We start from the raw sequence: 52,951 nt of genomic DNA, 5'->3' as shown, positions 1-52,951 counted from the left end.
CGCGCGCCGCGGGGGCCCCCCCCCACCCCACCCCCCGGGGCCCCCCGGGGGCCCGCCGCGCCCGCTCCCCGCGGGTTCCTAATTCGGCGGGGGGCCCCCCCCCCCCCCCCCCCCCCCCCGATCCACACCCGGAGTCTCAGCCGCGCAGACGGCTCATGGTCGGATCGAACAGCGGCTCGGGAGTGACCGTCGCCGAGATCCGCTGACCGAAGTACTCGATCTCGACCTGGTCGCCCTCACCGATCTCCGCCGGCAGGTAGGCGTAGGCGATCGGCTTGCCGATCGTGAACCCGTACGCCGCGCTGGTGACGTAGCCGACGGCGGTCTCGCCCGACAGCACGGGCTCCTTGCCGAGCACCATGGACTTGCCGTCGTCGATGGTGAGGCAGCGCAGGCGGCGGGCCGAGGTCTCCACCGAGCGGCCCTCGAGCGCGGCCTTGCCCACGAAGTCCTCCTTGGCCGACTTCACCGCGAACCCGACACCGGCCTCGTACGGGTCGTGCTCGGTGGTCATGTCGGCACCCCAGGACCGGTAGCCCTTCTCCAGCCGGAGCGCGCCGAACGCGGCCCGGCCGGCGGCGACGACACCGTGCTCCTGACCGGCGTTCCACAGGACGTCCCACAGCTTCTGGCCGTTCTCGGCGGAGGCGTAGATCTCCCAGCCGAGCTCGCCGACGTAGGACAGCCGCAGGGCCGTGACCGGGATCCCGCCGATGGAGGCCCGCTTGCCGCGGAAGTACTTCAGCCCGTCGTTGGTGAAGTCGTCGGTGCTGACCTTCGCGATCAGATCCCTGGCCAGCGGTCCCCACAGGCCGATGCAGCAGGTGCCGCCGGTGGTGTCGCGGACATCGGCGGCCAGCGACGGGTCCTCGGCGCGCAGCTTGCGGGCCTCCCGGCGCAGGTACGCCAGGTCGACCGTGCCGTTGGCACCGACCTGGTAGAGCTCGTCCTCGAGCCGGGCGACGGTGATGTCGCTCTTGATCCCGCCCTGCTCGTCGAGGAACAGGGTGTAGGTCACCGCGCCGGGCTTCTTGGCCACGTCGCCCGTGGTGAGCCGCTGCAGCAGCGTCTCGGCACCGGGGCCGGAGACCTCGAGGCGGCGCAGCGGCGTCATGTCGTACATGGCGACGGCGGTGCGGGTCTTCCACGCCTCGACGGCCGCGATCGGCGAGTGGTAGCGGGCCGACCAGTCATCACGCGTCGGCGACTTCCACTCCTCGGGAAGCTGGTCCAGCAGAGCCGCGTTGGCCTCGTACCAGTGTGGCCGCTCCCAGGTCCCGGCCTCGAGGAAGAAGGCACCGAGCTCGACCTGGCGGGCGTGGAACGGGCTGACCCGGATGTCGCGCGGCGACTCCTTGGGCTGCAGCGGGTGCAGGATGTCGTAGATCTCGACGAAGTTCTGCTGCGAGGTCTCGCTGACGTACGCCGGGGCCAGCTGCGTCTCCTCGAACCGGTTGAGCTCGAGGTCGGCGAGGTCGTACTCGGAGCGTCCGGTGGTCAGCACCTCGGCGACCGCGCGGGCGACGCCGGCGGAGTGGGTGACCCACACGGCCTCGGCGACCCAGAAGCCGTCGACGTCGCGGGACTCACCGACGAGCGACCCGCCGTCGGGCGTGAACGAGAAGATGCCGTTGAACGACGACTCCGCGATCTCCGCCTCCTGCAGGCACGGGAGCAGCTTGCGGCACTCGTCCCAGGGGCCCTCGAAGTCCTCCGGCGTGAAGTCCAGGCGCGAGGGCATGTTGTCGTGGTCGACGTGCTCCGGGGTCGGGCCGAGGTCGGAGGCGACGTACGGCATTGGCTTGTGGGCGTAGGAGCCGATCCCGTAGCCCTCACCCCACTCGCGGAAGTAGAGGTCCTGGTCCTGGTGGCGCAGGATCGGCAGGGTCGCCCCGTCGGGCTGCTCGTGCTTGCCGGCCAGGACCGGGACGGGCGTGGTCTTGATGAACTGGTGGGCCAGCGGGAGGAGCGGCACGTCGGTGCCCGCCATCTTCCCCACCTCGACGCCCCAGAACCCGGCGCACGAGACGACGATGTCGGCCTCGACGACGCCGGCGGTGGTCTCCACGCCGGTGACGTGGCCGCCCTCCTGAAGGACGCCGGTGACCGTGGTGTGCTCGAGGTAGGTGACGCCGGCCGCCTGCGTACGCTCGATGAGCAGGTCGACGGCACGGGCCGCCCGCGCCAGGCCGTCGGTGGGGATGTGCAGGCCCGCGAGGACCTGCGACTCGTCGATGTGCGGGTAGAGGTCCTTGCACTCGGCGGGGCCGACGACCCGGGCGTCGATCCCCCAGGACTTCGCGTAGCCGAGCTTGCGGTAGAGCTCGGCGACGCGGGCCTCGGTGGTCGCGACCTCGAGCCCGCCGACCTGGTTGAAGCAGCTCACGCCGTCCTTCTCCAGGGAGAGGAACTTCTCGACGGTGTACTTGGCGAACAGGGTCATCGTCTTGGAGGGGTTGATCTGGAAGACGAGACCGGGGGCGTGGGAGGTCGAGCCACCCGGCAGGTTGAGCGGGCCCTGCTCGATGACCGTGATGTCGGTCCATCCGCGCGAGGTGAGTTCGTCCGCGAGGTTCGTGCCGACGATGCCGGCGCCGATGATGACTGTGCGGGGCGAGACGGTGCTGCGGGAGGATGGCATGAGCAACTCCTGAGGTTCGGGTTGGTGGTCAGCGGAAGACGACGGTGCTGGAGCCGTGCATGAGGACGCGGTGCTCGCAGTGCCAGCGGACGGCCCGCGAGAGCGCGAGGCACTCGGCGTCCTGGCCGACGTGAGCCAGGGCCTGCGGGGTGTAGGTGTGGTCGACCCGGTTGACCTCCTGCTCGATGATCGGGCCCTCATCGAGGTCGGCGGTGACGTAGTGGGCGGTCGCGCCGACGAGCTTCACGCCCCGCGCGTGCGCCTGGTGGTAGGGCTTGGCGCCCTTGAAGCCGGGCAGGAACGAGTGGTGGATGTTGATCGCGCGACCCTCGAGCTGGCGGCAGAGGCCGTCGGACAGGATCTGCATGTAGCGGGCGAGCACGACCAGGTCGATGTCGTACTCATCGACCAGGTCGAGCATGCGCTGCTCGGCCTGCGGCTTGGTCTCCGGCGTGATCGGGATGTGGATGAACTCCAGGCCCGCAGCCTCCGCCATCGGACGGAGGTCCTCGTGGTTGGAGGCGACGACCGCGATCTCGGCGTCCAGGGTCCCCCCGCGCCACCGGAAGATGAGGTCGTTGAGGCAGTGGCCGAACTTGGAGACCATCACCAGCAGCCGCGGCTTGCGCTCGTCGTGGAACGTGAACGACATCCCGAACCGGTCCGCGATCGGCCCGAACGCGGCGGTGAGCTCATCGACGTCGGCGCCGTCGGCAGCGGCGAACTCGGTCCGGAGGAAGAACAGCTCCCCCATCCGGTCGTCGTGCTGCTGGTGCTCGAGGATGTCGAAGCCGCGGTCGTACAGGAAGCTCGTGACCGCCTGCATGATCCCCGGGCGCTCCTGACAGGAGAGCGTGAGGACGTTGGTCGTCGCCGTCGGGACGGTCGCCACGGACGCAACAGCGGTCGAGCTTGGCGGACTGATGGTCATGCTGGGCTCCTGATTGCCGGTAATGATACACAACTCATATATCAGAACGATCGTAGAACGGCTCTCAGAGCGCCGTCAAGGGTCTGTACGTCCCGAACGACTGGTCTCCTCCGAGGCAGAAAGACCGGCTCCCCCGTGCCGAGGCACGAGGGAGCCGGTCTTCGGAGCGGGCAGCGCTCCCCCGCCGATCAGCGGACCGTTCTGATCATCTTCTTGTTGACGAACTCCTCGATGCCGTAGCGACCGAGCTCGCGGCCGAAGCCGGAGCGCTTGACGCCACCGAACGGGAGCTCGGCGGCCTCGGCACCGACCGCGTTGACGAAGACCATGCCGGTGTCGAGCGCGTCCGCGACGCGGGCGGCCTGCTCGGGGTCGGTCGTGTAGACGTAGGAGCCCAGGCCGTAGGGGGTGTCGTTGGCGATCCGGACCGCGTCCGCCTCGTCGGCGGCCCGGAAGACCATCGCGACCGGGCCGAAGAGCTCCTGGCGGTAGGCCGGGTTCTCGGTCGTGACCCCGGTGAGCACGCCCGCGGGGAAGAAGGCGCCCGACCGCTCGCCTTCAGTCGCCAGGGTGGCGCCCGCCGCCACCGCCGCGTCGACCTGCGCGGCCAGCCCGTCCGCCGCCGCGACCGAGGACAGCGCCAGGCTGGCGCCGGACTCCAGGATGCGCGCGGTGAACCGCTCGGTGAACGCGTCGTAGAGCTCGTCGACGACCACGAACCGCTTGCCGGCGTTGCACGCCTGCCCGGCGTTGGAGAGCCGGGCGTTCGCGGCTGCTTCGACGGTGGCGTCGAGGTCGTCGGCGGAGAGCAGCACGAACGGGTCCGAGCCCCCGAGCTCGAGCACACACTTCTTGAGGTGACGCCCGGCGATCTCGGCGACCGCGGCGCCGGCACGCTCGGAGCCGGTGAGCGAGACCCCCTGGATGCGCGGATCCGCGATCACGTCGGCGATCTGCTCGTTGGTGGCGTAGAGGTTGACGTAGGCGCCGTCGGGGAAGCCTGCGTCGCGGAAGATCTGCTCCTGCAGGGCGGCCGAGCGCGGGCACTGCGGCGCGTGCTTGAGCACGATCGTGTTGCCGGTGACCAGGTTCGGGCCGGCGAAGCGGGCGACCTGGTAGACCGGGTAGTTCCACGGCATGATCCCGAGCAGCGGGCCGACCGAGCTGCGCCGGACGACCGCCGTGCCCTCGCCACCCAGCAGATCGATCGCCTCGTCGGCCAGGAACCGCTCGGCGCGCTCGGCGTAGAAGTCGTAGATGCTCGCGGAGAAGACGACCTCTCCCACGGCGCTCGCCAGCGGCTTTCCCATCTCCTCGTGGATCGCCGTGGCGAGCTCGTCGCGGCGCTCGCGGTGCAGCTCGGCGACGCGGGCCAGCAGCGCGGCGCGGTCGGCGACGGTGGAGGTGCGACCCCAGGTGTCGTAGGCGGCGGTCGCGGCGGCGACCGCCGCGGCCACGTCGGCGTCGGTGGCGGTCGGATAGGTCTCGACCAGCTCTCCGGTGGCGGGGTTGCGGACGGCGTACTCGGTCATCAGGGCTCCTGGTTCAGGTCGATCGACACGCGTGGGTCGAGGGCGATGGTGCCGGGGTCGACGACGGAGGAACCGCCGTCGACGGGCAGGACGACGCCGTTGACGTACGACGCCGCGTCGGAGAGCAGCCAGCCGACCGTGGCGGCGACCTCGTCGGGCTGGGCAGCTCGGCGCTGCGGGACGATCGCGGTGGCGAGGCGGTAGGCGTCGTCGGTGGAGATCGCCCGCTCGGCGCCGAGCTCGGCCATCTCCATGTCGCCCATCTCGGTCGCGGTCCAGCCCGGGCACACGGCGTTGGCACGCAGGCCGTCGCGGCCGTGGTCGACGGCGAGAGACTGGGTGAGCAGCAGCAGCCCGGCCTTGCTGACGGAGTAGGCAGCCATCCCGTCGCTGGCCCTCAGCGCCGCGACCGAGGACACCGCGACGACCGCGCCGCGGGCGGCCAGCAGGTGCGGGAGCGCCGCCCGGACCAGCAGGAACGGCGAGGTGAGGTTGACCCGCAGCGTCTCGTCCCACTGCTCGGGGGTGACCTCGTCGACCCGGCCGACGTGGATGATCCCGTGGTTGACGACGAGGCCGTCGAGCCGGCCGTACGTCGCGATCGTGCCGTCGACGACCCGCGCGATGCCCTCGGGCTCGCTCACGTCCGCGACGACCACGTGGGCGCCGGTCTCCTCGGCGACCGCGCGCAGCGGCGCCTCCCGGCGACCACAGATCACGACCCGGTCGCCACTTCGGGCGAGCAGCCGGGCGACTGCGGCGCCGATGCCCGTGCCGCCGCCGGTGACGAGGACGACCCTGCTCATCGGTCCGCCTCCGTAGCGCAGGCGCCAGAGTACGGACGCGGCCCGATGAAAGATCCGCTGATCGCTCGCTGGCGCTCGCTCATCGGCCCGTCGCCACCTGGTCGAGGAAGTAGTCGACGAGCGCGGCCGCCCGGACCCGTACGTCGGCGTCGAGGGACGCGACGTGCTCCAGGAGCACCTCGGGGTCGAGCCCGCGGCCCCGGGCGTCTTCGGCGCCGCCGTCCTCGACCCAACCGCGGACGCTGTCCGCGTCCACCTCGGGATGGAACTGCACGGCGAGGTTGCGCCGGAGCACGAACGCCTGCGGGGCCGCGGCGTTGGCACCGACGACCGTCGCGTCGGGCGGCGGGACGAACCGGTCGTGGTGCCACTGCGTCCAGATCCCGGCGACGGCCGGGATCCCCGCCACGACCTGCGGACCGATCTCCGGCGCCGGCGACGCGACGACCTCCCCGCCGTGCGCCTGGGCCAGCATCTGGCCGCCGAAGCAGATCCCGAAGACCGGTACGCCGGCCTCGTCCGCCGTGCCCAGCAGCTCGAGCTCGGGCTTCACCCAGGAGGCGACCTGGTCGCTGTAGACGCTCCACCGGGCACCGAGCACGAGGACCGCGTCGTAGTCGCGCGGGTCCGGGAAGTCGACGTCCACGCCCGGGTCCTCGAAGCGGTCGGGCGGGATCACCTGGACCCTCTCGACCTGGTAGCCACGCTCGGCGAACCGCGCCTCGATCCCTCCTGCGCCCAGGTAGTCGTGCCCGAGGAGCAGCAGCCGCTTCGTCTCGGTCCTCATCAGGTCGGTCGTCATCAGGCCATCGCCTCCGCACGCTTCATGACGTCCTTGCAGAACGCCTCCATCTGGGACTTGTCGTCGATGTACATCGACGGCTTGATGCACATCGTGGTGAACCCCTGCTCGAGCTGCTCCGGGATGGAGTCCATCGACTCCCCCAGGTCCGCCAGGGAGTGGTCGTCAGGGAAGCGGTAGCGCACCCCACCCACCATCTCGAGCTCGGCCATGTCCCGGCCGGCCGCCGCCATGGCGTCCCGGATCACCCGCAGGTCCGCGGCGCTCGGTCGGCCGAGCGGGTGGAACCCGTGGCCGTACCTCACCAGCCGCTCGACGACCGCGCCGTGGGCGCGCTGACCACCGAACCACATCCGCGGCCCGTCCGGGCGGTAGGCCTTCGGCTCGAGGTAGATGTCTTCGAAGTCGAAGTAACGGCCGTGGTGGCTGGCCGGCGACTGCCTGAAGACCAGATCCATCACCTCGAGCTGCTCGTCGAGGATCCTGCCGCGCTCGCGGAACGGCACGTCGAGCGCGGCGTACTCGTCCTTGCTCCAGCTCACGCTGGGCTGGACGACCAGGCGGCCTCGCGAGATCAGGTCGAGGGTGCCGAGCTCGCGGGCCAGCATCAGCGGATGGCGCAGCGGGGCCAGCACCGCGGCGCCGACGAGCCGGATCCGCTCGGTGACGCTCGCGATCGCGGAGAACAGCATCAGCGAGCTCGGCCACGGCATCAGCGGGTCCTGGTTGCCGGGCATGGCGTAGTCACGGGGGTTGCCCATCACGCCCAGGTCGCTGGCGTCTGGGCCGAGGACGACGTGCTCGGAGATCATCACCGAGTCGAAGCCGGTGTCCTCGGCGATCCGGGACCAGGTGACCAGGTCGTTCAGGTTGCGGCCGTCGGTGATCGTCCAGTTCTCGCTGAGGATCATCAGCATCCGGGGAGCAGGCATCAGGAGGGCGCCTCAGTGGGTGTTGGACAGGTCGGGCTTGCGGATGCCGCGGAACTCCCAGTCGCCACCCTGGGCGGTCGAGAGCACCTCCTCGCTCTCGGTCGGCTGGGCGCCGACGTCGCTGCGGATCGGGGTGGGACCCTCGACGATGTGGTTGCGCAGGGTGCCGAGCCCCTCGACCTCGACCTCGACGACGTCGCCGGGGTAGACCGTGCGCGAGATCGCCGGGGTGCCGGACATCAGGATGTCGCCGGGCTGCAGGGTGATCGTGCGCGCGATGTCGGCGACGAGGTAGTGCATGTCCCACTTCATCTCGTCGGTGTTGCCGTCCTGGCGCACCTCACCGTTGACGATGGTGCGGATCCGCTTGTCGTGGAAGTCCCAGCCCTCGACGATGCCGGGGCCGATCGGGCACAGCGTGTCGGCGCCCTTGACCCGCAGCATCGAGCCGGAGTCGGTGTCACGGAAGTCGTGCAGGCCGTAGTCGTTGCCGACGGAGTAGCCGCGGATGTAGTCCCCCGCCTCCTCGGGCGAGATGTTGCGCGCGGTCCTCCCGATGACGATCGCGATCTCGCCCTCGTAGTTGAGCCACTTGCAGCCCTGCGGCCGGACCACGGCGGAGTCGTGGGCGTTGAGCGCGGAGACCGGCTTGTGGAAGTACGTCGGTGCCGGCGGCAGCGTCGTCAGCATCTCCTCGACCCGCGAGGAGTAGTTCAGGTGGACGCAGACGATCTTGCTCGGCGTGACCGGTGGCAGGTGGGTGGCGTCTGCGATCGCGACGCTGCGGCCGTCGCCGGCCACGAGGCTCTCACCCTCACGGCGTACGTCGACCGCGTTGCCGTCGAGGAGGATCCGGCGGTGTTCGGTGGTCATCTCGGTGGTTCCTCTCAGGGCTCAGCCGGCGGCCGGGATGTCGGATCCCGGGGCGGTGGTCTGGCGTACGAAGTCGGGGTCGGTCGGGGTCGGGCGGGCGGCCGGGAAGCCGCCCTCGGGTCGGTCGAACCACAGGTGCACCTGGCCGGTGCCCACGGAGTTCTCGTACTCGCCGTACTGGCGGCCCGGTGCGGTGCAGTCGCCCTCGCCGAGGGCTCCGATCATCATCAGGTAGTGCTGGAAGCGTGCCTCCGGCTTGAACCGGTAGAACTCCTCCATCGTGTCGAGCACCTGGGCGTGGTCGCCCTGCTTGAACCAGTCGATGCGCTCGGCGTCGGCCGCGGCGGCCTCGGGGGTGAAGATGTGCTCGACGCCGGCCGCCTCGTGGTCGCGCAGCTTCCGCAGCGGCCAGAACGTGTGCGACATGGCGCCGCTCGCGATGAGGAGGACCTTGCGGTCCGACTCGGCGATCGCCGCGCCGAGGGCACGGCCCAGGCGTAGGGCGTCCTCCCCGTCGGCGGTCTGGCAGACGCCGATCGAGATCCACTTCTTGTCGGGCAGGCCCTGGCCTAGGAACTCCCACACGTTGGTGGTCGCGTAGAAGATCGGCAGCGAGTGGTCGTCGATCGCGGTGATCCAGGTGCTGTGCTCGGGAGCCCTGCTCGCGATCAGGTGGGCCAGCTCGGGGTCTCCGGGGAAGTCGTAGTGCCGGCGGGACATCCCGCGGGGCAGCTCCTCGGAGGTGAACAGCCCGCTGCGGCGGTCCTGCGCCGTCACGACCCACTCGACGGTCGTGGCCCAGTGCGAGTCGAGGACGACGACCGTGTCGTAGTCGACGACGTCGAAGACCTCGCGCCGCAGCTGCTGCAGCCCCGAGACCAGGGTCGAGTCCTCGCCGTTGTTGAGCTCTCGCCGGATCTCCTCCGGCAGCACGATCGTGGGGACGTGCGCGATCAGTCCCGCGCCGACGACCTCACCCATCGGATCCACCTCCCTGACCCGCCCAGCCGGTGGGCGAGAAGACGCTGTTCTTGATGTCGGTGTAGAAGTCGAAGGACCAGATGCCGCCCTCGCGGCCGATCCCGGAGCGGCCGCTGCCGCCGAACGGCGCGTTGAGGTCGCGGACGAAGAAGCAGTTGACCCAGACCGTGCCGGCGCGCAGCTGCTTCGAGACCCGCTCGGCACGCTCGGGGTCACCGGTGGCCAGCGTCGCGGCGAGTCCGAACCGGGTGTCGTTGGCCTTGGCGACCGCCTCCGCCTCGGTGTCGAAGGGCTCGATGGTGACGACCGGGCCGAAGACCTCCTCGGTCATGATCTCCGCGTCGGGGGCGGCGCCGACGAGGACCGTCGGCCGGAAGTAGAGCCCGCCGAGCTCGCGGTTGGGTCCACCGCCGAGCAGGGGGCGGGCACCGTCGGCGACGGCACGTTCGACGAACCCGGAGATCTGCTCGAAGTGACGCCGGGAGACGAGGGCGGAGACGTCGGTGGACTCCTCGCGCGGGTCGCCCTGGACCAGCTGCGCGGCACCCGCGACGACCCGCTCGGTGAACTCCTCGACCAGTGCGGAGTGCACGATCATCCGGGCCGCCTTGAGGCAGACCTGGCCGGCGTTGTCGAACTGCTCGACCGCCAGCTCGACCGCGAGGTCGAGGTCGGCGTCCTCGAAGACGATCAGCGGAGACTTGCCGCCGAGCTCGTAGGACAACGGCACGATGTTGGCCGCCGCGGCCTTCGAGATGACTCCGGCGGTCGGGACGGACCCGGTGAAGGCGAGCCGGTTGATGTCCGGGTGCGCGGCGAGCGGTGCACCTGCGTCGACGCCGGTGCCCTGCACGACGTTGAACACACCGGCGGGCACACCCGCCTCGGCCATGATGTCGGCCAGCAGGCTCGCCGTCAGCGGTGCCCACTCCGGCGGCTTGACGACGACCGTGTTGCCGGCGGCGAGCGCGGGACCGATCCGCCAGCTGGCGAGCATGAGCGGCGCGTTCCAGGGCGTGATGATCGCGACCACGCCGGCCGGGTCGTACGTGATCCGCTCGCGGTGGCCGCGGCCCGGCACCTCCATGTCGGGGTGGCCGAGCTGGTGCTCGGCGAAGTCGGCGAAGGCGCGGAAGTTCATCGCGACGCGCGGCATGACGCCGCGGCGGTGCGAGCGCAGCAGCGAGCCGTTGTCGCGGGTCTCGACGACGGAGAGGTCCTCGATCCGTGCCTCGATGCCGTCGGCGACGGCCCGCAGGATGTCGCTGCGCTCCTTGACCGACAGGGCCGCCCACGCGGGGAAGGCCGCCCGCGCCGCGGCGACCGCGGCGTCGACCTCGGCCGCCGTGCCGGCGTGGACCTCGGCGAGCGGGGTCTCGTCGATCGGCGAGACGTCGGTGAACGTAGCGGCGGAGGCGACCCGGCGGCCGCCGATCCAGTGGCGGGTGTCGACCTCGACACCCTCGACCACCGCGATGTCGGCACTCATCGGACCGCCTCCTTCGCGGGGGTGAGGTCGGCGAGCGAGCTACCGCCGTCCCAGACCACGCCGACCTGGCGGTAGTAGCCGCCGATGACCTCCTGGACGGGGAGGCGGTGGAGCTCCTCGGTCGGGGACTCGAAGAGCTCGAGCTCGACGTCGCCGGTCCAGGCGGGACCGGCCTCGAAGGAGCTCGCGCCGGAGGCGATCAGCTCGACGTACGCATCCGGGCTGTCCTTCGCGATGCCCGGGTAGACGCGGTGGTGGGCCATCGGGTGGCCGTTGACGAAGCCGTTGGTGGGCGACTCCTCGCGCAGCGTGAGCACGGCCTGCGCCAAGCGGCGGTCGCCAGCGGCGAGGGTGGCCCCGAAGACACCGCCCACGGCGACCTGCGGGGCGGCGTGGGCGAAGGGGTGCGGCCGGGTCTGCCACATCGAGCCGAGCTTCTTGGGATAGCCCTGGTGCATGCCGCGGGCGATCGCGAAGTCCTTGTCGACCCAGATGTAGACGCAGCGGGAGTAGGTGACGCCCTCGAAGGAGCAGCGGACGACGACGAACGCCTCCTTGTACTGCGAGCGCACCGGGTCGAGCAGCTCCTCACGGCTGCCGGAGCAGGACTGCCAGTCGGCCCAGATCAGTGCCACCGCACCCGGGTCCTCCGGGGCGAGCTCGAGCGGCTCGGGCAGCAGCTCGGCGACGCGAGCCGGATCGGTGCGGTACTCGACCGTGAGGAGATCGCCGGAGTAGTACCACGGCGGCGACGGGATCACGGACGACTGACCAGTCGCGGTGCGGGGGTAGAAGAACCCCTTCGAGTTGTTCATCGGGCCTCAGCTTCAGGTCGAGAAGAAAGATCGTTCGGATCCGTACGATAGTCACAGCCGGACCGAAAGACCACCCTTGCCAGCAAACTTGTCCGGAGATATTGTTCGGATCCAAACGATCTATGGAGAAGCGCTGCCCCGCAACGCACCGAACGGATGGAGACCAGCCGTGGACAAGCCGCCCTACGTCCCACTGGCCGATGTCGACCTCGTCGATCTCGACCGCTTCACGGGCCCCGAGGCCTGGGGCATGCTCGACACTCTTCGCAAGGAGTCCCCGGTCCACTTCCAGCGTGAGACCGACGGTGGCAGCGGCTTCTGGGCCGTGACCCGCCATGCCGACATCTGCGCCGTCGACAAGGACCCGGAGACCTTCACCTCGACCAACTTCGTCAACCTCGAGGAGGTGGACGAGGACCTGCAGGAGGAGCGCCGCTCCATCCTCGAGATGGACGGCGTCCGCCACCGCGCGCTGCGCAAGCTGATCTCGCGCGAGTTCAGCCGGCCCAACCTGATGCGCAACTACGAGGCGCTGCTGCGTGACATCACCCGCGCGACCGTCGACGCGGCGCTCGCCAAGGGCGAGTTCGACTTCGTCGCCGACGTCAGCGCGGACTTCCCGATCCAGGTGCTGGCCCGGCTGCTCGACGTACCTCAGGAGAAGACGGGCCAGCTCATCGACTGGGGCAACGAGATCATCGGCTTCACCGACCCGGAGCACGCGAAGATCCTGATCTCGGACCCGGAGAGCGAGAAGTACAAGCACCTGCCGTTCCGCTCGCCCGTCTCGCAGGAGGTCTTCGACTACGGCCGCGAGCTCGCCGCGGACCGCAGGGGCGGCGACGGCAACGACCTGGTCAGCCAGCTCGTCAACAAGATCCCCGAGGACGGCCAGGCCATGTCGGCCTCCGAGTACGACTCCTACTTCCTGCTCCTCGTGGTCGCCGGCAACGAGACCACCCGGCACACGATCACCCACTCGATGCTCGCCCTCCTCGAGCACCCCGAGCAGCTCGCCAAGCTGCAGGCCGACCCGTCGCTCATCCCCGACGCCGTCGAGGAGTTCCTGCGCTGGGCCTCACCCGTCTACCACTTCCGTCGCACCGCCACCCGCGACGTCGAGCTCGGCGGCCAGGAGATCAAGGAGGGCGACAAGGTCGTCATGTGGTTCGCCTCCGGCAACCGCGACGAGGACGTCTTCGAGCGCCCCTACGACTTCGACGTCACCCGTCGCCACATCGACCACGTCACCTTCGGCAAGGGCAGCCCGCACCTGTGCATGGGCAACAACCTCGCCCGGATGGAGATCCGGCTGATGTTCGAGGAGCTCATCCCCCGGCTGAGGACGATCGAGCTGAACGGCGAGGTACGCCGCGTCCGCAGCAACTTCGTCAACGGGATCAAGACCCTCCCGGTGAAGGTCACCACCAACGACTGAGCGCGGCCCGGTTCAGGGGCGCACCTCGTAGACGTTGTTGAACGGCGTCTGCGCCGCGATCCGGAACCTGGTGAACCCGGCCGCGGTCACGACGTCCCGGATCCGGGCGGGCCCCGCCTGGGTACCGAGGGCGGCGCCGACCGGCTGGGACAGCGAGGCGGGCGTGCACAGGAGGGTGGAGAAGCCGTAGTAGGCCCGGCCGACCGGGTTCAGGTTGTCCTCGAGGTGGTCACCGGCGGCCGGCTCGACGATCATCCAGGTCCCGTCGGGGGCAACCGCGCTGCGTACGTGGCGGGCGGCTCCCACCGGGTCGCCCATGTCGTGCAGGCAGTCGAACATGGTCACCAGTTCGTAGCCGTCGCCGGAGAACTCCGTCGCCGAGGCCACCTCGAAGGTGAGCTGACCGCCGACGGCGGCGGCACGCTCCCGGGCGGTGGCGACCGAGTCCGCGTGGTAGTCCGAGCCGGTGAAGACCGAACGCGGGAAGGCCGTCGCCATCAGCACGGTGGAGGCGCCGTGGCCGCAGCCCACATCGGCGACCGGCACACCGGCCTCGAGCTTCTCGACGACGCCGTCGAGCGCCGGGAGCCAAGCCGGGACGAGGTTCGCAGCGTAGCCCGGGCGGAAGAATCGCTCGCAGCCCTCGTGCACGTCGCCGTTGTGCTCGTGCCAGCCGAGACCGGTGGCGCTCCGGGCGGCGTCGATGACCCGGTGCGAGTCGCGAGCCGTGCCGAGGGCGATCTGGAAGAAGCCCGGCAGGTACGCAGGACTGGTCTCGTCGGTCAGCGCGACCGCGTGCTCGGGCGGCAGGGTGAAGCGTTCGGTGGCGGCGTCGAAGGTGACGAAGTCCCCGGCTGCCTGCGCGCTGAGCCACTCCCGGGCGTACGGCAGCCCGGTGTTCGTCCGGGCGGCGAGCTCCTCGGGCGTGGTCGGACCGTGCTCGGCGAGGTCGCGGTAGTAGCCGAGCTCGTCCCCCATGCGCACCAACGCGCAGTTGAGGGTCGCCCCGACCTCCCCGACGGCGCGAAAGACGAAGGCCATCAGCTTGTCGGTGTCGATCTCCCCGGTGTCGATCTGGGTGGTGGTCATGATGCTCCCCTTCGGGTGTCCTTCGACCGGTCGGTCCGCTCGGAAGGTGCCCTGACGCTAGGACCGGGCGGCATTAGGATCAACGGAGGTTCCTAACGAGGTATTAGTGATGCTGATCGGCCAGGTGCGAGGTGTACGCGCCCTGTGCGAGGTTGCCGCCCAGGGTTCGTTCTCGGCTGCGGCGCGGGCGCTGGGCCTGACCCAGTCCGCGGTCAGCCAGCACATCGCGGCGCTCGAGCGCGAGGCCGGGCTGCCGCTCGTCGACCGGGGAACCCGACCGGTCGAGCTCACCGAGGCCGGCGCCGTGCTGGTCCGGCACGGCCGAGCGATCATGGCGCAGCTGGAAGGTGCGGAGCAGGCGCTGGCCGCGATCAGCGGCCGGCGGGCCGGACGGCTCCGGCTGGGCAGCTTCCCGACGGCGCTGACGACCTTCGTCCCCGAGGCGGTGCGGAGCCTGCGTGCGGCCGCTCCCGACCTGGTGCTCACCGTGGTGGACGACCACATGCAGGACCTGCTCCCGCGGCTCGCCGTGGGCGAGCTCGATCTCGCCGTCGTCTACGAGAACCCGATCGCGCCCGACGACACCCTCGGCCGGCTGGCGACGGTGCCGCTGTTCGACGATCCCTACCGGGTGCTGCTCCCCGACGGCCACCGGCTGGCGCGGCGCACGACGCCGCTGTCCCTGGCCGACCTCGCCGACGAGGTCTGGATCGGCGGACGGCCGGGCAGCGCCTGGTTCCGGATCCTGCTGCACGGGTGCCGGGTCGCGGGCTTCGAGCCACGCACCCTGCTCACCACGGACGACCACCGCGCCGTGCAGGCGTTCGTGGCCGCCGGGCTCGGTGTCGGGGTGGTGCCCGGGCTCGCCGCGTCCTTCCCCTCGCCCGGGGTCGTGGTGCGCGACCTGGCCACCGACGCTCCGGTACGCCGCATCGGCATCGCCCGGCCGCCGGGCGAGCCCGTGCCACCGCCGGTCACCGCGATGACCGGGATCCTCCTCGACCTCACCCGGGGCCGACGTCGCCCACGAGAGGGACGACCTCACGCATGACGCGCTCGAGCTGACGCTCGTGGTCGGCCACGGGCCACACGAACAGCAGGTCCGTGCCGGCCTCGGCGTACGCACGCAGCAGTGCCGCGCACTTCCCGGGCGGGCCGATCAGGACCCGGCCGCGCAGGTCGTCCTCCGTGCGGTGGAGCAGCGCGGCCAGCCGTCCCAGCCACCGCGCTTCCTCGCCCGCATCGTCGGTCACGAAGGTCCACATCGTCGCGACCGCGCAGGGAAGTCCGTGCGCCGCCCGGCCGGACGCGACCTGCGCGGGGGTCGTGTTGTAGGCGGAGGCCAGCCAGCCGTCGCCCAGGCGGGCGACACGGCGCAGTCCGGCAGGCGATCCCCAGCTTCCGATCCAGATCGGCGGTCCGTCCGGACGCACCGGCCGGGGCTCGAGCACCGGCACCCCGTTGCCCGGTGACCGCCCCAGATGCGCCCGGAGTGCCCGCACCGAGGCCTCGAAGGCCGGCCAGCGGTCGTCGTACTCCAGCCCGGCCAGGGCATGGTCCGTCGGCGCGGATCCGGGGCCCACGCCGAGCACGAACCGCCCTCCGGACAGCACGTCCAGGGCGGCGGCCGCCTTCGCGAGCGCCGCGGGTCCACGGATCGCGGGCAGCGCGACGGTGGTGGCGAGGGTGAGGTCACCGCTGGCCTCGAGCACACCGGCCAGCGCGACGATCCCGTCGAGCCATGGCCGTGGGAAGTGCAGGTGGTCGTTGGCGGCCAGCGCCCGGAAACCGAGCTCCCGCGCCGTTCGCGCATAGCTCGTCAGCCCGGCCACGTCCCACGCGCCGCCCGGCCGGTCCAGCGGCTCGAGCAGCGGCAGGTGCGCGCCGTACTCCATCGGTTCAGCCCTCGTCGGCCACCAGGCGGCGCAGGATCTTGCGGACCTGCAGGGCAGCAGCGTCGGCGGCGACGTTGACGTCCTCGCCGTAGCCGTCGCGGTCGATGACGCGCTGCATGGTCTCGAGGATCTCGCGGACCTTCAGGTAGTAGGACTCGAAGATCGGCCGGATCATGTCGGTCACCTCCGGACCGGAGGCGAAGTTGCGGCTCACCCGCCAGATGTGGCGCGTGGTGCCGCCGTCGACGGGCGTCACGGCATGGGTGAACCAGAACGTCTGCGGCCCACCCTGCTCCTCGGGCACCTGGACGTCCCAGCGGTCGGTCCACAGCCCCGGCGCCAGGAAGGCGCCCTCCTCGCGCTGCGGGAAGGCGGCGCCGGGCGGCACGTCGGTGAGCTTGGCCTGCCACTCCGGCATCGGCGCCGCTGGCCAGTCGCGGTGGAAGTGCACCGTGGTCTCGGTGATCTCGACCTCGAGCGCCGGCGCGACGCCGGTGAGTGCCGGGGGTGAGATGACGGGGTCGACGACCGCGACATGGGTGATGTCGGCGAAGTTGTCGTGCAGCAGGCGTACGTCGGCAGCGGTCTCCCACTGCCCACCGAAGGTCTCCCAGGCCGGATCGGTGAGCCACGGGGTCGCGACGGGCGGACGGCGCTCGGCCAGCGACCGCTCGCCCAGCCAGACCCAGACGAGCCCGCCCTCCTCCAGGACCGGGTAGGCGGGCACCTGCGCGCCGTAGGGGACGTGGGCCTGCGACGGGACCCGTACGCAGGCACCGGTGCGGTCGTAGGCGAACCCGGAGTAGCCGGAGACGATCGTGTCGCCCTCGACCCGGCCCAGGCTGAGCGGGTAGGGCCGGTGCGCGTCGCGGTCACCGAGGGCGACGGCAGAGCCGTCACCGGTGCGGAACAGCACGATCGGCGTACCGAGGGCGCGGGTGCCGAAGGGCGTGGTGCCGACCTCGATGGAGGCGGCGAGGGCGTACCAGGCGTTGTGCGGGTAGCCGGTGGTGCCGTGGTCTCTCATGGCGGCGTACCTCCTCACAGGTCCAGGGTCAGCCGGTCGGTCCGGCACCGGGAGACGCAGATCATCATGAACTCGTTGGACTCCTTCTCCTCGTCGTTGAGGATCGAGTCACGGTGGTCGACCTCGCCCTCGACGATCTCGGTCTCGCAGGTGCCGCATACCCCCTCGAGGCAGGACCCGACGACACTGACCCCGGCGTCCCGGCACACCTCGAAGACCGACCTGTCGGCCGGCACGGTCAGGGTGAGACCCGAGCGCTGGAGGACCAGCTCGAACTCGCTGTCCCCGCCCGCGTCCGGCTCGGCGGCCTTGGCGGCGAACCGCTCCAGGTGGAGGCTCCCCGACGGCCACGACGCGCAGCCGGCCTCGACCGCGTCCAGCAGGCCGGTGGGGCCGCAGGTGTAGACCAGCGTCCCCGGCTCCGGCGCCCCCAGCAGGGCGTCGAGATCGGGGAAGCCCGCCTCGTCCTGCGGCAGCAGGGTCACCTTGTCACCGTACTCGGCGAGCTCGTCCACGAAGGCCATCGAGGAACGTGAGCGGCCGCCGTAGACGAGGCGCCAGTCGGCACCGGAGGCCTCGGCCTCGGCGATCATCGGCAGCATCGGGGTGATCCCGATGCCGCCGGCGATGAAGAGGTAGCGCGGCGAGGCGACCATCGGGAAGTGGTTGCGCGGCCCCCGGACGCGGACCACACTCCCTGTCCCGAGCTCGTGCACCGCCTTGGAGCCACCCCGGCTGTCCGGAGTGCGGAGCACCCCGACGCGCCAGCGGCCGCTGTCGGACGGGCTCCCGCACAGGGAGTACTGCCGCACCAGCCCGTCGCCGAGGACGAGGTCCACATGCGCACCGGGCGTCCACGGCGGCAGCGCCGAGCCGTCGGCCGCCGCGAGGGTCAGGGTCAGTACGTCGGTGGCCGACTCGACCGCCTCGACGATGGTCAGGTCCGCCTCGAACTCGCGGACGATGGGCTGCGTCGTCACTTGATATCTCCTCCCGCCGGCCACCTCACAGGTGGTAGGCGTACTCCCGGAACTCCCAGTCGGTCACGTACTGGCTGAAGCGCTCCAGCTCGTTGCGCTTGTAGGCGACGAACGTCGAGACGAACTCCGGTCCGAGGATCTGGGCGAGGTCCTTGTCCTCCTCGAGCGCACCGAGCGCGGTCGAGAGATCCTCGGGCAGGCGGTCCGACTTGGCGAGGTCGTAGCCATAGCCCTCGAGCTTGGCGGGCGGCTCCAGGCCGTCGCGGATGCCGAGGTACGCCGCCGCGAGCAGGCCGGCGATCGCGAGGTAGGGGTTCGCCGAGGCGTCGCCGAGGCGCAGCTCCATCCGCGAGGCCCGGCCGCGCTCAGGCGGGATCCGCACCATCGCGCTGCGGTTGTCCAGGCCCCAGTCGACCAGCCAGGGCGCAAGGGTGTCGGGGCCGAACCGCTTGTAGGAGTTGATCGTCGGGTTGCTGATCGCGGCCAGCGCCGGCGCGTGCGCCAGGACACCGGCGATCGCCGAGCGGGCGATCTTCGAGAGACCGTCCTCCCCCTCCGGGTCGTCGAACAGCGGCCTGCCGTCGTCGTCGAGCGTGGAGAAGTGGAGGTGGAAGCCCGAACCGCCCTCGTCGTTGAACGGCTTGGCCATGAAGGTCGCCATCTTGCCTCGGCGCCGCGCCAGCTCCTTGACCGCGGTCTTGAACCGGAAGGCCCGGTCGGCGGCGTCGAGCGCCTCGGAGTGCCACAGGTTGATCTCGAACTGGCCGCTGGAGAACTCGTGGTTGGCGGCGACCACGTCGATGTCGTACGCAGCCAGCTCGCGCAGCGAGGACAGCAGCAGGTTCTCCGGATCGCCCTTGAGGCCGGAGACGTAGACGTTGCCGGTGGCCTCGCCGTAGCGGCGGTAGCCGTTGACCGCGGTGTCGTCCTTCTCGACGACGTAGAACTCGAGCTCGGGTCCGGCGATCGGGGTCATGCCGAGCTCGGAGAACTGCTGCACCACCCGCTTGAGGACCATCCGCGGGCTCTCCTCCGAGGGCGTACCGTCGGGGTTGTAGACATCGGCGATGACGTGCGCGACGCCGGGCTCCCACGGCACCTTCCGCGCCGTAGCGACGTCGGGGAACGCGACGATGTCGGGCAGTCCCGCCGAGAGCCCGCCGGCGATGTCGACCACGTCGCCCATCGGCGAGGTGCCGTAGACGGAGCGGCAGAACGCGACACCGTCCCCGACCGTACGGTCGAAGCGGTCGACCAGGATGTCGCGGCCGCGCTCGGTGCCGATCAGGTCGCTGTAGCCGATCCGGACGATGTCGACGTCATCGGCCCGGAGCTGCGCGGCCAGCTCGCGCAGGGAGTCTTCGTCAAAGTGTCCCATCGAGGTGTCCTCTTCTGCGTCAGTTCTAGGTCAGTGGATGGTGGCGGCGGTGTCGAACCGCTCGAGGTCGGCGTTGAGGCCGTCGTACGCATCGGGCCGGCGGCTCCTCAGATACAACGCCTGCCCGACGCCGATGACCAGAGCGAGCGCGAGCAGCCACGGCAGGCTCGTGATGGCCCTCTCGGTGGAGCCGGCCACGACCTCGAAGTGGGTCACGGCCATCACGACGATGAACGAGAGCCCGACGAAGCCGATCGCGGGCGCGACGAGCGTGCTCCAGATGCGCGGGTCGCCCGTACGCCGGAAGTGCACGACGATCGAGAGCGCGGCGAGCGCCTGCAGCACGACGATGGCGAGGGTGCCGAAGCCGAGCATCGTGGGCACCACCTGCAGGATCGGGTCCAGGCCGGCGATCCGGAACGCGGCGGCGACCAGCAGCGCGAAGCCGGCCTGCAGGGTCCCGGCGACGACCGGCGATCCGGCCGCGTTGGTGCGGGAGAGCGCCTTGGGCAGTACGCCGGCACGTCCGAGCGAGAACAGGTAGCGGGTGGCCGAGTTGTGGAAGGCGAGCATCGCGGCGAAGAGGCTGACCAGCAGCAGCACCATCATCACCTTCATCATGAACTCGCCGAGGTACTCCGCACCGAGGCTGAAGACGAGGTCACCGGCCTCGAGGTGGTCGATGCTGGTCTGCTGGGCCTCCGCGACCCCGGTGGCGCTGACCACGGCCCAGGTGGTCACGCCGAGAAGCAGGCCGATGATGGTGATGGCCAGGTAGGTCGCCCGCGGGATCGTCTTGAGCGGGTTCTTGGCCTCCTCGCTGAACAGCGAGGTGGCCTCGAATCCGAGGAAGCCGGTCGCGGCGAGCAGCAGGCCGATCGAGAGCGAGCCCGAGGTGATCGCGTCACCGGAGAAGGCGGAGAAGTCGTAGCCGTCCTTGACCAGCACCGCGACGTCGAAGATCACCAGGATGGAGGTCTCCAGGACCAGCGACACGCCCAGCACCTTCGAGCTGAAGTCGATGCCCCTGATCGCCATCAGGTAGGCCACGACCATCGACGCCGCGCCCCACAGGAACCAGTTCAGGCTGAACCCGAAGAGGAAGTCGATCAGGACCATCATGAAGAAGCCGCTGGTGCCGATCGTCCCGACGACGAAGAAGTTGTAGCCGATGGTCGCGATGTAGCCGGCGGCCAGGCCCGCCGGGCGCCCGAGCCCCTTGACCACGAAGGCGTAGAAACCGCCCGCGTTGACCAGCTGGCTCGACATCTTGCCGTAGCCGATGGCGAACATCAGGAGGACGGCGGCGACCGCCAGGAACGAGAACGGCGCCCCTCCCCCGTTGCCGAACGCGATGGCCAGGGAGGCGACGACCACCATTCCGGTGAGCGGCGCCACAGCGGCGAGGACCAGGAACACGATGGCTCCGACCCCGATCGCGTTCTTGCGCAATGTGGTGTTGACGGTGTCCGACACGGGGACTCCTTCGCTTTCACGCCAACCGGAGCCGGCGGTCACCGGCACTCGTCGCCGGATCGTTCGGATCCGTACGATAATCGCAATGTGACCCAGCACACCATCCCCCAAGGCGATGTTTTGAGGAAAATGTTTGTTTCCTAACGATCACATCGACGGGTGCGCTGATTAGGCTGACCTCATGCCGGATCACCACACGCTCGAGGAGACCGAGCGCGCCATGAAGGACCACGTGGGCAATCTGCCGCTGGACTTCGCCGCCGCCAACGCCTTGTCCAACCTGTTCCGTGCCGCAAACGCGGTCCGCAGCGAGCTCACCAACCGGGTGCTGCGCAAGCACGACATGACCTGGACAGGCTTCGTGGTCCTGTGGGTGGTGTGGATCTGGGACGGCATGGAGACCCGGCACGTCGCCGAGTCCGCCGACATCTCCAAGGCGACCCTCACCGGGGTCGTGAGGACGCTCGAGGGCCGGGGCATGATCGCCCGCGAGGGCGACGAGAAGGACCGACGGCTGGTCCGCCTGCGGCTCACCCGCGAAGGCACCGAGCTGATGGAGCGGATCTACCCCGAGTTCAACGCGGTCGAGTCCGAGATCATCAGCCAGCTGGCCGAGCGCAGGGTCAGCACCCTGACCAAGACCCTGCGCGACGTCGTCATCGCGGCCGAGGGCCAGAACGGGGTCTAGGGCGCGCGGTCCCGGGCCGCTTCGACCAGGGCGCGGAACAGCCCGGCCTGGGCCGGGTCGGTGGCCGCGGTGTCCTCCGGATGCCACTGCACACCCAGGTACCAGCCGCGCGAGGACGCGAGCTCGACCGCCTCGATGACACCGTCGGCCGAGTTCGCGACGGCACGCATGCCCTCGCCGGGACGCCCGATCCCCTGGTGATGGAAGCAGGAGATCCTGGGCGTCGTCCCCACGATGCCGGCCAGCAGGGCGTCCGGCTCGACCGCGATCTCGTGGACGACGTGCCGGTGAGTACGCTCCCCCAGGTCCTGGATCAGATCGCCACCGAGCGCGACGTTCACCACCTGGTTGCCGCGGCAGATCGCGAACAGCGGAAGGCCCGAGCCGAGCGCGTGCCGGGCGACGGCCAGGTCGAAGGCGTCCTGCTCCTCGTCGACGTCGTACTCCGTCGCGTGCGCCTCCTGCCCGGCCCACCGGGCGGCGAGGTCGCCGCCGCCCGGGAGCAGCACGCCGTCGGCGTACCAGAGCCGGGCAGCCACCTCGGTGTCGTCGACCTCGGCACCAGGCGCGACCGGGTGCACGACGAGCGGCTCGCCGCCGGCGGCGTACACCGCGTCGAGGAGGGCGCGCGCGGTGACGTCGGCGCCGTAGCGCAGCGCCGAGGCCGACGCCGAGAACCGCGCCGGGATCGCGATCAGCGGCCGGCGACTCATCGGGCGATCAGGGGTGGCAGGTGGTCCTCGACGAAGCGCGTCTCGCGCTCCCACGCGGCGGCGAAGTCGAGCACACCTGCGTCGTCGTGGTTGCGGCCGATGACCTGGAGGCCGATCGGCAGGCCGTCGCCGCTGAACCCGCCCGGAACCGCGAGCGTGGGCGCCCCCAGCAGGGTGCCGATCGCGGTCACCTCCATCCAGCGGTGGTAGGACGACATCGCTGTGCCGTGGATCTGCTTCGGCCAGGTCTCCTCGGCGTCGAACGGGAAGATCTGCGCGGTCGGGAGGACGACGTAGTCGTAGGTCTCGAAGAGCTGCCGGAAGGCCTGATACATCGCCGTACGCTTCACCGACCCGTTCCACGCGTCGATGCCGGAGATGGCGGGGTTGCCGTCGGCACCGGTGAGCAGCCCCTCGACCTCGTAGAGCGCCTCGGGCTTCATCTTCTCCCGCAGCTGCGGGTTGTCGTGGAGCGGCTTGAGGATGCCGCCGATCAGCCAGTGCCGGAAGACCAGCCAGGTGGGCCACAGGTCGGCGTTGCCCGCGAACCCCGGAGCGGTCGGGAGCGCGTCGACCTCGTCGACCTCGATGCCCATCCCCCGCATCCGGTCGACGGCCGCGCCGGTCACCTCGAGAACTTCGGGGTCCATGGGCAGGTAGCCGCCGAGGTCGGCCATCCAGGCCACCCGGCGCCCGCGCATCGACACCTTGCCGGGCTTGCCGGGCTGCCGGAGCTCGGCGTCCCGCTCGATCGACAGCGGTGCCCGGACGTCGTACCCGGCGAGGGTGTCGAGAAAGAGGGCGAGGTCGGTGGCGGTGCGCGCGATCGGACCCTCGGTCCCGCCCTGCTGCACGAACTGCTCGTTGCCGACTCCCGGTACCCGGCCGTACGACGGGCGCAGGCCGAGCACGTTGTTCCAGCCCGGCGGGTTGCGCAGGGAGCCGAAGAAGTCGCTGCCGTCGGCGAGGGGGAGCATCCGGAGGGCGACCGCGACAGCCGCGCCGCCGCTGCTGCCGCCCGCGGACCTGCTCTGGTCGTAGGCGTTGAACGTGGTGCCGAAGACGTTGTTGTAGGTGTGCGAGCCCAGACCGAACTCGGGGGTGTTGGTCTTGCCGATGAAGATCGCACCCGCCGACCTCATCCGCTCGACCACGAGCGCGTCCGCCGTGGCCGGCGAGGCGGCCGGCACCCCGGGTTGCCCGAAGAAGCCGAGCGAGGTCGGCATGCCCTTGACGTTGGCGAGATCCTTGGCAGCCTGGGGGAACCCGTGCATCCAGCCCTGGTACGTCCCTGCCGCCAGCAGCCGGTCCTTCCCTGCCGCCTCCTCCAGGAGCTCGGCGCGTGGCCGCAGGGCGACGATCGCGTTGACCTTCGGGTTCACCGCTTCGATCCGGTCGAGGTACGCCGACATCACCTCGACACAGGTGACCGTTCGGCGCCGGATCGCCACGGAGAGCTCCGCCGCGCTCCAGGAGACGATCCGGCTCAGGTCCGCCGGCCGCTTCACGCTGGGCCACACTACGCTCGGCGCGGCCGGCGCCGCCCCCGCGGCGGGCGCGACGCCGATGAGCGCCCCCACCGCGGACGCACCGGCAACCAGCGACCGCCGCGACAGCTGGGCGCGTCCTTCGGAACCCGGGGTGCCGACATCCGAGGAAAATGGAGACGCCATGGCAACGTCCTCTCGACATAGGAAGTCATTCTGGTACGAACGATCTCGTTCGGGACCGAACGTATTGTGAATCACGCCACTCCGCAAGAGGAGGTCCACGGATCCGCGGACAGCCGCACGAGAGACCGGGACAGCCTCAGTTCGCGAACAGCCCGACCGCGAACGGCGTCGCCCGCGCCACGATCTACCGCAGGATCTGGGACTTCGGCATCGTCGGCTGAGCCGGAACCGACCTCGAACGTCTCCACTGTCGGGCACCCTGGCGCACCAGGCGCGGGGTGAGGCATCGAACGGACCTGGCCCGCGCGGCGCCGAGCCAGAGCCCGGCGCCGTAGGCGAGGTCGTCGAGGCGGCGGCCGAGGAGGGTCGTGGGCCGGACATCGGTCTCTCTGAAGGCGACGGCCGTGTCGACGACGAGCGCGGCGAGGACCATGCGGCGCACGGTGCGGCTGAACAGGCAGGCGACCAGCGTGAGCGGCCACCAGTGGCGCAGCAGGAGGGCTGACTCCTGGCGCAGCGACCAGCCGAGTCCTCGCGCGGCGAGGCGGGAGGCGAGGCCACGGCGGCCGGGGATGTCGGGGAGAGCCTCCGAGACGACGCGGCTGCCCCAGACCAGCGAGGCGAGGGCCGCGGGTGCCGACCACCAGCGGCAGGCGAGGATCGCGGCTCCGGCGGCGGCCATGGCCGGGGAGAGTACGGCCGGGGCGATCGCGTCCCCGTGGCGGCGGCCGAGCTCGGCGCCGCCGGAACCATAGACGAGCTTGCGGCCGAGCCAGCCGCGGACCGTCCCGCGGACCTCGTGCAGCGCTTCGAGATCGGGCTGGTAGCGGACGACGTGGCCGGCCTCGACCAGTCGCCAGACCAGGTCGACGTCCTCGCCGACGCGCAGGTCGGCGGCGAAGCCACCGACCTCCTTCATCGTCGTCGTGCGGGCGACCAGGCAGGCCGACGGCAGCCACCCGACGGCCGCACCCGGGCGGACCGAGCAGGCCCTCGCGCCGAGGGAGAGGGAGGAGGCGGTGACGTCGTGGCGTTCGAACCACGACGGCCGGACCTTGTCGGTGTGTCCCCGCACCAGCGGCCCCGCCAGCGCGACCCGAGGGTCCGCGAGCTGGCCGGCCAGCTGCGCGAGCATCACCGGATCGGCGCTCACGTCGGAGTCGACGAAGGCGACGTACGCCGTGGCGACCTCGGCGAGGCCGGCGTTGCGGGCGCCGGCGGGTCCGCGGTTCTCGGCCAGCGCGATGAGGGTGGCGCCGTGGCGGCGTACGACCTCCGCGACAGCGGCCGGGTCACGGGAGGCGTCGTCGACGACGATCACGCCGAGCCCGCTCAGGGCGGCCAGGCAGCGCTCGAGGTGCTCGGGGCGGTCGTGGGCCGGGACGACGACGGTGAGCTCGGCGGGGGCGATCGGCGTCAGGTCGGTGGGGTCGGCGAGGTTGCCGTCGAGCAGGCGTCGGGCGACGAGGTCGGTGGCGGCGTCGCGGACCTGCACCCGCCTGTCGACCACGCGGCCGGCCGCCGCGGGCGCCAGGCGCATGGACCGCAGCGGGGATCCGCCGACCAGCGACAACCCACCCTCGGGCGTCGGGAGAAGTCGTACGTCATCGCGGACCCGCACCGTGAAACCATCCGGCAGCAGCGTCATCCGCCGAAGCCTCCGTCGGCCGCGACGTCCGATCCGTTGAGCGCGGCACCCGCACGGGAGCAGGCGTGGACGACCGTGGCGGCGACCTCCTCGGGGGTGAGCGGGCGGCGCAGGAGCTGGTGGCCGGCGAGGTCGTCCGGACCGACCGAGTAGAGGCCGGCGGTCGCGGCCAGCATCGCGGTGTCGGTCGAGCCCGGCGAGACGGCGCAGGCGGTGACCCCGGTCCCGGCGAGGTCGGCGGCCAGTCCCTTCACCAGGCCGACCACGGCGTGCTTGGCGGCGTTGTAGGCGGCCAGATGGAACAGCCCGTGCGAGCCCGCGGCGGAGGCGATCGCGACGAACCGGCACCCGCTCGGGTCGGGGCCGGCCAGCATCGCCGGGACGGCCGCGGCCGCGGTGTTCCAGACCCCGACGACGTCGATCTGCCACTGCAGATCGAGCGAGGTGTCCTCCCACAGCGGACGTCCCCCGGCGATCACCGCGGCGGCCGCCACCGCGATGTCGAGCCGTCCCCACCGCCGGGTCGCGGCGCCGACCGCGGCGGTCAGCACCTCCGGGTCGCGTACGTCCCCGACGACCGGTTCGACCCAGCCGGCCGGGAGCGAGGCGACGAGGGTGTCGAGGTCCGCCTTCGTGGCCTGCGGGTAGCCGGCCGGTGAGTCCTCACCGGCGCACCAGTCGAGCGCGACGACGCGTACGCCCTCGGCCACCAGGCCGCGGACGGTGGCGGCGCCGATCCCGCGGGCCGCGCCGGTCACCAGCGCCACCCGAGTCGTCGCCTCGGCTGCGGTCGCGCCGGGTCTCATCGGGTGGCCGCGCCGATCTGAAGACGGTCGTAGGCGGCGAAGACCATCTCGGCGAGGATCCGCTTCCCGATCTCCGCGCTCGCACCCGTGGGGTCGCCGAGGACTCCGTTGGCCGAGACCGCCTCCACTCCCCCGGCCCGCATCTGGGACAGCAGCTCACGCAGCGGACGGGTGTTGCCGGGGGCGGCGTTCCGCAGCCGAACCCGCGCGGGAGCCAGGTGCAGCATCAGCGAGGTCTCGGTGAGGCCGGCGTGCGGGTCGGCGTACGGCACCTGGCACGGCACCCAGTTGACGTCGCGGCCCTCGGCGCGAAGGGTCCTGACCCCGGCGCCGAGCCCGTCGAGGTTGCCGCCGTGCGCGTTGACGAAGACCACCCGTGAGGCCCAGGTGGTCAGGGACCGCCCGAGCTCGACGACCAGGGACGTCAGCGCGTCGGTGCCGATCGAGATGGTGCCGGGAAAGGACTGGTGCTCCCCGCTGGCACCGATCGGCACCGCCGGTGCGACGGAGGCGCCGATGAGCGGGGCGAGCTCGTCGGCCACCGCGGTCGCGATCACCGTGTCGACGTCGAGCGGCAGGTGCGGGCCGTGCTGCTCGGTGGAGCCCAGCGGCACCAGGACGGTGCCGCCGGGCACGATCTCCGGCCACGGGCGGTCGGCGAGGCTCACGGTCAGTCCGCTGCTCGGTGGCCGAGGGCGAGCTCGAAGCCGTCGGGGATCACCAGGTCCTGCGGGGTGAGCTCGTGGATGGAGGCCTTACCCATGCCGAGGACGGCGGAGTCGAGACCGTTGCGGAGGATGTCGAGGACGTTCTCGACACCGGCCTGGCCGTTGGCGCCCAGGCCCCACAGGTAGGCGCGCCCCACCATCACCGCGCGGGCGCCCAGGGCGAGCGCCTTGGCGACGTCGGAGCCGCGGCGTACGCCACCGTCGAGGAGCACCTCGATCTGGTCGCCGACCGCGGTGGCGATCGGGGGCAGCACCCGGATGGTGGCCGGGGTGCCGTCGAGGTTGTTGCCGCCGTGGTTGGAGACCGAGATCGCGTCCACCCCCGCATCCACCGAGCGCAGCGCGTCGTCGACCCGGCACACACCCTTGAGCATGAACGGCTTGCCGCCACTCAGCTCCTTCCACGTACGCACCATCCAGGCCACGTCGTCCCACGACGGCGGCGGCGTGGTCATCCACTCGTAGTAGGCGCCGAAGAACGTCGGCGGCTCCCCGAGGCTGCCGTCGTCGGCGATCGGTGCCAGGTTGGGGGCGGTCAGGTCGGGGATGCCGCCGCTGCGGGCGTACGCCGCCAGCCACCTGCCCCGGCTCATCACCTGCGGTGCGAACCTGAGCATCGCGGAGAGGTCGACCTTCTCCGGGATCTCCGGGCTGCCCCAGTCGCGGCCCATCGAGAAGGACCAGTCGAGGGTGGCGATCAGCGCCTTCGCCCCGGCCGCGTGGGCCCGCTGCATCCGGCGGACCATCACGTCGCGGTCGCCGGTCCAGTACATCTGGAAGAACGTCGCCGGGTTGGCCTCCACGACCTCCTCGACCGACTTCGAGGCGAAGTTGGACAGGCCCATGACCGTGCCCCGGGCCGCCGCCGCCCGCGCGACCGCGACCTCACCGTCGGGATGGACGGCCTGTACGCCGGTGGGCGAGATGATCACCGGGAACCCGATCTCCTGGCCCAGCACCATGGTCGACAGCTCGCGCTTGTCGTGATGGCCGGCCACGTGCGGCGCCAGCCCGAGGTCGGCGAACGCCTGCTGGTTGTCAGCGATCGTCTGGCCGCGCTCGGAGCCGGCCAGCAGCGCGGCGTACACCGGCTTCGGCAGCCGCTTGCGGGCGCGCTCCTGCGCCACCGCGACGGACTCGAACCACGGATTCTGCTTCCAGGGGTTCTTCCAGGACATCTACTGTCTCGTTTCTGCTCGTCAGGGGTCAGTTGGGTGCGAAACCGGCAAGCGGCGACTCCGCGCACGCGCTCACCGGTGGGGCGAGGTCGGAGTCGGGACGCCGCCGGGAGAGCGTCAGCAGCACTGGTGCGTTGCGGCTGGGGGCGCTGCGGGAGTGGTCCTGGCCGACCGCGGGGATGGTCCGCTCGCCGGCGAGGGCGGACTCGCCGTACCCCTGGACACACTCCGGGTCCGGCCCGTCCAGCGGCAGGCCGGTGAAGAACTTCGCGGCCATGCAGCCACCGCGGCAGGAGTCGTAGTGGGCACAGCCCGAGCAGGCGCCACCGGTCTGCGGCTCACGAAGCTCCTGGAAGAGCGCCGAGGTCTTCCACACGCGGTCGAAGCCGCCGTCGGCGAGCAGGTTGCCGGCCAGGAACTGGTCGTGGATCGCGAACGGACAGGCGTAGACGTCGCCGATCGGGTCGATCAGGCACACCACCCGGCCGGCACCACACAGGTTCAGACCCGGCAGCGCGCCGCTCCCGTCCGCGGGCCCGAAGGCGGCCAGATGGAAGAAGGAGTCGCCGGTGAGCACGCCGTCGCCATGGGCGAGGAGCCACTCGTAGAGCTCCCGCTGCTGCTCGGGAAGCGGGTGGAGCTCGTCCCACACGTCCGCGCCGCGACCGGAGGGACGCAGCCGGGTCAGTCGCAGGGTCGCCCCGAAGCGGTCGGCGATCGCCTTGAAGTCGTCGAGCTGCCCGATGTTCTCCCGGGTGCAGACCACGCTGAGCTTGGCGTCGCGGAACCCCGCCTCGTGCAGGTTGCGCAGCGCGGTGATCGCGGTGTCGTAGGACCCGGTCCCCCGCACCCGGTCGTTGACCTCGGCGGTGGCGCCGTCGAGCGAGATCTGTACGTCCACGTAGTCGCTGCCCGCCAGCCACCGCGCCCGCTCCGGGGTGAGCCGGACGCCGTTGGTGGAGAACTTCACCCCGACGTCGTGGGCGACGGCATATTCGACCAGGTGCCAGAAGTCGGGACGTACGGTCGGCTCGCCGCCGCCGATGTTCACGTAGAAGACCTGCATCCGCTGCAGCTCGTCGATCACCGCCTCGCACTGCTCGGTGCTCAGCTCGCGCGGGTCGCGCCGGCCGCTGCTCGAGAGGCAGTGCGCGCACTCCAGGTTGCACGCATAGGTCAGCTCCCAGGTCAGGCAGATCGGCGCATCCAGGCCGAGCTCGAAGTTCTCCACCAGCTTCATCGTCTCGCTCCTCTACTCAGCAGGTCGGATCATGTCGGTCCGGGCCAGGCCGGAGAGCGCAGCGACGTACGCAGCGTGCTGGCCCTCCGGCACCCCCGATGCCACGAGCGCACCGCGCACGTCCGGGTGCGACCCCAGGGCGCGCACCACCGCGACCAGCTCGGGACGCTTGAGGAAGGTCAGCTTCCGGTTCCCGAAGTGGTAGGCCAGCGCCCCGAAGGGCTCCGGTCGCAGCGCGACCGACGGCGACAGCGTCCACGCACTGTCCAGGCTCACGGCATCCATGCTCAGTAGACGCCGCACATGCCGTCGATCGAGACCTCCTCGATCAACGACTCCTCGGTCAGCACAGCCTCGGTCGGGGCCTCGTCCACGACCTGGTTGGTCTCCTCAGGGTTCATGACAGCTCTCCTTCATCTCGGTTGAACGTGACTCACAACACATTAATGACACTCAGGGTCAAAAAGAAAGGGGTACGCGGGAACAAGCGATTCTTTTGCCCGGACCGCTGCGGTAGATTGCGGCAGGTGCCCACCAGCCCCGCCCCCACGACGCGGCGCTCGCTGCGCGGACGACCGGCCGCGACCTCGCACGCGGAGATCGAGCAGGCCGCCTTCCAGCTCTTCGTGACCCGGGGCTTCGAGGCCACCACCCTCGACGACATCGGCGAGGCGATCGGGGTCGGCCGGCGCACCATCACCCGCTACTACCCCTCGAAGAACGACATCCCCTGGGGCCAGTTCGACCGCACCCTCGACGGCTTCCGCGAGATCCTGCTCGCCATGCCCGCCGACATCCCGTTGCACGATGCGGTCCACCGGGGCGTGCTCGCCTTCAACGACTTCCCCACCGACGCCAGCCCCAGCCACCGCGACCGGATGCGCCTGATCCTGACCACGCCCGCGCTGCAGGCCCACTCGGTGCTCCGCTACGCGAGCTGGCGCGAGGTCATCGCCGAGTACGCCGCCGAGCGCACCGACACCCGGCCCGACGACCTGCTTCCCCAGACCGTCGGCCAGGTCTCCCTCGCCCTCGCGCTGACCGCCTACCAGGCGTGGTTGGCCGACGAGAGCGCCTCGCTCCCCGAGCTGCTCGACGCCACGATGGCTCATCTGCGTTCCTACCTCGCCGGCTGACTACAGCGCCGCCGCGACGATGCGCGACACCCCGTCGCCGACGACATGGAGGCGGCCACCACGGCCACCCGCTCCCCCGGAGCCACCCGTCCGGCGAGCACGTCGGCAAGGCTCGCGACCTCGATGTGGTCGATCCCAGGGATCCGCAGGATCCGCGGCCTGATCCCGGTGTCACCGAACAAATCACGCTCGAGTCGTCGGCGTTTCGGTGACGACATGCAAGAATCTAAAGCGATTCGGTTATCGAAGGATCGCAGGACCAAGGAGGACCCATGGCACGACCGAGCACACCGCTGATCAGTCGAGAGGCGACCATCAAGGCCGCCCTGGAGATCATCGACGGAGACGGCATCGATGCCCTGAGCCTGCCGCGGCTGGCCCGCGAGCTCAACGTCAAGGCACCCTCGCTCTACCACCACTTCAGCGACAAGGACGAGATCCTCGCCGCGGTGGCCCACGCGATCGTCGCCAAGACCCCGCTGCCCCGCAAGCCCAGCCAGAACGACTGGGCGGAGTGGTTCACCCAGCTCGCCCTGAACTTCCGCGCCTCGGTGCTGCGACACCGCAACGCCGCCCCGATCCTGCTCCGGTTCATGCCGCGCGACCTGCTCACCGAGATGTACGAGCAGGCCGCCACCTACCTGAGCGAGTGCGGCGTGCCGGTCGACCTGCACGTGCAGATCCTCGACGGCCTGGAGAAGGTCTCCCTCGGTGCCGCGATCGCCGAGGCCATGCGGCCGCCCTCGCGCGCCCGGGTCCGCTTCGAGCACGCCGACCCCGAGCGCTTCCCGGCCCTGACCGCCGCCAGCGCCGCGAACCAGCTCAACACCAAGCAGATCTTCGAGCACACCGTACGCAGCTACCTCCTAGGCATCGCCCACTTCGGCGGCATCGACCCCGCCCCGGCGCTCCCACGTTGAACCACGGCTTCGCTCAGACCGCCTGACCTCAGGAGCGTTTCTACGGTCGGCGAGTGAATCGGACGGGGCGCTTCAGACACGGGACTATCTGTATGAATCTGGGTTTCTTTTCAAAGGCTTTAGGTAACCGGCGGGAGCCCGATGCCAGCCATCGTGCTCGACGCCCGGCCGACGTGGGCCACATGCGGCGACGGCCGCCCGGCCACTGGGGCCGGGCGGCCGTCGCCGCTGTCGCGCTCGCCTCAGGCGAGGTCTGCGAGCCGGCCGATGGTCGTCGTCCGGGTCGCGATCCCCCACCGCCCGTCGACCCGGGTGTAGGTGTCGACGTAGCGGCCGACGGCGTGCTTGGCCTGGCCGTCGTTGTCGACGAGCACCGCATGGACCGTCGACTCACCGGTGGCGGTGTCGCCGTCGACGGCGATCGAGATGCTGCCGAAGACGTGGAACATCTGCGCGAAGGCGTCCCAGAAGCCCCCGAGGCCGGCGAGGATCGCCTCGATCCCGGTCAGCTCGGTCCCGTCGAGGTCCCAGCGGGCGTCGTCGTGCCACACCGCGGCGAAGCGGTCGCGGTCACGGAGGTCGGCACCGTGGGCGTACTCGGCGATCAGGTTCTCGATGGCGTGGCGCGCGAGGGCGACATCGTTGGTCGCACCGGTCGCGTCGGTCGTGTTCTTCGAGGTTGTGGTCATCGTCTTTCCTCAGCTGCCTGCGTGCGGGGTGGGAAGAAGGGTGAGGACACGTAGCCGCGCCTCGCGGACCTCCTGGGCGCGGCCGCTCATCCGCTCGGGCGTCCAGGTCATGCCGTCGTCGAGCTGCACCCGCGGCACGTGGCCGACGACGCGGCCGACGTGCTCGTCGATCTGCTCGGTGAGCTGGCCGAGCATCATGCAGGACGGGGTCGTGAGCGAGAGGCGGACGACGACGCGTCCGTCCTCGTCGGTGGCGACGCCGTCCACGAGACCCATGTCGACGATGTCGAACGGTGTCTGGGCCGCGACGCTGCACGGGTCGACGACGTTGCGCAGGGCGTCGAGCACCTGCTCCTCGAGGCTCATGACTGCGCGCCCACGGGAGTGTGGCTCGTCGACCACGGCGCGGCCGCACCGCCGGCCGCTCGCTTCCGGGCGAAGTCGTCGTCCGCGGTGTCCTCGCGCAGCTGCGCGAGGTCGAGGCCCATCGTCGCGGCGTAGTTCCCGGCCAGGATCTTGGCCTTGTGCTCGTCGGTGATCTGCGAGACCGGGGCGAACTGGCCGGCGCGCTCGAGGTCGGCCTCGGGGAACTGGAACGCCTCGAACGCCTCCAGGCAGGGGCGGGCGTGGTACGCCATGTGGCCGGTGCCCCACCACATCCGGTCGTAGATGTGGTCACCGACGGCGACGGCCATGTCGAGCACCGCGCGGGAGAACTGCTCGGGACGCTTGGCGCAGATGATGTTGAGGGTCTCCAGGTTGATGAAGACGTTGGGGAAGCGTGCCAGCAGCCAGGCCGTCTCCTCACAGAAGGCGACCCCGCCGTGGACGATCTCGAAGTTGAGGTCCGGGTGGTCGCCGGCAGCGCCGTCGATGTCGCCGAGCTTGTAGGGGTCCATCGGGACCGGCCCCAGCGGCACCGCCTTGTGGACCGCGACCGTGCCGATCCCGAGCTGCTTGGCCTTCTCGTAGAGCGGGTAGACGATCGACTCGTCGTCCATCCGGAAGCTCTGGTGCTTGCCCTCGGCGGTCCAGGACGACGGATAGAGCTTGAGCCCGATCGGGTCGAGGAGCTCAGCCTGGCGCTCGAGCTCGTCGAGGGCCGCCTGGCCGGCCATCGGGTCCACCGTCGCATAGCTGCGGAATCGGGTCGGGTGCTTCTTCAGCACCTCGGCGGCCTTCTCGACCGAGACGAGACCGTCCTTGTAGGCGCCGATGGGGACCGGGTGGTAGATCGCGAAGTCGGTGTCGGACTCGAGGAACAGCGTCGAGGCGGTCTCGTCGACGTCCCAGTCGCGGACGTACTGGTCCCATTCCAGCTCGTACTCCGGTCCGGAGCCGGCGACGACCCCGAAGATCATCCCGGTGATGCCCTCGGCGTGCCGCGGGACCGCGTGGTTGGCGGGATCGAGGTTGTAGGAGTGGACCACCGCGTCGATCACATACTTGCCGTTGAGCATTCGAGGCTCCCCTGGTTCGGCCGGCGCGTCCGGTGCGTCGGCGATACCTCGAGTCTGGTTCTGGCCCCGGACGGGGCGCTGTCCCCCTGCGGGGTCAAGACGTGACGGTCGTCACTCAAGATCGACTAGCATCGCACCATCCCGCAGGGCGGGGTGAGGAGGTGACCGAGATGACGGAGCGGGCGAGCCTGAGCGCGTACCGGAAGGCGTTCGACGTGCTCGAACGAGTCGACGGCGTCTCCGGTGTCTCCGGCTTCAAGGGCCGGCTGACCGAGGCGCTCTGCCAGGTCTACGGCGTACGTTCGGCGACGTTCTTCGTCGGACGCTCCGCCGGACTGGCGTGCTTCGACCCGGACCCGGTCGTCGAGGGCATCACCCGCCGGATGCTGCCCGAGTACCAGGCTCAGTGGCGCGACCACGACATCTTCGCCAGTCCCGGCGCCCTGCGCGCCCTCAACGAGACCCGTGTCGCCTCGCTGTCCGAGCTGGCCAGGCTCCACGGCCCGGCGCGCAGCTACGTGTCCGACTACCTGCTGCGCCACGGCATCCGCAGCGCCACGGCGATGTACCTCAGGCTCGAGGACGGTAACAAGGCACTGGTCGGCCTGTTCGACCCCCAGGAGGACCGGCTTCGCCGCGAGCACCTGGTCTCGCTGCGCCTGCTGGTCGGCCCGCTCAACCAGATCGCCCACACGCTGCCGAGCGACGACCCCGGCCGGGCCGCCACCCTGACCGACCTCTCCCCGCGGCAGCGGGAGGTGGCCCTCCTCGTCGGCCAGGGTCTCGACAACACCGAGATCGCCGAGGTCCTCCACCTGACTCCGGCGAGCGTGAAGAAGTACGTCACCCGGATCCTGGCCGTCTCCGGCCTCACCACCCGCACCCAGCTGGCGCTGCACGCCACCCGCGAGCTCTGAGTCGCCCGCCGGTCACTCCGTCGGATCCGGGTGCCTGATCAGGCCACAGCGATCAGGCCACGGATCAGCCGAGCCGCTCGATGATCGTCGCGTTGGCCATGCCGCCGCCCTCGCACATGGTCTGGAGCCCGTATCGACCGCCGGTCGCCTCCAGGTGGTTGAGCATCGTGGCGAGCAGGCGCGTGCCGGACCCACCCAACGGGTGGCCCAGCGCGATGGCACCTCCTCGGGGATTGAGCTTTGCCGGGTCCGCATCGAACTCCGCTGCCCAGGCGAGGGGAACGGGCGCGAATGCCTCGTTGACCTCGAAGGCGTCGATCTGATCGATCCTCAGACCGGCGCGGGTGAGGATCCTGGTGGTTGCCGGGATCGGGCCGGTGAGCATGATCTCGGGGTCCGAGCCGACGACGCTGAAGTCGACGAACCGGGCTCGCGGCCTCAGTCCGAGCTCGAGGGCCTTCTCCTCACTCATGATCAGGGCCGCGCTGGCGCCGTCGGTCAGCGGCGAGGAGTTGCCGGGGGTGATGCACCAGGAGATCTCCGGGTAGCGAGCGGCGATGTCGTCGTCCCGGAACGACGGGGCCAGGCCCGCGAGCGTCTCGGCGGTCGTCGAGGGCCTGACGGTCTCGTCCACAAGGTGCTGGCTTCCGTCCGGCAGGGTCACCGGCACGATCTCGCCGGCGAAGTCCCCTGCCTCGGCATGGAAGGCGGCACGGCGGTGCGACTCGGCCGCGAACGCATCGAGGGCGTCGCGGTCGAGCTTCCAGCGGGCAGCGATCAGCTCTGCCCCGACTCCCTGGTTGGGCAGGGACGGGAACCTGGCGCGCAACGGCTCCTGCGGTCGGCCGCCGCCGGCCGAGGAGAACATCGGGACCCGGCTCATCGACTCGACGCCGCCCGCGATCACGACGTCGTAGGACCCGGCCATGACGCCCTGCGCTGCGAAGTGCACTGCTTGCTGGGACGAGCCGCACTGACGGTCGATGGTGGTGCCGGGCACCTCGACGGGAAGCCCTGCGGTCAGGGCGGCCACCCTGGCGATGTTGAGCGCCTGGTCAGCGGCTTGGGTGACGCAGCCGGCGATGACGTCGTCGATGACGGCCGGGTCGAGCTTGTTCCTGGTCACCAGGGCGTCGAGAACGGCGGCGAGCAGGTCGACCGGGTGGACACCCGACAGTGCCCCTCCTGGTTTGCCCCTGCCGGAAGCGGTACGGACGACGTCGACGATGACTGCGGTGGTCATGAGGCTGTTTCTCCTTGGCTCTGACTCAGGTCAGCGGGGGGCCATGCGAAGGGCGCCGTCCATACGGACGGTCTCACCGTTGAGGTAGTCGTGCTCGATCAGGAACAGGACGAGCTGTGCGAACTCGGCCGGTTCGGCCAGTCGCTTCGGGAAGGGGATGCCATCGGCGAGGCCGGCTCGGAACTCGTCGCTGACGGTGGCGAGCATCGGGGTCTCGACGATGCCCGGGGCGACGGTGTTGACCCGGATCCCGTACTGGGCCAGGTCGCGAGCCGCGGGGAGGGTCAGACCGACGACTCCACCTTTGGACGAGGCGTACGCGGCTTGGCCGATCTGGCCCTCGTAGGCCGCGACCGACGCGGTGTTGACGACGACTCCACGCTGGCCGTGCTCGAGCGGCGCTGTCTGCGCCATGGCCTCGGCGGCCAGGGCGAGCAGGTTGAACGTCCCGACGAGGTTGACCTGGATGACCTTGGCGTACAGGGCGAGGTCGTGGACTCCCTTCTTTCCCAGGATGCGCGCCGACGGACCGATGCCTGCACAGTTGACCGCCACTCGAAGCGGTGCCGCCTCGGCGGCCGTGGCGACCGCGCGCCCGACCTCCTCCGGGTCGGTGACGTCGGTCTGGACGTAGGTGAGGTTCTCGACCGGTGGTGCGCTCGAGACGTCGAGGTCGAGCCCGAACACGCGGGTTCCGCGGGCGGCCAGTGCTGCTGCCGTGGCCTGGCCGAGGCCAGAGGCCGCTCCGGTCACGATCGACGAGGTGCCGTCGAGCTGCATGTGTTGCTCCGTTTCCTGGGGTCTGTTCGTTGAGAGGCCGGGCTCGGGTCAGCGACGCAGGTCGCGACCGATCACCAGGCGCTGGATCTGGTTGGTGCCCTCGAAGATCTGCATCACCTTGGCTTCGCGCATGTATCGCTCCACCGGGAAGTCACGGGTGTAGCCGGCGCCACCGAGCACCTGGACGGCGTCGGTGGTCACCCGCATGGCGTTGTCGGTGCACACGAGCTTGGCGATGGAGGCCTGGCGGCTGAAGGGCCGGCCGGCATCGCGAAGTCTGGCGGCGTGCAGGTACGTCGCTCGGGCTGACTCGACGGCGGCTGCCATGTCTGCCAGCAGGAACGCCAGTCCCTGGTGGTCGATGATGGACCTGCCGAAGGCCTCGCGGTGCTTCGCGTAGTCGATCGCCGCGTCCAGTGCGCCCTGCGCCACGCCGGTCGCCACGGCCGCGATGCCCAGCCGGCCGGAGTCCAGGCCGGCGAGTGCGATCGGGAGCCCATCGCCTTCGGCACCCAGGCGACGCTCGGCCGGCACCCGGACGTCGTCGAAGAGCATCGTCGCGGTGGTCGAGCTCATCAAGCCCATCTTGGACTCCGGCACGTCGGCGGTCAGACCCTCGCTCTCGGCCGGGACGAGGAAGCAGGAGATGCCCCGTCCACCCTCGTCCGAGGTCCTGGCCATCACCTTGTAGAAGTCGGCCTGGCCGCCGTGGGTCGTCCACGCCTTGGCGCCGCTGATCACATAGTCCGCACCATCGCGCACCGCCTTGGTGCGCATGGCCGCGGGGTCGGAGCCCGCATGCGCCTCCGAGAGGCAGTAGGCACCGAGAAGCTCACCCGAGAGCATGTCGGGAAGCCAGGTCTGCTTCTGCTCCTCGGTGCCCGAATGGAACAGCCCGAAGCAGCTGAGGGCGTGGACGCTGGTGCCGACCCCGACGGCGGCCCAGGCGGAGGCGATCTCCTCCAGGACCTGGAGATAGACCTCGTACGGTTGCCCTCCGCCACCGTACTCCTCCGGGTACGGAAGGCTCAGCAGGCCGGCGCGGCCGAGGGTGCGAAAGATGTCACGGGGGAAGGTGGCGCTCCGCTCCGCCTCGTCGACGGCGCCTCGTAGCTCCTTGTCGACGATCGCACGCGTCAGCTCGATGAGGTCGTCCGCCTCCTCGGTCGGCATCAGGCGGTCAACGGGCATGGTCGGCTCCTACGGGGTTCTCCGGGAAGATCGGCACTCTCTTCTCAATGAAAGCGCGCACACCCTCACGTCCGTCCGGGCTTCCCGCACGCGAACGGATCGACGCCGTCTCGCGGCGCAGGGTCGCCTCGGCTCCTGGCATGGCGCTGTCCCGGATCAGCCGCTTGGTCGACACCAGGGCGGCGCGGGATCCCGATGTGAGGCTGCAGACGACCTGGTCGACCGCAGCGTCCATCTCGTCGTCCGGATGCACCTGTGTCACGAGACCGACCTGGTGGGCCTCGGCGGCGCTCAGGGTCGGGTTGAGCAGGGCCAGCCCCAGAGCACGGTGGAGCCCGAGCGAGTTGTGGAGCAGTGCGCCACCACCGTCCGGCGTCAGCCCGACCCCCGTGTAGGCCATCACGAAGCGCGCTGACCGCGCCGCGATGATGAGATCCGCGGCTGCGGCCAGTGACAGTCCTGCCCCTGCGGCGACGCCACGGACCACCGCGACCACGATCGCGTCGAGTCGATGGAGCTCGCTGACGACTCTGTGCAGGCTCTCGGCGAGGTCGTCGATGAGGCGGTCGGGCGCCTCAGCGGCGGCGAACGCGTGCAGGTCTCCACCGACGCTGAAAGCAGCGGCAGCAGACTCGAGGACGACGACGGCGACGTCGGCCTCGCGGATCTCCCGCACCGCCTCGGCCAGTCCGTCGACCATCGCCTGGTCGATCGGGTTGCCACGCTGGGTGTCCTGAAGGCAGATCCGTGCGAAACCACCGCTGATCGAGCAGGACACCGGGGTCATGACCGGCCCCCGAGCGGCTCGAGGAACAGGTCCTCCGCCAACGGCCCGTCGCCGGGGACGGCGCGGTATCGATCCAGGTCGGCCACACCGGACTCGGACACGACGTCCTCGTCGATGAGGAAGTTGCCCGTGAAGGTTCGTGGGTCCTTGGTCAGAACCGCGTACGCCGCATCCGCCATGATCTCGGGCGTGCGGGAGCGACGCATCGTCTCGTCGCCGCCGTGGATGTTGGCGATCGCAGCCGTCGCGATCGTGGTGCGTGGCCACAGCGAGTTGACCCCCACCCCGGCCTGGCGCAGCTCCTCGGCGAGCCCCAGGGTGGTCAGGCTCATCCCGTACTTCGCCATGGTGTACGCCAGGTACGTCCCGGCCCAGCGCGGACGCAGGTCGAGCGGCGGCGAGAGGGTCAGGATGTGCGGCCAGGGGCTGCGCTCGAGAGCGGGGAGGGCCAGCTTGCTGAGCAGGAAGGTCCCTCTCGCGTTGATGTCCTGCATGAGGTCGTAGGACTTCATGGTGATCTCGGCCGTGGGCCGCAGGTCCAGCGCCGAGGCGTTGTTGACGACGATGTCGATGCCGCCGAACCGGTCGACGGCCGAGTCGACCGCTCGCTGGACATCGCCGTCGTCGCGGACGTCACCGACGACCGCGAGTCCCTGCCCACCGGCGTTCTCGACGGCGCGGATGGACTCGCCGAGGGTGCCGGGCAGCTTCGGGTGTGGTTCTGCGGTCTTGGCCAGCATCACGATGTTCGCGCCGTCGCGGGCCGCACGGAGTGCGATCGCCAACCCGATGCCGCGGCTTCCGCCGGACATCACGATGGTCTTGCCGTTCAGCGTGGTGCTCATCGAGCCTCTTTCCTCTGTGCCGGAGCTTCGGCCGGTGCCATGGGGGTGCCACGGCGGAGCTCCTCGCGGGCGATGGTTCGTCGGTGCACGGCATCGGGACCGTCGACGATGCGTAGGATCCGGGCCCACGCGTAGAAGTAGGCCAGCGGTGTGTCGTCGGTGACCCCGGCGCCGCCGAAGACCTCGATGGCCCGGTCGATGACGCGCGTGGCCACGGCGGGGGCCGCGACCTTGATGGCAGCGATCTCGGTCCGCGCTCCACCCGCACCGTGCCGGTCGATCAGCCACGCCGTCTTGTACACCAGCAGCCTGGCCTGGTCGATGTCGATCCGGGACTGGGCGATGAGCTCCTGGACGACGCCCTTGTCGGCCAGCGCGCTGCCGAACGCGACCCTGTCCTTGGCGCGATCGACCATGAGCGCCAGGGCACGTTCGGCCATCCCGATGGCCCGCATGGCGTGGTGGATCCGGCCCGGGCCGAGGCGGGCCTGGGCGATCATGAAGCCGTCACCCTCCTGCGCCAGCAGGTTGCCGGCCGGGACGCGGACGTCGTCGAAGGTGATCTCGGCGTGGCCGTGCTGGTCGTGGAATCCGAAGATCGGCAGGTCGCGGCGGATCTGGACCCCGGGGGTCTCTCTCGGGACGAGGATCATGGACTGCTGACGATGCGTGGACGCCGACGGGTCGGTCTTCCCCATGAGGATGAAGACCTGGCAGCGCTCGTCCATGGCTCCGCTCGTCCACCACTTGCGGCCGTTGATGACGTACTCATCGCCGTCGCGCTGAATGGTGGTGCGGATGTTGGTGGCATCGCTGGAGGCCACATCGGGCTCCGTCATCGCGAACGCGGAACGGATCTCGCCTTCGAGCAACGGCTCCAGCCACTGCTTCTTCTGCTCATCGGTGCCGAACAGGTGCAGAGTCTCCATGTTGCCGGTGTCCGGCGCCTGGCAGTTGATGGCCTCCGGCGCGATCACCGGCGACCATCCCGAGATCTCCGCCACCGAGGCGTACTCGAGGTTGCTCAGTCCCGAGAGCTGCGGCAGGAAGAGGTTCCACAGGCCGCGGCGACGTGCGGAGTCCTTCAGCTCCTCGATGACAGGTGGCAGGCTGTGCCGGCCGTGCTCGTGAAGATGTCGGGCGTAAGGCTCCTCGGCGGGGAAGACCTCCTCGCGCATGAAGTCCCACATCCGCGCGCAGGCGTCCTGCGCGCTGGGAGACAGGTCGAAGTCCATTCTCAGTCCTCTCGTTCGAGTCGTTCGAGGCCCTCGTCGGCGATGAGCAGCACCTCTGCGTCCAGGTCGCCGAACTGCTGGCCTGCCATCGCGTCGGCGGCCACCCGCGCAGCGATGCCCTGGGCGATGACCGCGAACTTGTAGTGCGCGAAGGCTTCGTAGAAGGCCAGGTTCTCGACCGGGCGACCGGTCGTCTGCTCGTACCGCTCGACCAGATGGCGGCGCCCCGGGAATCCGGCCGCCTGGGTGACCGCCGGCGTCAGCTGGAACCGTCGGTCGCCGGGTTCGCGCCAGTAGAGCAGCATCAGCGCGAGGTCGGTCAGTGGGTCACCGAGCGTGGACATCTCCCAGTCGAGGACGGCACGTACGCGCGCGGGGTCGTCGAGATCCATCATGCAGTTGTCGAGGCGGTAGTCGCCGTGGACGATGCTCGTCTGAGGGTTCGTGGGGATGCAACCGGAGAGCCGGCTGCCGAGTTCGGTGACGGCAGCGACGTCATGGGACTTCGAGCGCGCCCATTGATCGTTCCACCGTCGCACCTGCCGCTCCAGGTATCCCTGCGGTCGCCCGAAGTCGGCCAGCCCGACCTCGTCCGGGTCGACCTGGTGGAGCGCGGCAAGAGCGTCGACCAGGCCGTCGGCGAGAGCGACCTTGTCCCGCGCCCGTTCGGCGTAGCCTGCGGGAAGGTGTTCTCGGATGCTGTGCCCGATCACCTTCTCCATCACGTAGAACGGTGCCCCGATCAGATCGCCGTCGTCCTCGAGCAGGACCTGGGCCACAGGCACGGCCGTGCCTTGCAGCGCTCGCTGGATGCGGGCCTCCCGGCCCATGTCGTGGGCGCTGGGCAGCAGGTCGCCGGCGGGCGGCCGGCGCAGGATCACCGCGCCGGCCGCGGACTCGACCTCGAAGGTGAGGTTGGACTTGCCGCCCGCCACCAAGGTGGCGCTGGCCTCGACCCAGCGGTCGTCACCGAGTGCCTCGGACAGGGCCGGGCCGAGCCGGTCCAGCCCGGCGTACGCCTCGACACTCGCGGTCACGTCGATTGGCTTCGCAGCTCGCGGCGAAGGATCTTGCCGGTGACAGTCTTGGGCAGTTCCCCGATGATCTCGATCGAGCGGGGGTACTTGTAGGCAGCCATGTTCTGCTTGGCATGCTCGATCAGCTCCTCGGCGGTGACCTCGGCACCGGGCTGGAGGGAGACGTACGCCTTCACGCTCTCGCCGCGATACTCGTCGGGGACGCCGACCACGGCCGCCTCACGGACGGCAGGGTGCGTGTAGAGCACGTCCTCGACCTCGCGCGGCCACACCTTGTAGCCCGCGGCGTTGATCATGTCCTTCTTCCGGTCGACCAGGTAGAACCAGCCGGCCTCGTCCATGAAGCCCACGTCGCCGGTGCGGAGCTCGCCATCGGGCATCGAGGACTTGGTGGCGTCGGGACGATGCCAGTACCCCGGCACGACCTGCGGGCCGCTGGTGACGATCTCGCCCACCTCGCCGACCGGCAGCTCCTTGCCGTCCTCGTCCAGGATCCGCACGACCGTGTTGAAGACCGGGACCCCGACGGAGAGCGCACCGGAGGTCGGGTCGACCGGTGCACGGCTCCCGAACGGGACGCCGTGCGACGGACTGCTGGTCTCGGTGAGGCCGTAGACGTTGTGGATGTACTGACCGGTCTTCTCCAGCAGCGAGTCGGCCAGCGCCGGCGCGATCGGTGCTCCGCCGGACAGGATTGCTCGGAACGATGCCCAGTCCTCCCGGCCCACGCCGTCCAGGTTCGTGAGCGCGACGAACACGGTGATCGATCCGACCGTGAACGTGGGGCGGTGCTCACGGATGGCATCCATCATCACGTTCGGCTCGAACCGGTGAGCGAGGACCAACGGACACCCGACGAGCAACGCGACGCCGACGTGCGCCACGAGCCCGGTGATGTGGAACAGCGGTGCCACGCCGAGCACCGAGTCCGTGGGCTCCAGACCGACCCAGTCGCGATACGTCTGGGAGTTGAAGGCCAGGTTGCCGTGCGTGTTCATCGCGCCCTTCGGCTCCCCGGTGGTGCCGGAGGTGTACGTCAGGACCGCGACAGCGGCCGGATCCGGGTTGACGTCATCGAGACGTCGGCCGTCGTGCTCGCTGATGATCTCGGCCAGGGCCAGGGTCCCATCCGGCGTACGACGACCTGCGTCCTTGAACAGACGCTCGTCGTTGCGAGTCTGGAAGTCCAGCGGCGAACAGGTGATGACCGTGGAGACCGCGGTGTCACCGGTTGCGATGACCCCGCGCGCCACGTCCTCGTACAGGTCCTCGAGGCACAGCAGCACGCTCGCCTCGGAGTCCTTCAGCAGGAACGTCAGCTCGCGGGCCTTGTTCATCGGGTTCACGGCGACCGCTGCCCCGCCGGCCTTCCAGGCCGCCAGAAGGCCGACCACGAACGCCGGGTTGTTCTGCACGTACAGGGCAAGGCGGTCGGTGCCCGAGAATCCGTTGTCCCGCAGCGCACCGGCCAGCGCATCGCTGTGCGCGTCCAGGTCGGCGAAGGTGAGCGTCCCGTCGAAGTACGTGATCGCGGGAGCGTCGGGGGTGCGAGCGACGGATGCCTTGAAGGCATCGAGCAGACTCGGGTGCTCGACCTCGATGTCGGTGGGTGTGCCCGCTCGGTAGGCGGCGAGCCAGGGCCTCTGCTTGTAGATAGTCACTTGATCACCAACGGGTTGACCGGGGAGCCGCTCGCACGGCTCACCTTCAGCGGGGCGGCGGTGTAGAGGAACGTGTACTGGCCGTCCTCGGCGCAGTCGGCGGCGAGCTTCTCCAGGTCACAGATCTCGGTGAACACGACGCCGAGGTTGCGCATCAGGGCGCAGTGGAGCGGGAGCGCGACGCCGATGTTGGGGTCGATCGTGACTTCGTTGGCGATGGTGTCGGTGACCAGGTTCGGAATCTCCATCTCCTGGAACCACGCGACCAGCTCCTTGCTGTAGACCAGACCCGGCTCGACGAAGCCGTCGTAGAACGCGTCGCCCTGGTCGAAGAAGAGCTTGAGGAAGTTGGTCCGGATGATCAGCACGTCGTGCTTCTCGATCGTGGTCCCCTGCGCCTCCGCGCACGCGATCAGGTCCTCGTGGGTGAACGTCTCTCCCTTGTCGAGGTTCTCCTTCCCGCGATACCGGGCGATGTCGAGCAGGATCCCGCGCCCGGCCACGCCGCGCTCGGCGAGCGGCTGCACGCTGGCCTTGTCGAGACCGCCGACGGTGGTGCGGGCGTCATAGCCGTTCCAGATCTTGCCGTCGTACCAGACATGGCCCAGCGCGTCGTACTGCGTGGAGCCCTGGAGGAAGGCGTCGAGCTTGTCGTCGGCGTAGTGGAGCCCGCCGGGAAACTGCGGGGCGTCAGGCCCGTCCCAGGTTGCCTCATCCATGATCTGGGTGCGGGTCGCCGGTTCGCGACTGGGCCAGACCGGATCGCCGTTCGGGTCGCCGATCAGCCGCTGCAGGGTGAACACCTTGCCGGAGGCGATGGTCCCCACCCCCTTCAGGGCGTGAGCCTCGGTGAGGTAGTTCAGAGAACCGACCTCGTCATCGGGCCCCCACTTGCCCCAGTTGGTCGGTGAGCCGTCGAGCACTTCCTCGATTGTCGGAACCGCCGAAGCCTCGGTCATCAGCATCCTCCTTGTTCAGGCGAACAGAACGCTCGCTCGGTATCTCCTAAACACAGGACCCTCACACGAACAGATGCGCGCCGTCAAGAGCGTGTGCGGAAGTTTGGCATTCCCGCCGAGTGTTCAGATAGACTGAACACATGAGTGTGGATGCCACTGTCGGCCAGACCGTCAGACGACACCGACAGAACGGCGACGTCAGCCTCCGGGAGCTGGCGGCGCGCATCGGCGTGAGCCCCGCGACCATGAGCGCCGTCGAGAACGGTCGGACCGCGGTATCGGTGCCACGCCTGCATGACATCGCCGCGGCCCTCGGTGTCGACGTTCGCGAGCTGATCGGCACTCCCGAGCCCGCCAGATCGACACGACCGGCGTCGGCGCCGACCGAGCGGGCCGCGGAAGCCGGCGACTGGCGCGAGTTCTCGCCCCTACCGATCGATCCGATCCTCACCGCGGCCATCCGCGCGTTCGTCTCGACGGGCTACCACGGGGCCACGCTCCGCTCGATCGCCGAGCTGGCCGACATGAGCATCCCCGGCGTCTACCATCACTACGCCAGCAAGCAGGACCTGCTCGTCCGGATCCTCGACATCACCATGACCGACCTGAACTGGCGCGTCGAACGAGCGCGGGACGAGGGCGAGGATCCGCTGAGCCGGGTCGCACTCATCGTCGAGGCACTCGCGCTCTACCACGCCTGCCGCACCGATCTCGCCTTCATCGGGGCCAGCGAGATGCGCAGCCTGGAGCCCGACAACTACCGGCGGATCGCCGACTCCCGCAACCACGTCCAAGAACTGCTCGATGAGCAGATCGCGGCCGCTGTCGACGCGGGCGGCCTCGAGGTCACCCACGCACGAGACGCCGGCAAGGCGATCACCACGATGTGCACCGGCCTGGTGACCTGGTTCCGCACCGATGGAACCTCGCCCCCCGAACAGATCGCCAGGGAGTACGCAGGTTTCGCGAAGCGGATGCTGGGCGCCGACTGAACCGCTCCGCGGGAGCGGCAGCACGCGACCAGATCGGACGCGTGCTGCCGCTCCCGCGGAGGCGTCGGCTCACATCTTGGTGATGGCGCCGGCATCGATGGGCAGCGCGATCCCGGTGACGTACCTGGCCTCGTCCGAGGCCAGCCAGGCCACGGCGGCGCTCACGTCGCGTGGCTCGAGCCACGGGATGGGCAGCAGGTTCATCCCGGCCTCGCAGGCCTCACGGAAGTCCTCGTGGGTCGGCGACTCGAGGTCGGGCCGGAACAACCGGTACATCGCCTCGTGGTCGATCATGTCGGTGAGGACCGAGGTCGGCTGGACCGCGTTGCAACGGATGCGGTGGGCACCGAGCTCGTTCGCCATCGAACGGACCAGGCCGATGACGCCGTGCTTCGCGGCGACGTAGTGGGCGACGTTCGGGAACCCGAGGGTGCCCCCGGTGGAGCTGATCAGGATGATCGAGCCGCCGTCGCCCTGCTCGATGAGCGTCGGCACGGTCGCGCGGACCGTCTTCCAGACGCCGGAGAGGTTGACGTCGATCATCTCGTTCCACTGGTGCTCGGTCAGCTCGTGGACCGGCGCCGAGGAGAAGATGCCGGCGTTGGCCACGACGACGTCGAGCCTGCCGAGCTGCTTCACGCCGTCGGCGACCGCCTCGGTGAGACCGGCGAGATCACGTACGTCGCACTCGTGCGCGACCACCGTGCGACCGGCCTTCTCGATGTGCTTGGCGGTCTCGGCCAGGTCCTCGGGCCGAGCACCCCGATAGTCGGTCGTGGAGACGTCCTGACAGACGTCCACGAGGATGAGGTCGGCGCCCTCCTCCGCCAGCCGGATCGCATGTGACCTGCCTTGGCCTCGGGCGGCGCCGGTGACCAGGGCGACCTTCCCGTCGAGTGTTCCCATGGTGTCCTCCTGTGTGACGTACGTAACTGACATCGACACTGGTCGAGTGCGGCTACGGGGCCAACCGGGTTTCCACGTGGTCAACCACGTGGACCGGGTCGACCGGTGATCTCACCCGGCGGCGCCCCACGAGCGTCCGGGTCCGCGGACGGGTGCCGAACACGTACCGGACCACGTGGTCGTGCGGATACGCCGGCCGTCGCGCTCGGCGATCGTGATGCACATCACGTTCGCGTATCGGGCCGCGGCCCGGCCAAGGAGATAGCCATGACATCAGTACTTGCCAACGAGACCGGCACCCGCCAGGACCACCTCGACCGCGCCCGGAGGGTGGCAGAGGTGGTCGAGGCGGAGGCCGACGCCATCGAGGAGCAGGCCACGATCACCAAGCCTGTCTACGACGCGCTCGTGGAGGAGCGTCTGTTCTGGATGCTGGTCCCCGAGGAGCTCAACGGTGAGGGCCTGAGCCTGGTCGAGAGCTTCGAGGTCATCGAGGAGCTCTCGCGCGCCGACGGCTCCACCGGGTGGGCGTTCATGGCCAACAGCCTGAGTACGTCGCTCGCGGCCGGCTACCTTCCCGCTCAGGGCGCCCAGGACCTCTTCGGCCAGGACCTCCCCGGGATCACCGCCGGCATGATCCTGCCGACCGGCGGCGGCAAGAAGGTCGACGGCGGCTACGTCGTGACCGGCAAGTACCAGTTCGCCAGCGGCTCCGCGCACGCCTCCTGGATCGGTGCCGGCTTCGTGGTCACCGACGACGAAGGCAACCCGAAGACCTCGCCCGACGGGCAGCCGATGTGCCGCACGGCGTTCGTACCCAGGGACCAGGTCGAGTTCCGCGGCAACTGGGACGTCTGGGGCCTGGTCGGCACCGGGTCCTACGACTACGGCATCACCGAGCTGTTCATCCCGGACGAGCACGTCTTCGACACCTTCTCCACCACGCCCGAACGCCAGGAGCCGGTCTACCGCTTCGGCCTGCTCGGCATCGGGGTCGGTGGCCACGCCCCGGTCGCGCTCGGTATCGCCCGGCGCGCCCTGGACGAGATCGTCAAGATCGCCACGGTGAAGGCCCGCGTCGGCTACCCGACGGTGATCGGGGACTCGGAGCTGTTCAAGCTGGAGTTCGCCAAGACCGAAGCGCTCTACCGAGGCGCCCGGGCGTACGTCTACGAGGTTCACCGCGAGGCCGAGGACTGGATCAACGCGGGCAACGACCTGACCGAGACGCACAGCGCTCGGCTGCGTCAGTCGATCACCTGGGTCCAGGAGGTGGCCGCCACGGTGACCGGCTTCGCGCACCGCTGGGGCGGCAGCCAGTCGTTCCGCAACCCGACCGCGCTCGGCCGGGCCACCCGCGACGCGGCCGTCGCGACCCAGCACCTGCTGGTCGACCCGATGACGATGGTGGACGCGGCCGCGCCGATCATGGCCGAGTACGGCGAGGGTCGCCAGAGCTGATCAGCCAGAACTGATCAGCCGGCGCTCGGCCACGGCGCCGTCGGGCCCGCGGCCGAGCCGATCAGCTGGGCGACCTGTGTGCGGCTGGTGAGGCACAGCTTCTGCAGGACGTGCTCGACGTGGCCCTCGATCGTGCGGGGCGAGAGCACCAGCCGCGCGGCGATCTCCTTGTTGGACAGTCCCTGAGCGACCAGGTTCGCCACCTCCTGCTCACGCTTGGTCAGCGGTCCGGCCGAGGTCCGCGCGGCCGGGGCGGGCTGGTCCGAGACCTCCTCGAGCGCGAAGCCGATCGCCTCGGAGACCGACTTGGCGGCCCCGTCGGCGTAGAGCCGGGTGTAGCGCGGCTCCCCGAGCAGCGCCTCGGCGGCCGCGGCGTACCGCTCTCGCACCTGGACCCAGTGGTTGGAGCCGTAGAGCTGCTTGCCGAAGGCGCCCCAGAGCTTGGACGCCGAGCCGATCAGCACCGCGGCCCGCTCGCCGTGCCCGCGCACCGACTCGACCCAGCCGAGCAGGTCCAGGATGAGGGTCGCGCCGATCTCGTCGTCGAAGTCCCGGATCATCGCCAGGCCGTCGAGCGCCATCTGGTGGGCGCGGTCGGAGTCACCCTCGGCCAGCGCGATCGCGCCGAGACCGAACTCGGCGTAGGCGCGGAACCAGCGCTCCCCGCTGGTCACGCCGCGCTCCTGCACCTCGGCATAGTGCCGGCGCGACTCGTCCGCCTGCCCCTTGTAGGCGTAGAGCATCCCGAGGTGCACGTCGAGAGCGGAGCGCAGCCCGCCCCGGGGCTCGCGCTCCCGGTAGCGCTCGAGGGCGCTGAGCAGCAACGGCTCGGCTGCCTCCGCCTCGCCGGCGAAGTAGGCAGCCAGCCCTCGCGTGTGCTCGACGAAGTCGAGCGTCTCCACGTGTCCGGCGTCGGTCGCGAGCCGGTGAGCGGCGTCGAGGGAGACCGCGGCCCCGTGCCGGTCGCCCTGCAGCGTCTGCACGAGCGCCATCGTGGCGAGGACTCGGCCGCGACCCTCCGGGTCGGTCACCGCGGCGGCGGCGCGGTCCAGCCAGAGCCGGTGCTCGCGCACGGAGAAGCCACCCGCCCACAGGAACCACGGCTCGGAGACGACCTCGGCCCCGGTACGCCGCACCGCGATGTCGCTCTGGGCCTCCAGCGCCCACTTCAGGGAGCTGCGCAGGTTGGCGCGGTTGGCGCGGAACCAGGCGTTGATACGCACCTGATCCGGGCCGGGCCAGGCTGCGACGAGCTCGCTGACCTTGCCGTTGATCCAGTCGAGCAGGCGACGGTGGAGGTCGCGCGACTCGTCCTGGTCCAGGTGGCCCTGGCCGTACTCGCGGATCGTCTCGAGCATCCGGAACCGCACGGCGCCGCCGCGCTCCTCACGGATGAGGATCGACTTGCCGACGAGCGCCATGATCGCGTCCAGGATCCGCACGGCGGTGAAGTCCGCGTCGGTGCAGATCTCCTCGGCCATGGCCAGATCGAACCCGTCGGTGAAGATCGAGGCCCGCTTCCACAGCAGCTGCTGCTCGCTGGTGCAGAGGTCGTGGCTCCAGTCGAGGGTGGCGGCCAGGCTCCGATGCCGGGTGGCCGCGGCCCGGTTGCCCGTCGTGAGCAGGTCGAGGCGGTGGTCGAGGCGCTCGGCCAGGTCGGCCACCGAGAGCACCGGGAGCCGGGCACAGGCCAGCTCGATCGCGAGCGGGAGACCGTCGAGGTGCTCGCACACCCGGCGTACGGCTTCGCGGTTGCTCTCGTCGATGCGAAAGCCGCTGAGGACCGCGTCGGCGCGACTCTCGAACAGCGCGAGCGCCGATCCCACCGCGGCCGCCGAACGTTCCTCGCCCGCTGCCGAGACCTGCAGCGGTGCGAGCGCGAAGACGAACTCCTCCGGAACCGCCAGCACCTCCCGGCTGGTGGTCAGGACCCGCAGGTTGGTGGTGCCCTGCAGGAGCAGGTGCACCAGATCGGCGCAGGCGTCGACGAGGTGCTCGCAGTTGTCCAGGATGAGCAGGATGTGACGGTCGGAGAGGTGCTCGAGGAGAGCCTCCTCCGCCGTCTCGCCCTGCTGGTCGCGGCCGGCGAGCCCCAGCCCCTCGAACACGGCTTGCGAGATGAGCTCGGGGCTGAGCAGGCCGGCCAGGCCGACGAACCGGACCCCGTCGGGGAAGGCCCGGCGGACCTCCCGTCCGACGTGCGAAGCGAGCCGGGTCTTGCCGATGCCGCCCGGGCCGGTGATCGTGACCAGACGGTGCTCCCCCAGCAGGCTGCGGAGCCGGGCGACCTCGGTGTCGCGGCCGACGAAGCTCGTCGCGAAGCGTGGCAGCGAGGCATGCGGGGAGGTCGAGGCAGCGGTGGCCTCCGACCTCTCGGAGTCGGCCTCGGCCGTCAGCTCGGTGCGGGCGCGTGCTGCGTACTTCGCGAGGGTGGACGCCGCGTGCTCCCACTCGAGCGCCGCGGCGAGGTCGCGGACCGCGATCTCGGGATCACGACGGAGCTCGCGCTTGATCGCCGACTCGTTGGCGTCATAGAGCGTCCGCTGCGTGCCACGCCGGTCGCCGGGCGCACTCTCGAGCGCCAGCGCGCGGCGCACGGTATTGCGAGACATGCCAAGCCTGCGGGAAATTCCTTTGATGGTCTCTCCGTCCGCGTGAAGAGATCTAATTCTTTCCCATTCGTCGGTATTCATCTCGCCCTCGGGGTGGATTTTCGGAGCACCACCGAGACGTGGTGATGTCCATCACTTTTGCCGACAGATCGTGGCATGTCAACCGTCGCCCGCCACCCCGATATCGATTCCGATCGACCTCCCCAGACTCTCGCGGAACAGCGCCCTGCGAAGGGGGGTCAAGTTGTAGACCGATGGATCGCGACCGCTCCGGGGACGACGCGATTGACCCGCACAGCAGCGATGTCCGCGACCTCGACGGCTCGCGTGGCGGACCACGTGGTCATCCGGTGCCGCTCGCAGCCGAGACGCGAGAGAGTAATGCACGTCACATCAGAAGATATTCGCCGAACCGCATGCAGGGCTGTCCGATATCGACCGGGTCCAGCTCTATATCGACGTGCTTTCTCGCGAATTCACCGCTGGCTTTTTATCTCTTCCGAATTCACTAGGAGATCATGATGACCGGATCCAACATCGACGCCCTCAAGAACGCATTCTCCGCTGCCGACGCCGGAGATGCGGGTCCTCTCGTCGCGCTCTACGACGACGGTCTCTCCTGGGCCGGCTTCACCCTCGAGGGCACCCAGACCGTCTACACCAAGGCGTCCTTCCTCGAGGCGTTCGGCGTGCTGGCGAAGCTCGACGAGTCGTCCAACGAGGTCCTCGACGCGTTCGAGACGCCGGAGGGCATCGTGACCGCGACCCTGCGGCTCTACCGTCGCCTGGGCGAGAAGACCCTGGACGTCCAGGGTGTCTTCACGCACCGGTTCGTGGACGGCAAGGTGACCCACGGCTCCGACACGGTGCCGGCCGAGTTCGAGGCGTTCTGGGCCGAGACCGGCCTGGCCGGCTGACCCGTCCACGGCGCAGACCCAGGAGTTTCCGATGACGATCACACCCGCACGCGAGCACACCTCCGCGGCCCTGGGTCGCGCCGTACGGCCGCGCCACACCATGACGCCGTCCTCGTCCTTCCGAGACGTCATGGCCAACATGGCCGCGCCCGTCTCGGTGATCACCGCAGCCGAGGACGGTGTGGGCAGCGGTGCCACCGTCAGCGCGCTGATGTCCTTGTCGATGGACCCCGAGATGATCGTCGTCGCGCTCGACCGCGGTTCGACGACCCTGGCGGCGATCCAGCGGACCGGCCGGTTCGGGGTCAACATCCTGGCGGCCCACCAGAAGGATCTCGCGATGCGCTTCGCGTCCAAGGCTCGGAACAAGTTCGCTGACCTGGCATGGTCGCTCGAGTCCGGCGTGCCGCGCCTAGTCGGTGTGTCCGGATGGGTGCGCTGCACCGTCGAACGCATCCAGCCCGGCGGCGACCACGTGCTCGTCTGCGGGCGGGTCGAAGCGGCGTTCCACGATGCCGAACGTGCGGCCCTGACCTACCAGGGCCGCACGTTCGGCACGCATCGCCAGGCCTGACCTCAGAGGAACGACGTCTCGCGGGTCAACCCGTAGCGCGGGTGCTCACCGATCACCATCGACTCCAGGATCCCGTAGCCCTCGGCGTCGCCTTCGCGGACCTTGATCACACAGTCGCGCAGCTGGTGCACCTCGCGCGCGGTCTTCGGGTCCGACACGTCCGCGAACCGTTCACCGTCCTCGTGGTGGTCGCCGAGGTACGTCCCGTGACGGGTGCCCTTGAACCCGAAGTAGAGGCCGGTGCCGAGGTGGAAACCCGTGTCGCCGGCCGGCTCGATCTCCAGGGTCCTGGTCCGGCCCCAGCCGGCGTCGAAGGTGAGCGTCCCGCCCAGGAGGCGGCGGTTGTCGGGGTCGAACCGGAGATCGTCCTTCAGCCCGTTCAGCGGGGTCTGGGTGCCGTCGGGGTTGTTGACGAACCCGGAGAAGTAGGTGACCTCCGTCCCCTCCATCTGGATGTAGTAGTGCACCTCGTAGTGCGAGCCGTCGGGACGTACGAGATACATCGGGCTCCACAACAGCAGGAAGTCGCCCTCGAGACGCTGCACCTTGTTGACGTCGGGGGCCGGGTCGCCGACGTCCATCCGGACGCCCCAGGAGTGGTCGCGGTAGGCGTACCACTCGTCGGGGGTGATCTCGATGGTCTCCCCATCGATGGTCAGGGTCCCCTCGGCGGTGCAGAGCTGGTGGTAGCGCAGCACGTCGGACTGGACCCGGAAGGCAGCCGCCTCTCTCTGGGCGTCCTTGGCCTCGAGGAACGGGGGCAGGACGGCGGTGAGCACGACGTCGTACGAGATCGGCTGGATGTCGTTCTCCGCCAGCGTCCAGCGCACCTTCTTCAGCGGCTCGATGACCTCGTAGTCCAGCGGGCCG

50 protein-coding genes (1 of these 50 only partly in view) are annotated in these 52,951 nt (G+C 70.1%); 10 read left to right on the top strand and 40 right to left on the bottom strand.

What is annotated here, in order from left to right; translation table 11 throughout:
- Positions 1 to 136: 136 nt before the first annotated feature.
- The 10 genes from ACIRON_RS09205 to ACIRON_RS09160 all read right to left on the bottom strand — a co-directional run bounded on the left by ACIRON_RS09205 (position 137) and on the right by ACIRON_RS09160 (position 11,802).
- Positions 137 to 2,641, bottom strand: a complete 2,505-nt coding sequence (locus tag ACIRON_RS09205; RefSeq protein ID WP_402991889.1) for an FAD-dependent oxidoreductase — start codon at positions 2,639 to 2,641, stop codon at positions 137 to 139.
- A 28-nt stretch (positions 2,642 to 2,669) separates the two neighbouring features.
- Positions 2,670 to 3,572, bottom strand: a complete 903-nt coding sequence (gene purU / locus ACIRON_RS09200; RefSeq protein WP_091048058.1) for a formyltetrahydrofolate deformylase — start codon at positions 3,570 to 3,572, stop codon at positions 2,670 to 2,672.
- A 188-nt stretch (positions 3,573 to 3,760) separates the two neighbouring features.
- Positions 3,761 to 5,104, bottom strand: coding sequence for an aldehyde dehydrogenase family protein (locus tag ACIRON_RS09195; protein WP_402991886.1), 1,344 nt, complete (start codon positions 5,102 to 5,104; stop codon positions 3,761 to 3,763).
- On the bottom strand, positions 5,104 to 5,910 hold the full coding sequence (locus tag ACIRON_RS09190) for an SDR family NAD(P)-dependent oxidoreductase (RefSeq protein ID WP_402991883.1): 807 nt from the start codon (positions 5,908 to 5,910) through the stop codon (positions 5,104 to 5,106). The genes ACIRON_RS09195 and ACIRON_RS09190 overlap by 1 nt, the downstream gene beginning before the upstream one ends.
- Before the next feature lie 79 nt (positions 5,911 to 5,989).
- Positions 5,990 to 6,712, bottom strand: coding sequence for a type 1 glutamine amidotransferase (locus ACIRON_RS09185; protein ID WP_402991880.1), 723 nt, complete (start codon positions 6,710 to 6,712; stop codon positions 5,990 to 5,992).
- A complete protein-coding gene (locus ACIRON_RS09180; protein WP_402991877.1) occupies positions 6,712 to 7,644 on the bottom strand; it encodes a TIGR03619 family F420-dependent LLM class oxidoreductase in 933 nt (310 codons plus the stop codon). Before ACIRON_RS09180 ends, ACIRON_RS09185 begins: the two co-directional genes overlap by 1 nt.
- A 12-nt stretch (positions 7,645 to 7,656) precedes the next feature.
- Positions 7,657 to 8,517: a fumarylacetoacetate hydrolase family protein gene (locus ACIRON_RS09175; RefSeq protein ID WP_091048049.1), complete on the bottom strand. Its 861-nt coding sequence runs from the start codon at positions 8,515 to 8,517 to the stop codon at positions 7,657 to 7,659.
- Between the two features lie 21 nt (positions 8,518 to 8,538).
- Positions 8,539 to 9,498: a catechol 1,2-dioxygenase gene (locus ACIRON_RS09170; protein ID WP_402991874.1), complete on the bottom strand. Its 960-nt coding sequence runs from the start codon at positions 9,496 to 9,498 to the stop codon at positions 8,539 to 8,541.
- Entirely contained in the window at positions 9,491 to 10,987 is a 1,497-nt protein-coding gene (locus ACIRON_RS09165) for an aldehyde dehydrogenase family protein (RefSeq protein WP_402991872.1), read from the bottom strand. Before ACIRON_RS09165 ends, ACIRON_RS09170 begins: the two co-directional genes overlap by 8 nt.
- Entirely contained in the window at positions 10,984 to 11,802 is an 819-nt protein-coding gene (locus tag ACIRON_RS09160) for an acetoacetate decarboxylase family protein (protein WP_402991869.1), read from the bottom strand. Before ACIRON_RS09160 ends, ACIRON_RS09165 begins: the two co-directional genes overlap by 4 nt.
- Before the next feature lie 169 nt (positions 11,803 to 11,971).
- On the opposite strand from ACIRON_RS09160, the gene ACIRON_RS09155 reads away from it, so the two are divergent.
- Positions 11,972 to 13,240 carry a cytochrome P450 gene (locus tag ACIRON_RS09155; RefSeq protein WP_402991866.1) on the top strand — a complete coding sequence of 423 codons (1,269 nt, stop codon included), beginning with the start codon at positions 11,972 to 11,974 and terminating at the stop codon, positions 13,238 to 13,240.
- 12 nt (positions 13,241 to 13,252) lie between these two features.
- On the opposite strand, the gene ACIRON_RS09150 is transcribed toward ACIRON_RS09155, so the two are convergent.
- A complete protein-coding gene (locus ACIRON_RS09150; RefSeq protein WP_402991863.1) occupies positions 13,253 to 14,329 on the bottom strand; it encodes a class I SAM-dependent methyltransferase in 1,077 nt (358 codons plus the stop codon).
- A gap of 109 nt (positions 14,330 to 14,438) precedes the next feature.
- Between ACIRON_RS09150 and ACIRON_RS09145 the strand changes: the two genes are divergently transcribed.
- Positions 14,439 to 15,380: a LysR family transcriptional regulator gene (locus ACIRON_RS09145; RefSeq protein WP_402991860.1), complete on the top strand. Its 942-nt coding sequence runs from the start codon at positions 14,439 to 14,441 to the stop codon at positions 15,378 to 15,380.
- Here ACIRON_RS09145 and ACIRON_RS09140 read toward each other — a convergent pair.
- The 5 genes from ACIRON_RS09140 to ACIRON_RS09120 are packed head-to-tail and all read right to left on the bottom strand — an operon-like array spanning position 15,334 to position 21,085.
- A complete protein-coding gene (locus ACIRON_RS09140; RefSeq protein WP_402991857.1) occupies positions 15,334 to 16,224 on the bottom strand; it encodes an LLM class flavin-dependent oxidoreductase in 891 nt (296 codons plus the stop codon). The genes ACIRON_RS09145 and ACIRON_RS09140 overlap by 47 nt on opposite strands.
- A gap of 4 nt (positions 16,225 to 16,228) precedes the next feature.
- Positions 16,229 to 17,251 carry a Rieske 2Fe-2S domain-containing protein gene (locus ACIRON_RS09135; RefSeq protein WP_402991854.1) on the bottom strand — a complete coding sequence of 341 codons (1,023 nt, stop codon included), beginning with the start codon at positions 17,249 to 17,251 and terminating at the stop codon, positions 16,229 to 16,231.
- Positions 17,252 to 17,265: 14 nt separating this feature from the next.
- Positions 17,266 to 18,231 (bottom strand): PDR/VanB family oxidoreductase, encoded by a 966-nt coding sequence (locus tag ACIRON_RS09130; RefSeq protein WP_402991851.1) that lies wholly within the window; start codon positions 18,229 to 18,231, stop codon positions 17,266 to 17,268.
- A gap of 25 nt (positions 18,232 to 18,256) precedes the next feature.
- The gene (locus tag ACIRON_RS09125) at positions 18,257 to 19,609 is read right to left on the bottom strand and encodes a glutamine synthetase family protein (protein WP_402991848.1); all 1,353 of its coding nucleotides are present in this window, start codon (positions 19,607 to 19,609) and stop codon (positions 18,257 to 18,259) included.
- Between the two features lie 30 nt (positions 19,610 to 19,639).
- Entirely contained in the window at positions 19,640 to 21,085 is a 1,446-nt protein-coding gene (locus ACIRON_RS09120) for an APC family permease (RefSeq protein ID WP_402991845.1), read from the bottom strand.
- Positions 21,086 to 21,266: 181 nt separating this feature from the next.
- On the opposite strand from ACIRON_RS09120, the gene ACIRON_RS09115 reads away from it, so the two are divergent.
- Positions 21,267 to 21,773 carry a MarR family winged helix-turn-helix transcriptional regulator gene (locus tag ACIRON_RS09115; protein ID WP_402991842.1) on the top strand — a complete coding sequence of 169 codons (507 nt, stop codon included), beginning with the start codon at positions 21,267 to 21,269 and terminating at the stop codon, positions 21,771 to 21,773.
- On the opposite strand, the gene ACIRON_RS09110 is transcribed toward ACIRON_RS09115, so the two are convergent.
- The 9 genes from ACIRON_RS09110 to mftA form a co-directional block, all read right to left on the bottom strand.
- The gene (locus ACIRON_RS09110) at positions 21,770 to 22,486 is read right to left on the bottom strand and encodes a gamma-glutamyl-gamma-aminobutyrate hydrolase family protein (RefSeq protein ID WP_402991839.1); all 717 of its coding nucleotides are present in this window, start codon (positions 22,484 to 22,486) and stop codon (positions 21,770 to 21,772) included. The genes ACIRON_RS09115 and ACIRON_RS09110 overlap by 4 nt on opposite strands.
- On the bottom strand, positions 22,483 to 24,159 hold the full coding sequence (locus ACIRON_RS09105) for an amidase (protein ID WP_402991836.1): 1,677 nt from the start codon (positions 24,157 to 24,159) through the stop codon (positions 22,483 to 22,485). The genes ACIRON_RS09110 and ACIRON_RS09105 overlap by 4 nt, the downstream gene beginning before the upstream one ends.
- A gap of 184 nt (positions 24,160 to 24,343) precedes the next feature.
- Complete coding sequence (gene mftF, locus ACIRON_RS09100; RefSeq protein ID WP_402991833.1) at positions 24,344 to 25,807, bottom strand: mycofactocin biosynthesis glycosyltransferase MftF; 1,464 nt, start codon at positions 25,805 to 25,807, stop codon at positions 24,344 to 24,346.
- Positions 25,804 to 26,613: a mycofactocin-coupled SDR family oxidoreductase gene (locus ACIRON_RS09095; protein ID WP_402991830.1), complete on the bottom strand. Its 810-nt coding sequence runs from the start codon at positions 26,611 to 26,613 to the stop codon at positions 25,804 to 25,806. Before ACIRON_RS09095 ends, mftF begins: the two co-directional genes overlap by 4 nt.
- A complete protein-coding gene (gene mftE / locus ACIRON_RS09090) occupies positions 26,610 to 27,281 on the bottom strand; it encodes a mycofactocin biosynthesis peptidyl-dipeptidase MftE (RefSeq protein ID WP_402991827.1) in 672 nt (223 codons plus the stop codon). The genes ACIRON_RS09095 and mftE overlap by 4 nt, the downstream gene beginning before the upstream one ends.
- Positions 27,282 to 27,283: 2 nt before the next feature.
- The gene (mftD, locus tag ACIRON_RS09085; RefSeq protein ID WP_402991824.1) at positions 27,284 to 28,519 is read right to left on the bottom strand and encodes a pre-mycofactocin synthase MftD; all 1,236 of its coding nucleotides are present in this window, start codon (positions 28,517 to 28,519) and stop codon (positions 27,284 to 27,286) included.
- Between the two features lie 28 nt (positions 28,520 to 28,547).
- On the bottom strand, positions 28,548 to 29,759 hold the full coding sequence (mftC, locus tag ACIRON_RS09080; protein WP_402991821.1) for a mycofactocin radical SAM maturase: 1,212 nt from the start codon (positions 29,757 to 29,759) through the stop codon (positions 28,548 to 28,550).
- A 12-nt stretch (positions 29,760 to 29,771) separates the two neighbouring features.
- Positions 29,772 to 30,035, bottom strand: a complete 264-nt coding sequence (gene mftB / locus ACIRON_RS09075; protein ID WP_256328628.1) for a mycofactocin biosynthesis chaperone MftB — start codon at positions 30,033 to 30,035, stop codon at positions 29,772 to 29,774.
- 11 nt (positions 30,036 to 30,046) lie between these two features.
- The gene (gene mftA, locus ACIRON_RS09070) at positions 30,047 to 30,160 is read right to left on the bottom strand and encodes a mycofactocin precursor MftA (RefSeq protein ID WP_091048007.1); all 114 of its coding nucleotides are present in this window, start codon (positions 30,158 to 30,160) and stop codon (positions 30,047 to 30,049) included.
- A gap of 126 nt (positions 30,161 to 30,286) precedes the next feature.
- Between mftA and mftR the strand changes: the two genes are divergently transcribed.
- Together mftR and ACIRON_RS09060 are read left to right on the top strand one after the other, a co-directional pair.
- Positions 30,287 to 30,895: a mycofactocin system transcriptional regulator gene (gene mftR, locus ACIRON_RS09065; protein WP_402991817.1), complete on the top strand. Its 609-nt coding sequence runs from the start codon at positions 30,287 to 30,289 to the stop codon at positions 30,893 to 30,895.
- A 272-nt stretch (positions 30,896 to 31,167) separates the two neighbouring features.
- Positions 31,168 to 31,815: a TetR family transcriptional regulator gene (locus ACIRON_RS09060; RefSeq protein WP_402991815.1), complete on the top strand. Its 648-nt coding sequence runs from the start codon at positions 31,168 to 31,170 to the stop codon at positions 31,813 to 31,815.
- A 242-nt stretch (positions 31,816 to 32,057) separates the two neighbouring features.
- Here ACIRON_RS09060 and ACIRON_RS09055 read toward each other — a convergent pair whose 3' ends face one another.
- Genes ACIRON_RS09055 through ACIRON_RS09045 form a run of 3 tightly spaced genes read right to left on the bottom strand, consistent with a single transcriptional unit; the run spans position 32,058 to position 33,964 of the window.
- Complete coding sequence (locus tag ACIRON_RS09055; RefSeq protein WP_402991812.1) at positions 32,058 to 32,504, bottom strand: nuclear transport factor 2 family protein; 447 nt, start codon at positions 32,502 to 32,504, stop codon at positions 32,058 to 32,060.
- Between the two features lie 9 nt (positions 32,505 to 32,513).
- Positions 32,514 to 32,870: a metal-sulfur cluster assembly factor gene (locus ACIRON_RS09050; RefSeq protein WP_402991809.1), complete on the bottom strand. Its 357-nt coding sequence runs from the start codon at positions 32,868 to 32,870 to the stop codon at positions 32,514 to 32,516.
- The gene (locus tag ACIRON_RS09045; protein ID WP_402991807.1) at positions 32,867 to 33,964 is read right to left on the bottom strand and encodes an amidohydrolase family protein; all 1,098 of its coding nucleotides are present in this window, start codon (positions 33,962 to 33,964) and stop codon (positions 32,867 to 32,869) included. The genes ACIRON_RS09050 and ACIRON_RS09045 overlap by 4 nt, the downstream gene beginning before the upstream one ends.
- 170 nt (positions 33,965 to 34,134) lie before the next feature.
- Here ACIRON_RS09045 and ACIRON_RS09040 point away from each other — a divergent pair, with 170 nt between their 5' ends.
- Positions 34,135 to 34,881, top strand: coding sequence for a response regulator transcription factor (locus tag ACIRON_RS09040; protein WP_402992187.1), 747 nt, complete (start codon positions 34,135 to 34,137; stop codon positions 34,879 to 34,881).
- A 64-nt stretch (positions 34,882 to 34,945) separates the two neighbouring features.
- Here ACIRON_RS09040 and ACIRON_RS09035 read toward each other — a convergent pair whose 3' ends face one another.
- From ACIRON_RS09035 to ACIRON_RS08995, 9 genes are read right to left on the bottom strand one after another with little or no spacing between them, the layout of a single operon-like run.
- A complete protein-coding gene (locus tag ACIRON_RS09035) occupies positions 34,946 to 36,124 on the bottom strand; it encodes a thiolase family protein (protein ID WP_402991805.1) in 1,179 nt (392 codons plus the stop codon).
- Positions 36,125 to 36,154: 30 nt separating this feature from the next.
- A complete protein-coding gene (locus ACIRON_RS09030; RefSeq protein ID WP_402991802.1) occupies positions 36,155 to 36,904 on the bottom strand; it encodes an SDR family NAD(P)-dependent oxidoreductase in 750 nt (249 codons plus the stop codon).
- Positions 36,905 to 36,952: 48 nt separating this feature from the next.
- Positions 36,953 to 38,095: an acyl-CoA dehydrogenase family protein gene (locus ACIRON_RS09025; protein WP_402991799.1), complete on the bottom strand. Its 1,143-nt coding sequence runs from the start codon at positions 38,093 to 38,095 to the stop codon at positions 36,953 to 36,955.
- Entirely contained in the window at positions 38,085 to 38,882 is a 798-nt protein-coding gene (locus tag ACIRON_RS09020) for an enoyl-CoA hydratase-related protein (RefSeq protein ID WP_402991796.1), read from the bottom strand. Before ACIRON_RS09020 ends, ACIRON_RS09025 begins: the two co-directional genes overlap by 11 nt.
- Complete coding sequence (locus ACIRON_RS09015) at positions 38,879 to 39,727, bottom strand: SDR family oxidoreductase (protein WP_402991793.1); 849 nt, start codon at positions 39,725 to 39,727, stop codon at positions 38,879 to 38,881. The genes ACIRON_RS09020 and ACIRON_RS09015 overlap by 4 nt, the downstream gene beginning before the upstream one ends.
- On the bottom strand, positions 39,724 to 40,962 hold the full coding sequence (locus ACIRON_RS09010) for an acyl-CoA dehydrogenase family protein (RefSeq protein WP_402991790.1): 1,239 nt from the start codon (positions 40,960 to 40,962) through the stop codon (positions 39,724 to 39,726). Before ACIRON_RS09010 ends, ACIRON_RS09015 begins: the two co-directional genes overlap by 4 nt.
- Before the next feature lie 2 nt (positions 40,963 to 40,964).
- A complete protein-coding gene (locus ACIRON_RS09005; RefSeq protein WP_402991788.1) occupies positions 40,965 to 41,999 on the bottom strand; it encodes a phosphotransferase family protein in 1,035 nt (344 codons plus the stop codon).
- Positions 41,996 to 43,660, bottom strand: a complete 1,665-nt coding sequence (locus ACIRON_RS09000; RefSeq protein WP_402991785.1) for a class I adenylate-forming enzyme family protein — start codon at positions 43,658 to 43,660, stop codon at positions 41,996 to 41,998. The genes ACIRON_RS09005 and ACIRON_RS09000 overlap by 4 nt, the downstream gene beginning before the upstream one ends.
- Entirely contained in the window at positions 43,657 to 44,619 is a 963-nt protein-coding gene (locus ACIRON_RS08995; protein WP_402991782.1) for a cyclase family protein, read from the bottom strand. Before ACIRON_RS08995 ends, ACIRON_RS09000 begins: the two co-directional genes overlap by 4 nt.
- A 140-nt stretch (positions 44,620 to 44,759) precedes the next feature.
- On the opposite strand from ACIRON_RS08995, the gene ACIRON_RS08990 reads away from it, so the two are divergent.
- Positions 44,760 to 45,611, top strand: a complete 852-nt coding sequence (locus tag ACIRON_RS08990; protein ID WP_402991779.1) for a TetR family transcriptional regulator — start codon at positions 44,760 to 44,762, stop codon at positions 45,609 to 45,611.
- A gap of 69 nt (positions 45,612 to 45,680) precedes the next feature.
- Here ACIRON_RS08990 and ACIRON_RS08985 read toward each other — a convergent pair whose 3' ends face one another.
- Positions 45,681 to 46,517: a mycofactocin-coupled SDR family oxidoreductase gene (locus ACIRON_RS08985; RefSeq protein WP_402991776.1), complete on the bottom strand. Its 837-nt coding sequence runs from the start codon at positions 46,515 to 46,517 to the stop codon at positions 45,681 to 45,683.
- 267 nt (positions 46,518 to 46,784) lie between these two features.
- Here ACIRON_RS08985 and ACIRON_RS08980 point away from each other — a divergent pair, with 267 nt between their 5' ends.
- The gene (locus tag ACIRON_RS08980; protein ID WP_402991773.1) at positions 46,785 to 47,978 is read left to right on the top strand and encodes an acyl-CoA dehydrogenase family protein; all 1,194 of its coding nucleotides are present in this window, start codon (positions 46,785 to 46,787) and stop codon (positions 47,976 to 47,978) included.
- A gap of 14 nt (positions 47,979 to 47,992) precedes the next feature.
- Here ACIRON_RS08980 and ACIRON_RS08975 read toward each other — a convergent pair whose 3' ends face one another.
- Complete coding sequence (locus ACIRON_RS08975; RefSeq protein WP_402991770.1) at positions 47,993 to 50,590, bottom strand: ATP-binding protein; 2,598 nt, start codon at positions 50,588 to 50,590, stop codon at positions 47,993 to 47,995.
- Positions 50,591 to 51,111: 521 nt separating this feature from the next.
- Here ACIRON_RS08975 and ACIRON_RS08970 point away from each other — a divergent pair.
- A complete protein-coding gene (locus ACIRON_RS08970; protein WP_378725815.1) occupies positions 51,112 to 51,507 on the top strand; it encodes a hypothetical protein in 396 nt (131 codons plus the stop codon).
- A gap of 31 nt (positions 51,508 to 51,538) precedes the next feature.
- Positions 51,539 to 52,081 carry a flavin reductase family protein gene (locus ACIRON_RS08965; RefSeq protein ID WP_402991765.1) on the top strand — a complete coding sequence of 181 codons (543 nt, stop codon included), beginning with the start codon at positions 51,539 to 51,541 and terminating at the stop codon, positions 52,079 to 52,081.
- 2 nt (positions 52,082 to 52,083) lie between these two features.
- Here the strand turns inward: ACIRON_RS08965 and ACIRON_RS08960 are convergent, their stop codons facing one another.
- Positions 52,084 to 52,951 carry the 3' portion of a hypothetical protein gene (locus ACIRON_RS08960; RefSeq protein WP_402991764.1) on the bottom strand. 278 nt of this gene lie beyond the right edge of the window, so 868 of the gene's 1,146 nt are visible here — the last part of the coding sequence; its start codon lies off the right edge, out of view — the gene reads right to left on this strand; the stop codon is at positions 52,084 to 52,086.

It is taken from the genome of Nocardioides sp. NPDC101246 (assembly GCF_044767415.1).
Lineage (GTDB): Bacteria > Actinomycetota > Actinomycetes > Propionibacteriales > Nocardioidaceae > Nocardioides.
This window is presented reverse-complemented; position numbering and strand designations above follow the sequence as displayed.

Bases quoted from the DNA above. Each gene is read 5' to 3' on its own strand.
- ACIRON_RS09205 (WP_402991889.1), bottom strand. From the start codon at position 2,641: ATGCCATCCTCCCGCAGCACCGTCTCGCCCCGCACAGTCATCATCGGC.
- purU (WP_091048058.1), bottom strand. From the start codon at position 3,572: ATGACCATCAGTCCGCCAAGCTCGACCGCTGTTGCGTCCGTGGCGACC.
- ACIRON_RS09195 (WP_402991886.1), bottom strand. From the start codon at position 5,104: ATGACCGAGTACGCCGTCCGCAACCCCGCCACCGGAGAGCTGGTCGAG.
- ACIRON_RS09190 (WP_402991883.1), bottom strand. From the start codon at position 5,910: ATGAGCAGGGTCGTCCTCGTCACCGGCGGCGGCACGGGCATCGGCGCC.
- ACIRON_RS09185 (WP_402991880.1), bottom strand. From the start codon at position 6,712: ATGACGACCGACCTGATGAGGACCGAGACGAAGCGGCTGCTGCTCCTC.
- ACIRON_RS09180 (WP_402991877.1), bottom strand. From the start codon at position 7,644: ATGCCTGCTCCCCGGATGCTGATGATCCTCAGCGAGAACTGGACGATC.
- ACIRON_RS09175 (WP_091048049.1), bottom strand. From the start codon at position 8,517: ATGACCACCGAACACCGCCGGATCCTCCTCGACGGCAACGCGGTCGAC.
- ACIRON_RS09170 (WP_402991874.1), bottom strand. From the start codon at position 9,498: ATGGGTGAGGTCGTCGGCGCGGGACTGATCGCGCACGTCCCCACGATC.
- ACIRON_RS09165 (WP_402991872.1), bottom strand. From the start codon at position 10,987: ATGAGTGCCGACATCGCGGTGGTCGAGGGTGTCGAGGTCGACACCCGC.
- ACIRON_RS09160 (WP_402991869.1), bottom strand. From the start codon at position 11,802: ATGAACAACTCGAAGGGGTTCTTCTACCCCCGCACCGCGACTGGTCAG.
- ACIRON_RS09150 (WP_402991863.1), bottom strand. From the start codon at position 14,329: ATGACCACCACCCAGATCGACACCGGGGAGATCGACACCGACAAGCTG.
- ACIRON_RS09145 (WP_402991860.1), top strand. From the start codon at position 14,439: ATGCTGATCGGCCAGGTGCGAGGTGTACGCGCCCTGTGCGAGGTTGCC.
- ACIRON_RS09140 (WP_402991857.1), bottom strand. From the start codon at position 16,224: ATGGAGTACGGCGCGCACCTGCCGCTGCTCGAGCCGCTGGACCGGCCG.
- ACIRON_RS09135 (WP_402991854.1), bottom strand. From the start codon at position 17,251: ATGAGAGACCACGGCACCACCGGCTACCCGCACAACGCCTGGTACGCC.
- ACIRON_RS09125 (WP_402991848.1), bottom strand. From the start codon at position 19,609: ATGGGACACTTTGACGAAGACTCCCTGCGCGAGCTGGCCGCGCAGCTC.
- ACIRON_RS09115 (WP_402991842.1), top strand. From the start codon at position 21,267: ATGCCGGATCACCACACGCTCGAGGAGACCGAGCGCGCCATGAAGGAC.
- ACIRON_RS09110 (WP_402991839.1), bottom strand. From the start codon at position 22,486: ATGAGTCGCCGGCCGCTGATCGCGATCCCGGCGCGGTTCTCGGCGTCG.
- ACIRON_RS09105 (WP_402991836.1), bottom strand. From the start codon at position 24,159: ATGGCGTCTCCATTTTCCTCGGATGTCGGCACCCCGGGTTCCGAAGGA.
- mftF (WP_402991833.1), bottom strand. From the start codon at position 25,807: ATGACGCTGCTGCCGGATGGTTTCACGGTGCGGGTCCGCGATGACGTA.
- ACIRON_RS09095 (WP_402991830.1), bottom strand. From the start codon at position 26,613: ATGAGACCCGGCGCGACCGCAGCCGAGGCGACGACTCGGGTGGCGCTG.
- mftD (WP_402991824.1), bottom strand. From the start codon at position 28,519: ATGTCCTGGAAGAACCCCTGGAAGCAGAATCCGTGGTTCGAGTCCGTC.
- mftC (WP_402991821.1), bottom strand. From the start codon at position 29,759: ATGAAGCTGGTGGAGAACTTCGAGCTCGGCCTGGATGCGCCGATCTGC.
- mftA (WP_091048007.1), bottom strand. From the start codon at position 30,160: ATGAACCCTGAGGAGACCAACCAGGTCGTGGACGAGGCCCCGACCGAG.
- ACIRON_RS09060 (WP_402991815.1), top strand. From the start codon at position 31,168: ATGGCACGACCGAGCACACCGCTGATCAGTCGAGAGGCGACCATCAAG.
- ACIRON_RS09055 (WP_402991812.1), bottom strand. From the start codon at position 32,504: ATGACCACAACCTCGAAGAACACGACCGACGCGACCGGTGCGACCAAC.
- ACIRON_RS09050 (WP_402991809.1), bottom strand. From the start codon at position 32,870: ATGAGCCTCGAGGAGCAGGTGCTCGACGCCCTGCGCAACGTCGTCGAC.
- ACIRON_RS09045 (WP_402991807.1), bottom strand. From the start codon at position 33,964: ATGCTCAACGGCAAGTATGTGATCGACGCGGTGGTCCACTCCTACAAC.
- ACIRON_RS09040 (WP_402992187.1), top strand. From the start codon at position 34,135: ATGACGGAGCGGGCGAGCCTGAGCGCGTACCGGAAGGCGTTCGACGTG.
- ACIRON_RS09035 (WP_402991805.1), bottom strand. From the start codon at position 36,124: ATGACCACCGCAGTCATCGTCGACGTCGTCCGTACCGCTTCCGGCAGG.
- ACIRON_RS09030 (WP_402991802.1), bottom strand. From the start codon at position 36,904: ATGCAGCTCGACGGCACCTCGTCGATCGTGACCGGAGCGGCCTCTGGC.
- ACIRON_RS09025 (WP_402991799.1), bottom strand. From the start codon at position 38,095: ATGCCCGTTGACCGCCTGATGCCGACCGAGGAGGCGGACGACCTCATC.
- ACIRON_RS09020 (WP_402991796.1), bottom strand. From the start codon at position 38,882: ATGACCCCGGTGTCCTGCTCGATCAGCGGTGGTTTCGCACGGATCTGC.
- ACIRON_RS09015 (WP_402991793.1), bottom strand. From the start codon at position 39,727: ATGAGCACCACGCTGAACGGCAAGACCATCGTGATGTCCGGCGGAAGC.
- ACIRON_RS09010 (WP_402991790.1), bottom strand. From the start codon at position 40,962: ATGGACTTCGACCTGTCTCCCAGCGCGCAGGACGCCTGCGCGCGGATG.
- ACIRON_RS08995 (WP_402991782.1), bottom strand. From the start codon at position 44,619: ATGACCGAGGCTTCGGCGGTTCCGACAATCGAGGAAGTGCTCGACGGC.
- ACIRON_RS08990 (WP_402991779.1), top strand. From the start codon at position 44,760: ATGAGTGTGGATGCCACTGTCGGCCAGACCGTCAGACGACACCGACAG.
- ACIRON_RS08985 (WP_402991776.1), bottom strand. From the start codon at position 46,517: ATGGGAACACTCGACGGGAAGGTCGCCCTGGTCACCGGCGCCGCCCGA.
- ACIRON_RS08980 (WP_402991773.1), top strand. From the start codon at position 46,785: ATGACATCAGTACTTGCCAACGAGACCGGCACCCGCCAGGACCACCTC.
- ACIRON_RS08975 (WP_402991770.1), bottom strand. From the start codon at position 50,590: ATGTCTCGCAATACCGTGCGCCGCGCGCTGGCGCTCGAGAGTGCGCCC.
- ACIRON_RS08970 (WP_378725815.1), top strand. From the start codon at position 51,112: ATGACCGGATCCAACATCGACGCCCTCAAGAACGCATTCTCCGCTGCC.
- ACIRON_RS08965 (WP_402991765.1), top strand. From the start codon at position 51,539: ATGACGATCACACCCGCACGCGAGCACACCTCCGCGGCCCTGGGTCGC.